Annotated in this window: 36 protein-coding genes; 17 read left to right on the top strand and 19 right to left on the bottom strand. The window is 75.9% G+C overall.

What is annotated here, in order from left to right:
- Positions 1–137 precede the first annotated feature (137 nt).
- Entirely contained in the window at positions 138–911 is a 774-nt protein-coding gene (locus tag ACFYT9_RS25475) for a D-Ala-D-Ala carboxypeptidase family metallohydrolase (RefSeq protein ID WP_389167567.1), read from the bottom strand.
- A 369-nt stretch (positions 912–1,280) separates the two neighbouring features.
- On the opposite strand from ACFYT9_RS25475, the gene ACFYT9_RS25470 reads away from it, so the two are divergent.
- Positions 1,281–3,239: a SpoIIE family protein phosphatase gene (locus ACFYT9_RS25470; RefSeq protein ID WP_389167565.1), complete on the top strand. Its 1,959-nt coding sequence runs from the start codon at positions 1,281–1,283 to the stop codon at positions 3,237–3,239.
- Positions 3,240–3,255: 16 nt separating this feature from the next.
- On the opposite strand, the gene ACFYT9_RS25465 is transcribed toward ACFYT9_RS25470, so the two are convergent.
- From ACFYT9_RS25465 to ACFYT9_RS25450, 4 genes are all read right to left on the bottom strand, one after another.
- Entirely contained in the window at positions 3,256–3,747 is a 492-nt protein-coding gene (locus ACFYT9_RS25465) for a MarR family winged helix-turn-helix transcriptional regulator (RefSeq protein ID WP_376605132.1), read from the bottom strand.
- A gap of 101 nt (positions 3,748–3,848) precedes the next feature.
- A complete protein-coding gene (locus ACFYT9_RS25460) occupies positions 3,849–4,943 on the bottom strand; it encodes a chemotaxis protein (RefSeq protein WP_389167563.1) in 1,095 nt (364 codons plus the stop codon).
- A gap of 68 nt (positions 4,944–5,011) precedes the next feature.
- The gene (locus tag ACFYT9_RS25455) at positions 5,012–5,500 is read right to left on the bottom strand and encodes a DUF1269 domain-containing protein (protein WP_376605277.1); all 489 of its coding nucleotides are present in this window, start codon (positions 5,498–5,500) and stop codon (positions 5,012–5,014) included.
- 242 nt (positions 5,501–5,742) lie between these two features.
- Complete coding sequence (locus ACFYT9_RS25450) at positions 5,743–6,393, bottom strand: alpha/beta hydrolase (protein WP_389167560.1); 651 nt, start codon at positions 6,391–6,393, stop codon at positions 5,743–5,745.
- Between the two features lie 310 nt (positions 6,394–6,703).
- On the opposite strand from ACFYT9_RS25450, the gene ACFYT9_RS25445 reads away from it, so the two are divergent.
- Positions 6,704–7,570, top strand: coding sequence for an alpha/beta hydrolase family protein (locus ACFYT9_RS25445; protein ID WP_376605281.1), 867 nt, complete (start codon positions 6,704–6,706; stop codon positions 7,568–7,570).
- Positions 7,571–7,687: 117 nt separating this feature from the next.
- Positions 7,688–10,504, top strand: coding sequence for a LuxR C-terminal-related transcriptional regulator (locus ACFYT9_RS25440; protein ID WP_389167557.1), 2,817 nt, complete (start codon positions 7,688–7,690; stop codon positions 10,502–10,504).
- Here ACFYT9_RS25440 and ACFYT9_RS25435 read toward each other — a convergent pair.
- Entirely contained in the window at positions 10,474–12,120 is a 1,647-nt protein-coding gene (locus ACFYT9_RS25435) for a CAP domain-containing protein (RefSeq protein WP_389167554.1), read from the bottom strand. The genes ACFYT9_RS25440 and ACFYT9_RS25435 overlap by 31 nt on opposite strands.
- A gap of 210 nt (positions 12,121–12,330) precedes the next feature.
- Here ACFYT9_RS25435 and ACFYT9_RS25430 point away from each other — a divergent pair, with 210 nt between their 5' ends.
- The gene (locus ACFYT9_RS25430; protein ID WP_389167551.1) at positions 12,331–13,305 is read left to right on the top strand and encodes a serine hydrolase domain-containing protein; all 975 of its coding nucleotides are present in this window, start codon (positions 12,331–12,333) and stop codon (positions 13,303–13,305) included.
- On the opposite strand, the gene ACFYT9_RS25425 is transcribed toward ACFYT9_RS25430, so the two are convergent.
- The 3 genes from ACFYT9_RS25425 to ACFYT9_RS25415 form a co-directional block, all read right to left on the bottom strand.
- Positions 13,280–14,572, bottom strand: a complete 1,293-nt coding sequence (locus tag ACFYT9_RS25425; protein WP_389167549.1) for an MFS transporter — start codon at positions 14,570–14,572, stop codon at positions 13,280–13,282. The two genes, ACFYT9_RS25430 and ACFYT9_RS25425, sit on opposite strands and share 26 nt — an antisense overlap.
- An 80-nt stretch (positions 14,573–14,652) precedes the next feature.
- Positions 14,653–15,261, bottom strand: coding sequence for a hypothetical protein (locus tag ACFYT9_RS25420; RefSeq protein ID WP_389167547.1), 609 nt, complete (start codon positions 15,259–15,261; stop codon positions 14,653–14,655).
- A 157-nt stretch (positions 15,262–15,418) separates the two neighbouring features.
- Positions 15,419–16,216, bottom strand: coding sequence for a DUF6585 family protein (locus ACFYT9_RS25415; RefSeq protein WP_389167544.1), 798 nt, complete (start codon positions 16,214–16,216; stop codon positions 15,419–15,421).
- Between the two features lie 115 nt (positions 16,217–16,331).
- Between ACFYT9_RS25415 and ACFYT9_RS25410 the strand changes: the two genes are divergently transcribed.
- Both ACFYT9_RS25410 and ACFYT9_RS25405 read left to right on the top strand, forming a co-directional pair.
- Positions 16,332–17,813: a PQQ-binding-like beta-propeller repeat protein gene (locus ACFYT9_RS25410; protein WP_389167541.1), complete on the top strand. Its 1,482-nt coding sequence runs from the start codon at positions 16,332–16,334 to the stop codon at positions 17,811–17,813.
- A 110-nt stretch (positions 17,814–17,923) separates the two neighbouring features.
- Positions 17,924–18,970, top strand: a complete 1,047-nt coding sequence (locus tag ACFYT9_RS25405) for a LacI family DNA-binding transcriptional regulator (protein WP_387275599.1) — start codon at positions 17,924–17,926, stop codon at positions 18,968–18,970.
- 19 nt (positions 18,971–18,989) lie between these two features.
- Here ACFYT9_RS25405 and ACFYT9_RS25400 read toward each other — a convergent pair whose 3' ends face one another.
- Positions 18,990–21,794: a glycosyl hydrolase gene (locus ACFYT9_RS25400; RefSeq protein WP_389167539.1), complete on the bottom strand. Its 2,805-nt coding sequence runs from the start codon at positions 21,792–21,794 to the stop codon at positions 18,990–18,992.
- Positions 21,795–22,152: 358 nt separating this feature from the next.
- Here ACFYT9_RS25400 and ACFYT9_RS25395 point away from each other — a divergent pair, with 358 nt between their 5' ends.
- From ACFYT9_RS25395 to ACFYT9_RS25380, 4 genes are all read left to right on the top strand, one after another.
- A complete protein-coding gene (locus tag ACFYT9_RS25395; RefSeq protein WP_389167536.1) occupies positions 22,153–23,457 on the top strand; it encodes an extracellular solute-binding protein in 1,305 nt (434 codons plus the stop codon).
- A 939-nt stretch (positions 23,458–24,396) separates the two neighbouring features.
- Complete coding sequence (locus ACFYT9_RS25390; RefSeq protein ID WP_387277246.1) at positions 24,397–25,344, top strand: carbohydrate ABC transporter permease; 948 nt, start codon at positions 24,397–24,399, stop codon at positions 25,342–25,344.
- A complete protein-coding gene (locus ACFYT9_RS25385) occupies positions 25,341–26,243 on the top strand; it encodes a carbohydrate ABC transporter permease (RefSeq protein ID WP_387277248.1) in 903 nt (300 codons plus the stop codon). Before ACFYT9_RS25390 ends, ACFYT9_RS25385 begins: the two co-directional genes overlap by 4 nt.
- An 82-nt stretch (positions 26,244–26,325) precedes the next feature.
- On the top strand, positions 26,326–27,726 hold the full coding sequence (locus ACFYT9_RS25380) for a GH1 family beta-glucosidase (protein ID WP_389167534.1): 1,401 nt from the start codon (positions 26,326–26,328) through the stop codon (positions 27,724–27,726).
- Positions 27,727–27,742: 16 nt separating this feature from the next.
- Here the strand turns inward: ACFYT9_RS25380 and helR are convergent, their stop codons facing one another.
- Complete coding sequence (gene helR, locus ACFYT9_RS25375; RefSeq protein WP_389167531.1) at positions 27,743–29,905, bottom strand: RNA polymerase recycling motor ATPase HelR; 2,163 nt, start codon at positions 29,903–29,905, stop codon at positions 27,743–27,745.
- Between the two features lie 188 nt (positions 29,906–30,093).
- Positions 30,094–30,375 (bottom strand): hypothetical protein, encoded by a 282-nt coding sequence (locus tag ACFYT9_RS25370; RefSeq protein ID WP_376602736.1) that lies wholly within the window; start codon positions 30,373–30,375, stop codon positions 30,094–30,096.
- 203 nt (positions 30,376–30,578) lie between these two features.
- Between ACFYT9_RS25370 and ACFYT9_RS25365 the strand changes: the two genes are divergently transcribed.
- The gene (locus tag ACFYT9_RS25365; RefSeq protein ID WP_389167528.1) at positions 30,579–31,244 is read left to right on the top strand and encodes a GPP34 family phosphoprotein; all 666 of its coding nucleotides are present in this window, start codon (positions 30,579–30,581) and stop codon (positions 31,242–31,244) included.
- 39 nt (positions 31,245–31,283) lie between these two features.
- Here ACFYT9_RS25365 and ACFYT9_RS25360 read toward each other — a convergent pair whose 3' ends face one another.
- Positions 31,284–31,880, bottom strand: a complete 597-nt coding sequence (locus tag ACFYT9_RS25360) for an HD domain-containing protein (RefSeq protein ID WP_387277256.1) — start codon at positions 31,878–31,880, stop codon at positions 31,284–31,286.
- A gap of 361 nt (positions 31,881–32,241) precedes the next feature.
- Here ACFYT9_RS25360 and ACFYT9_RS25355 point away from each other — a divergent pair, with 361 nt between their 5' ends.
- Together ACFYT9_RS25355 and ACFYT9_RS25350 are read left to right on the top strand one after the other, a co-directional pair.
- Positions 32,242–33,822: a phosphodiester glycosidase family protein gene (locus tag ACFYT9_RS25355; RefSeq protein ID WP_389167525.1), complete on the top strand. Its 1,581-nt coding sequence runs from the start codon at positions 32,242–32,244 to the stop codon at positions 33,820–33,822.
- Between the two features lie 86 nt (positions 33,823–33,908).
- Positions 33,909–35,918: a SpoIIE family protein phosphatase gene (locus ACFYT9_RS25350; protein WP_389167524.1), complete on the top strand. Its 2,010-nt coding sequence runs from the start codon at positions 33,909–33,911 to the stop codon at positions 35,916–35,918.
- 14 nt (positions 35,919–35,932) lie between these two features.
- On the opposite strand, the gene ACFYT9_RS25345 is transcribed toward ACFYT9_RS25350, so the two are convergent.
- Positions 35,933–36,769 (bottom strand): L-threonylcarbamoyladenylate synthase, encoded by an 837-nt coding sequence (locus ACFYT9_RS25345; protein WP_389167522.1) that lies wholly within the window; start codon positions 36,767–36,769, stop codon positions 35,933–35,935.
- Between the two features lie 283 nt (positions 36,770–37,052).
- Between ACFYT9_RS25345 and ACFYT9_RS25340 the strand changes: the two genes are divergently transcribed.
- A complete protein-coding gene (locus ACFYT9_RS25340; RefSeq protein ID WP_389167519.1) occupies positions 37,053–37,409 on the top strand; it encodes a YrdB family protein in 357 nt (118 codons plus the stop codon).
- 66 nt (positions 37,410–37,475) lie between these two features.
- On the opposite strand, the gene secD is transcribed toward ACFYT9_RS25340, so the two are convergent.
- Positions 37,476–39,785: a protein translocase subunit SecD gene (gene secD / locus ACFYT9_RS25335; protein WP_389167517.1), complete on the bottom strand. Its 2,310-nt coding sequence runs from the start codon at positions 39,783–39,785 to the stop codon at positions 37,476–37,478.
- A gap of 251 nt (positions 39,786–40,036) precedes the next feature.
- The gene (locus ACFYT9_RS25330; RefSeq protein WP_389167515.1) at positions 40,037–40,570 is read right to left on the bottom strand and encodes a hypothetical protein; all 534 of its coding nucleotides are present in this window, start codon (positions 40,568–40,570) and stop codon (positions 40,037–40,039) included.
- Between the two features lie 192 nt (positions 40,571–40,762).
- Between ACFYT9_RS25330 and ACFYT9_RS25325 the strand changes: the two genes are divergently transcribed.
- Entirely contained in the window at positions 40,763–41,449 is a 687-nt protein-coding gene (locus ACFYT9_RS25325; protein ID WP_389167512.1) for a lysophospholipid acyltransferase family protein, read from the top strand.
- Between the two features lie 41 nt (positions 41,450–41,490).
- Here the strand turns inward: ACFYT9_RS25325 and ACFYT9_RS25320 are convergent, their stop codons facing one another.
- On the bottom strand, positions 41,491–42,570 hold the full coding sequence (locus ACFYT9_RS25320) for an enoyl-CoA hydratase/isomerase family protein (protein WP_389167510.1): 1,080 nt from the start codon (positions 42,568–42,570) through the stop codon (positions 41,491–41,493).
- A 161-nt stretch (positions 42,571–42,731) separates the two neighbouring features.
- Here ACFYT9_RS25320 and ACFYT9_RS25315 point away from each other — a divergent pair, with 161 nt between their 5' ends.
- Positions 42,732–42,917, top strand: coding sequence for a CsbD family protein (locus tag ACFYT9_RS25315; protein ID WP_376604007.1), 186 nt, complete (start codon positions 42,732–42,734; stop codon positions 42,915–42,917).
- Positions 42,918–42,960: 43 nt separating this feature from the next.
- Positions 42,961–43,626: a GAP family protein gene (locus ACFYT9_RS25310; protein WP_389167507.1), complete on the top strand. Its 666-nt coding sequence runs from the start codon at positions 42,961–42,963 to the stop codon at positions 43,624–43,626.
- A gap of 30 nt (positions 43,627–43,656) precedes the next feature.
- Here the strand turns inward: ACFYT9_RS25310 and ACFYT9_RS25305 are convergent, their stop codons facing one another.
- Positions 43,657–44,082: a hypothetical protein gene (locus ACFYT9_RS25305; protein WP_376604011.1), complete on the bottom strand. Its 426-nt coding sequence runs from the start codon at positions 44,080–44,082 to the stop codon at positions 43,657–43,659.
- Between the two features lie 121 nt (positions 44,083–44,203).
- Positions 44,204–45,532: a cation:proton antiporter gene (locus ACFYT9_RS25300; protein ID WP_389167504.1), complete on the bottom strand. Its 1,329-nt coding sequence runs from the start codon at positions 45,530–45,532 to the stop codon at positions 44,204–44,206.
- Between the last annotated feature and the right edge of the window lie 314 nt (positions 45,533–45,846).

Here is a 45,846-nt window from a genome sequence, read left to right as displayed (position 1 = left end):
CGTGCTGCCCCCCCGGCGCGCCGCCCCCCCCCCCCCGCGGGGGCGGGCGGGGGGGGGGCGCGCGGCGCGGGCGGGGCCCCCCCCCCCGCCCGCCCCGCCCCCGGGGGGGGGGGCCCGGGCCGCAGTCGTGAGCGGGGTCAGATGCCGCAGGAGGAGGCGGACCAGTAGCGGCCGGGCCGGTGGTCGACGTGGGCGTGGTCGGAGTGGCCGGGGTAGCCCGGGCCGAGGATCCCGTTGAAGCCGTGGTTGCGGGCCTGCTGGGCGAGGCGGCAGAGCGAGTGCGGGCCGGCCCCGAGGTCGGCCGCGTCGCCGTAGAGGTGCCGGCTGGAGGAGGCGCCGCCGACGGCAGCGTTGCAGGCGGTGCTGCGGAAGCCGCTGGTCACCCGGAGGGGCTGGTCGCCGAGGGCGTGCCGCAGGGCCTCCAGCTTCCACATGGTGCGCAGGGCGTTGGACTTGGCGGTGGCGGCGCTGACGGCTCCGCCGGCCCAGGTGGTGTTGCAGTTGTTCAGCTCGGCGTAGGTGAAGTGGATCGGGGTGCAGTCGTCGTCCTGGAGCGCGTAGAGCTTGCTGAACGTGGCGGGTCCCGCGACGCCGTCGGCAGCGAGGCCGTAGGCCGACTGGAAGCGCTTCACGGCGGCGGCGGTGGCGGGGCCGTAGGAGCCGTCGATGCCGAGGACGGCGCCGTAGCCGGGGTAGCCGGCGACGCGGATCTGGAGCTGGGTGACGTCGGCTCCGGTCGCGCCCTGGGAAAGGGTGCGGGACCAGGTGTAGCAGCCGTCGGCGCGGGCGGGGCTCGCGCCGGCCACGACGCCGGCGAGACCGGCGACCAGCAGGACGAGCGCGAGCAGGAGTCTGACCACGGGGGACGCGGCGGGGACGAGCGGAACGGAAGCGCGGGGGTGCGGGGACATCGGACGGGCCTCCCAGAGCGTGTCATGCATCCGTCAGAAAACGCTTGTGGGGAGGAAGCCTGGCCCGTCGGGTCGACGCGCGTCAACCGTGCGGTGCCGGCACGGACGGCGGCACGACGGCGGGCCGGGACGGGGCGGCACCGCGATGATGGGAGCGTGAAGGGCGGCGAGCGCACGGGAGGGCCCGGCGGGCCCGGTACGGACGGGCCGGCGGCCCGTCCGGGCCCTGGCGCGGGCGGACCCGGCGCGGGGACGTGGGGCGCGGCGGCCGGGGCGGAGCACACTGCGGGCGCACCGGGAGGCGCGGCAGGCGGGCCGGAGGGGGGCGCGGGGCCGGAAGGGGGCGCGGGGCCGCCGGTCGATCCGCGGATGTTCGACGGGACCGTCGCCGCCGTCGCCGTGCTCGCGGGGGCCGAGGGGCGGCTGCTCTACACGAACTCGGCGTTCACCCGGCTCTTCGGCGCACGCCGCATCGGTCTGCCGGCGCGCGCCGCGTTCCCGGACTCGGACGGGCACCGCTTCCTGGCCGTCCTCGACTCCGTGCGGGCCACGGGCCGGGCCCGTCAGGTCGTCGGTGAGCGGCGGACCGACCCCGGGGCGCCCGGGCAGGCCCGGCACTTCGTCTACTCGTGCAGCCCGGTCACCACGGCCCAGGGCCCCGGGATCCTCGTCCTCGCCATGGACACGACCGCCGAGACCCAGACGCTCCAGCGGTACGAGGCGCTGGTCTCCGCGGTCTCCCAGATGGTGTGGGTGATGGGCGCCGACGGGACCATGGAGGAGCTCGTCCCGGGCTGGGAGGAGCTGACCGGCTCGCCCTGGCATCCGCGCGCGGACGAGGGCTGGTACAGGCGCATCCACCCGCGCGACCGGGAGAAGCTGAGCGCCGCGTGGCGCCGGGCGGCGTGGGACGGCGAGCGGCCCGGGGTCTTCGAGGCGACGTTCCGGGTGCGGGCCGGGGACGGCTCGTACCGGCATCTGTCCACCCGTTCCGTGCCGGTGCTGAGGGACGGGCGGATCACCGAGTGGGTCGCCGCGACCGCCGACATCGAGGACGCCTGGGGGACCCGGCTGCGCGAGCGGCTGCTGGCGCAGGTCGCCGCGGTGTCGGGGGCGAGCCTGCCGGAGGCGTTCGCCGAGGTGGTGAAGGTGGTGGTGCCGGAGCTCACCGACGCCTGCCTCGTCCTGCTGCTCTCGCACGACGAGTGGCCGCTGCCGGAGCAAGCCGGGGTCACCGCGCGCCGGATCGCCTCGGCGACCCGGCCCGGACTGCCCGCCCCGCCCGCGCTGAAGGGCCAGCGGGTGGCGGTCACACCGGTGGTCCGCGAGGTGCTGATCCGACGCGAGCCCGTCACCTTCCGGCTGGAGCCCGGTGCCCCCGTGCCGCCCGGGCTGATCCCCACGGTCAGCGAACGCTGGCTCACCGCCTCGGGGGCGACCAGCCTCACCCTCGTCCCGCTGGTCGTCGACGACCTGGTCCTCGGATACGCCGCCACCAGCAGCAACGGCGACACTCCGATCCCCGGTCCGGCCGAGACCGAACTCCTCCGGGAGGTGCTGCACCATGCCCAGCGCCCGATCCGGAAGGTCCTGGACCTCCAGCAGGCCCGGCGCACCGCGCTGAGCCTTCAGCGGGCGCACCTGACGGAGCCGCCGCCGGTGTGCGGCGGGGCGCTGGCCGCGCGCTACCAGCCGGCCAGCACCAGCGGGGAGATCGGCGGGGACTGGTACGACGCCTTCACGCTGCCGGACGGCACGCTCGTCCTCGACATCGGGGACGTGGCGGGCCACGACCTGACGGCGGCCACGGCGATGGGGCAGATGCGCAGCATGCTGCGGGCCCTGGCGTACGCGGGCGGCCCCGAGGCCGCGCCCGCCGAGGTGCTGGCCCGTCTCGACCAGGTCGCCGCCGGGCTGGCCACCGCTCCGCTGGCCACCGCCCTGCACGCCGGTCTCCGCCGCGGTGCGGCCGGTACGTGGCTCCTCGCCTGGTCCAGCGCCGGTCACCCGCCGCCGCTGCTCGTCCCCGCCGAGGGCGACGCCCGCTATCTCCCCGGCGCGGCGGACCCGCCGCTCTGCGTGGCCCCGGGCCTCCCCCGTACGACGCACACCCACGTCCTGCGCCCCGGCGACACGCTCCTCCTCTACACCGACGGTCTGATCGAGACCCCGGCCGCCCCGATCGACGAGGGCCAGCGGCGGCTGGCCGCCGAGTCCACCCTCTGCCGCCGTCAGTCCCTCCCCGACCTCCTCCGCATCCTCCAGGGCCTCTCGGACCACCGCGACGACACGGCCCTCCTGGCCTTCCGCGTGGACGAGGCCCCCTGACGGGCGCGGCGGACGGTCAGCGGCGCGGGGGGACGTCGAGGGCGGCCAGTTCGTCGTTGAGGGTCTCCAGGAAGCGCAGGACGGTGGCGAGTTCGTCGTCGTCGAAGCGCTCGCGGGCCCGTTCGGTCGCCTGGGCGAGGGGGCGGAAGTGGTCGCGGGCGACGGTCTTGGCGCCGTCGGCGTACTCGACGTGCACCACCCGGCGGTCCGCGCTCTCGCGGGTCCGCCGGATGTGCCCGGCCTTCTCCAGCCTGTCGAGGCAGGCGGTGACGGCGCCCGAGGTCAGCCCCAGGTGGGTGCGGAGCAGACCGGGGGTGACGGGGCCCTCGTGGTCGAGGACGAAGGAGAGGGCCTGGACGTCGGTGGGGTGCAGGCGCTGGTCGGAGGCGAATCCGTGGGCCACGCGGTTGAGCTCGCCGAGGGTACGGCGCAGCGCCACCGCGAACCGCTGGAGGCCGACGTCCCCGCCGCCCGCCGTGCCGCCGTCGCCGCCGACGTGGTCCCGCATGTCCGGCACTTCGCGCTCTCCCTGTCCACTGGCCACCCGGCCAGCGTATACAGCGGTCCGGCGGTCGTGGACAGGCGCACGGCCGGGCGGGGCGGTGGGCGTCAGTAGCGGAGGACGGCGGCGATGCTGCCCTGGCCGTCGAGCGAGCCGCCGGGGACGAAGCGGACCTCGGCGCCGGTGTCCAGGGCCCGTTCGACGATCTCGTCGACCATGTCGTCACGGGCGCCGGAATCGCCGGCCTCGGCTGGTACCAGGTGGTCGCCCTCCTCGCGTACGACCGTCCGGTAGTCGTCCTCGACGGCGACCAGCCGGGCCCGGCCCTCCTTGGCCGCGCGCCACACCTCGTCGATGCCGCCGGCGAACTCGCGCCGGCCGCGCGCCGCGTCGAGCTCGGCGGCGACCGCCGTCACGGCGGCGGCAGCGCCGGCGGCGCGGGAGGGTTCGACGGCGGCGTGGACGGCGGCTGCCGGACCGCCGGCGAGGCCGCCGTGCGGGACGGTCACGGTGTCGGGGGCGAGCGGGCCCAGCTCCTCCAGCAGGGCGAGGGCCGGCGCCGAGCCGATGACGTACAGCGGGCGGGGCTCGGAGGCGAGGACGGCCCGCAGCCCTTCGTGCGCCTCGCGCAGGAACTGCCGGGTGGCCTCGTCCTGGAAGGTGCTGGGCAGGTCGCCGACGCGCTCCTTGCGCTCGGCGTCGGGGTCCTCCAGGCTGCGGGTCCTCGGGAAGCCGTCCCGGACGGCCTCGGTGGCCCGCTCGGGGTCGCCGCTCCACAGCGAGACCCGGTCGGCGGCGACGGCGAGGGCCCAGTAGGGCTGTTCGGCGGCGCCGGCGGCGACGAGGTTCCGGGTGAGGAAGGTGTCGGCGAGGACGACCCGCTCGGGTACGGTCCGGGGCAGCGACCAGACCTGGTGCTCGCCCTGCGCGGCGTAGATGACCAGGCCGTCCTCGGCGTGCGCAAGGTCCACCTCGGCGGCGGCGCGGTTCAGCTGGTCGAGGATGTCGAGCCGCCGCTCGCGCGGCACGTCCGGGTCGCCGGTGAGCGCCTTCTCGGCCTCGGAGAGCAGATTGCGCAGGCGCACCGGGTCCTGGGCGTTGTCCGGCTCGCGGCTATGCGTCGGCATCACCAGCGAGACGGCCGGGTACGGCCGGGGTCGGCGCAGCTTGGCGAGCACGTCACTGCTGAGGACGGGGTCCATGGAGGGGCCTTCCTGTGGGGTGGGTGGACGCCGGGAGGGGGCGAGGGGTGCGCCGGGAGCGGCGGCGGTCACTCGGGGCCGGCGAGCTGCTCGGCCAGCTCCTTCTCGTCGGCGTCGCTGAGGGAGGTCTTGAGGACGGTGCCGCCGTGGCGCTGCATCGCCGCGGTGAACTTGTCCTCGGTGAGCTTCGCGGCCATGATCACGAGGGCGGCGCTGCCGGGCCTCAGCAGGTCGCCGACCTGCTCCCGGAAGCGGTCGTCGATGCCGGACTTGCTGAGCCGGCCGACGAGTCCGCCGAGCGCGGCGCCGGTGAGGGCGCCGACCGCCGGGGCGAGGAAGAGGATGCCGAAGATGGTGCCCCACAGGGCGCCCGTCGCGGCGGTGACGCCGACGACCCGGTTCGAGGTGTCGACGTGGGTGCGTCCCTCCTCGTCGACGGAGACGACCGCGAGGCCGTTGAGGCCCACCACCTGGTCGCGCTGGAGGTCCTGCACCGTGCCGAGGGCCTCCTCGGCGGCGGCACGGTCCTCGTACCCGATCACGATGAGCTCCGACACTGCCGCCTCCTCGGACCCGCGCGGGGCGGCGGGGCCCGCCTCGCGACCGCGCGGGGACGTCGCCACACGCCCCCACTTTCGCCCGATCCTGTCCCGATATGCCCGATCCCGCGAATCGAGCGCGCCGTCTGCGGGCGGCGACGGGTCCGGGGGCGGGGCTGGTGGCGGGTCCGGTGGTGGGTCCGGTGGTCGGGCTGGTGAGGGTCCGGCGGGTGCCTCGGTGCCGGGGCCGGACACGGGGCTCAAGCGGGCGTGGACGCCAGGGTCTCCAGGGCCAGTTCGGCGGCACGCCGGTGCCAGAGTCCCGCGGCGCGGAGCATGGCGTGGCCGCCTGACGGCATCGGGATGCCGGTGGCGTCCGCGCCGGCCTCCCTGGCCCGGCGGACGAACGCCCACGAGTCGCCCGCGGTGGTCACCCGGTCCGCCTCGTCGTGGAGGAGGTGCAGGCGGCGGCCGGCGAGGTGGGCGACCGGCTCGCCCCTCGGGCACCAGGGGGCGAGGGCGACGACGCCCCGGACGGCCGGGTCCCCGGCGACGGCGAGCGCGGCCCGGCCGCCCATCGAGTGGCCGACGAGCACGATCGGCATCTCCCCGAAGCGGGCCCGCAGTCCGGCGAGCGCGGTCTCGGCGTCCCTGGCGGCGTCGGCGCGCTCCCCGTTCCATCCCCGGTGCCGGTAGCGGGCCTCGGCGACCAGGACCGGCCGCCCGCGCGCCGCCCGCCGCATGGCTCCGGCGAACGGTCGCATGCGCAGGGCGGGCAGGTTGAGCAGGGGCGGCGCCTCCAGCCCGTCGGCCCGCCCGCCGTGCAGCAGCAGCACCGCTCCGGCCGGCGCCTCGGCTCCGTACCGCACGAGCAGCGCCGATGACGCGGCGGACCGGGAACGGACGGTCATCGGGCCTCCAGTCGGCCGATCGGTGCGGGTGCTCGGTGCGGCCCGAGTCTGCCACGGGCCCGGGGCACGGACGGGGGCGGGTCCGGTCACCGGTCGGGGCCCGGTCACGGTCGGGGCGGGCCCGGCGACCTATGCGGTGGGAACAGGGCCCCGCCCGGACGCGTGGTCGCCGCCGGGCGGACGCGGGCCGGTGATTGTGCCGATGACGGCGCCCCGCGCCGCCCCCACAGTGGCGGGGCCGTACCGCACGGCAGCGGCCTTCCCTACCCACGGGGGTGGCCGTCCCACGACACGAGAGGACGACTCCGTCGTGAAGCGATACCTTGCCGCGGCCACCGCCGTCGCCGCCGGCCTCGCACTGCTCCTCGCCCCGGGTGCGGGAGCCGCCGCCGGCAACCCGTACGAACGCGGCCCCGCGCCCACCGAGGCGAGCGTCGAGGCGGCGCGCGGTTCCTACGCGGTCGCGCAGACCTCCGTCTCCTCGCTCGCCGCCTCCGGCTTCGGCGGCGGCACCATCTACTACCCGACGAGCACCGCGGACGGCACCTTCGGCGCGGTGGTGATCTCGCCTGGGTTCACCGCGACCCAGTCGTCGGTGGCCTGGCTCGGGCCGCGGCTGGCGTCGCAGGGCTTCGTGGTCTTCGTCATCGACACGCTCACCACGCTCGACCAGCCCGACAGCCGGGGGCGCCAGCTCCTCGCCGCGCTCGACCACCTCACCCAGCGGAGCGCGGTCCGAGGCCGCGTCGACGCCACAAGGCTCGCGGTGATGGGCCACTCGATGGGCGGCGGCGGCACGCTCGAAGCGGCGAAGAGCCGGCCGAGCCTCAAGGCGGCCGTGCCGCTGACCGGCTGGAACACGGACAAGACCTGGCCCGAGCTCCGTACGCCGACGCTGGTCATCGGCGCGGACGGCGACACGGTCGCGCCCGTCGCCACCCACTCCGAGCCGTTCTACGAGAGCCTGCCCTCCGACCTGGACAAGGCGTACCTGGAGCTGAACGGCGCCACGCACTTCACGCCCAACACCTCGAACACGACGCTCGCCAAGTACAGCCTGGCGTGGCTCAAGCGCTTCGTCGACGACGACACCCGGTACGAGCAGTTCCTCTGCCCGCTGCCGCGGCCGAGCCTGACGATCGAGGAGTACCGGGGCACCTGCCCGCTCGGTTCCTGACGTCCGGCCGGACGCCCTGTGCACGGGCACAGCGCGTCGCGCGGGGGTCTGGGCCGCGGCCCAGACCCCCGTACCGGTCCGTTCCCGCCCGCCGCGGGGCCGGTTAGCGTGACGGGCGTGACCGCCGACACCGGGCCCGCGCTGTACGGCCGGGAGGCCGAACTCGCCGCCGTCTCCCAGCTGTTGTCGCCGCTGCCGGAACCGGTGGCGGCAGAGCGGGTGGTACGGGTGGCCGGCGGGCCCGGCGAGGGGCGCTCGGCGCTCCTCGACCGGGCCGCGCGGGACTTCCCGGGCGAGGCGCACGTCGTCGGCGCGGCGCGCCGGCAGGTGCCGTGGAGCGGCGCGCGGGCGCTGTTCACGGCGCTGGCCCCGTCCGGGGCGGCGGCGTGCCGGGCGGCCCGGCTCGCCCGGGGCCCGGACGGGATCGCGACCGCGCTCGCCGCCTGCCTCGCCGGCCGGGGGCCCGTCCTGCTCTGCCTCGACGACTTCCCGCTGTGGGACGCGCACTCTCGGGCCGCGTTCGCCGCGCACTGGCGGGCGCCGGGCGCACGCGGGGCGGCCCGCGTCGGGTGGCTCGTGGCGTCCGCGCCGGGCCGGCCGCTCCCCGCGTCGGACACGGCGCCGCTGGTCCGGCTGCCGCGCCTCGGCCGCGCGAGCGCCCGGGCCCTCCTGGACGACGCCGCCGGAGGGCGCGCCGGACACGCCGTGGCCGAGCGGCTCCTCGACGAGGCCGCCGGGCATCCGGGGGTGCTGGTCGAGGCGGTCCGGCGCCTCGAGCCCGGTGTGCTCGCCGGGACGGCGCCCCGGCCGGGAACGCTCGTGGACGACGACGTCCTGGGCGCGGTGCACGGCGGGCTGCTCGCCGCGCTCCCGGTGGACGGGCGGCGGCTGCTCGGCGTGGTGGCCAGGGCCTGCGGCGCGCCGGACGCCTCAGGAAGGGCGTCCGAGGACCCCGACCGTACGGACGTGGGCACCGCGCTGGCCCGCGCCCGGTCCCTCCGCGTGCCGATCGAGACCCTCGACGGCCTGGTGGCGGCCGGGCTGCTGCACCGCCACGGCGACGCACTCGCCTTCCCCGACCCGTTCCTGCGGCGCGCGGCGGCGGCCGGGCACGGCGACCGCGTCCACGACCGGAGGGACCGTCGGCCGACCCGGGACCGGAGCGGGACGGACCGGGCCGTCGCCTCCCCCGCCCTCACCGGCCCACCCGACCTTCCCGCCTCCTCTGCCCTCACCAGCACCTCGGCGCTCCCCAGCTCCCCGGCCCACCTCAGCTCCTCGCCCCTCCCCGGCTCTCCCGCCTCCCCTGCCCTCCCTAGCTCCTCGGCCCTCCCCGGCTCCTCGGCCCTCCCCGGCCGCGCCGCCCTCCCCGACCGTCACGAGCGGCACCGCGCCGACCGTCTCGGGCCGCCGCCGGCCGTGCGGGCGCGGTCGGCGGCGGCGCGGGGGCGGGCGCTGGTGACGCGGGGGTTCGCGGCGCTCGCGGGCGGACCGGTGATGGACGCGCACGAGGCGTTCCTCCAGGCGGCGAAGGTGCTGCGGGACCGGGAGCCGGCCGAGGCGGCGGACGCGCGGTTCCTCGCCATGGAGGCGGCGTGGGCGGCGGGGGACGTCGGCGCCTGCCTCGCCGCGCTCGACCTGGCCCCGGCCGTGCCCGGCACGGAGCGGACCTTCGCCGACGGGCTGCGGGCGGCGCTGACGGTCCGCCCCGACCGGGCGCGTACCCCGCTCTCCGCGGTGGTGGCGGTCGGCGCGGTCCGGGACGAGCCCCGGCTGCTGCTGCGGGCCGGTTCGGCCGCGCTGGTGCTCGGGGACGTGACGGCGGCGGCCCGGCTGCACGGTCGGGCCCTGGCGCGGGCGCGGGCCGAGCAGCGGTCCTCGCTCCTGCCCCGGATCCTGGAACACCTCGCGTACGCCGAGCTGCGCGCCGGCCGGTACGCGCGGGCGGGGCACACCGCGGGGGAAGGGCTGCGCGCGGCCCGCGCCACCGGCCAGCTGAACTCCGCGGCCCACCAGCACGCGGTCCTCGCCCTGGTGGCGTCGGTGACGGGCGAGGGGCCGTCCGTCGCGGAGCACGCGGAGCGGGCGCTCGCGATCGGGCGCCCGCACGGCCTCGCCCAGGCGGTGACCCTCGCCGAATGGGCGCTGGCCCGGGCCGAGTTGGGCAGCGGTCTCGCCGCCCAGGCCGCCGCGCGGCTCGCCCCGCTGGTCCGCCCGGGACCGTACGGCGGCCACTTCGCCCTCCGCATGCTCGCCGTGCCGTGCTTCGTGGAGGCGGCGGTGGCGTCGGGGCGGGCGGCGGAGGCGAGGGCGGCGACGGAGGAGTACGCGCGGTGGGCCGGCTTCGGCATCGACCGTCCGGCACCGGCCCAACTGGCCCGGTGCCGGGCCCTGGTGGCACACCACGGCGAGGAGACGAGCCGCTGGTTCGGCGAGGCACTGCGGCGCCACGACGACGGCGGCAACGACTTCGAGCGGGCCCGCACCCTCTTCGCGTACGGCTCGTGGCTGCGCCGGCGGCGCCGCCCGAGCGAGGCGCGCGGCCCGCTGCGCGACGCGCTGGTCACCTTCGAGCGGGCCGCCGCCGAGGGGTGGGCCCGGCAGGCCCGCGCCGAACTCCGGGCGACGGGCGCGCCGGGCACGCGCTCCCCGGACCCGACCGCCCTGGCCGGGCTCACCCCGCAGCAGCTGCGGATCGCCCGGCTCGTCGCGGACGGTGCCACGAACCAGGAGATCGCCGACCGCCTGGCGCTGAGCGCCCGGACCGTCGACCACCACCTGCGCGGGGTGTACGCCCGGCTCCAGCTCCGGTCCCGGGTGGAGCTGTCCGCCTTGGTCGCGGCGGCGGGGACGGGGACCGGATCGGGGACAGGAACGGTGGACCCCGGACGGGGACCGAGGGGTCAGCGGGCGCCGAACACCTGGGTCCAGTAGGGCCCGCCGTCGGTGTGGACGCCGACGCCGATCTCCTTGAAGTCGCAGTTGAGGATGTTCGCGCGGTGGCCCGGGCTGTTCATCCACCCCTCCATGACCTGCTCGGCGGTGGTCTGCCCCATGGCGATGTTCTCGCCGTAGGTGGACCAGGGGTAGCCCGCGGCGGTGACCCGCTCCCCCGGGCCGTCGCCGTCCGGGTTGGTGTGGTCGAAGTAGTCGCGGGCGGCCATGTCGGCGGAGTGGCCCTGCGCGGCGCGGGCGAGGGTGGCGTTCGCGGTCAGCGGCCCGCAGCCCGCCTTCGCGCGCTCGGCGTTGACGAGGGAGATCACCTGGTCGGCGGCCGAGGACTGGCCGCCGTCGTTCTGCGCGCCGCCGCCGGGAGCCGGATCGGTGTCGGGCGTCTGCGTCGGTGCCGGCGTCGCCGTCGTACGCGTCGGCTTCGGGGCCGCGGTCGTCGGGGCGGCGGTCTTCTTCGCCAGCGTGGGCTCCGGGGCCGCGGTGCTGCGCTGCGGGCTGGGGCTCGCGGTGGTCGGCCGGGCGGAGGGGGTCTTCTTCGCGGCGGAGCCGGGCGTGGCGGAGGCGGTGGTGGCCCGGGCGGAAGGGGTGCTGGTGGCGGAGGCGGAGGGGGTTCCGCCGAGGGGGGTGGAGGTGGTCGAGAGGGAGTCCGGGTCGTGGGTGAGCGGCACGTCGGGGCCGGGGACGGCGGCGCGGTTCGCCTCCAGCAGCTCCTCCTGCCCGTCGCGCCCGCCGTACATCGAGAACGCCCCGCCGGTGACGGCCACCACCGCGATCCCGGCCGCGACGGCGGCCCGGCGCCGGCCCCGCTCCTCGACCTGGCGTCGCCGGCGGCGGTCCGCCCGCGTCCCGCGCCGCCCGACGGGCACGGCGGCGAGCCCCCCGAGGTCGTACGCCCGGGTCACGTCCTCGTCCTCCGGCAGCTCGTACGCGACGGCCTCGGGCGGCTCGGGCACCACGGCCGAGACGGGGGCGACGGGCGGCACGGGCGCCGCGGGCTCCACCCCGCCGCACGCGCCGCACCGGGTCGTGTGCGCGGCCAGATGGTCACGCCACCCGGCACCGGGCCGCCCGTCCCATCCGGCGGTCAGCTCCTGGAGCCGGGGGCAGCGGGGCCGCCGGGCCAGCGCGAGGCCGACGGACCGGGCCGCGCCGACGCGTACCCGCACGGTCTCCATGCGCAGCGCGGTGTCCTCCGGGGTCCACTGGAGCGCGGCGGCCGTCTCGTACCGCAGCAGCGCCCCCTCGTCCTCCAGCGAGCCGAGCGCGGCGAGCACCGCGTCCTGGAGATCCAGCCATCCCCCGGCCTCGTCGAGGCCGCCGGCGGCGTGTCCGAGCGTGGTGTCCACGGCGAGCGCGACGAGCCACGGCCGGAACATCTCCGGGTACGGCAGGGTGTGCAGCGTGCCGTGGGCGCGCCTCAGGGTGTCCTGCACGACGGTCTCGGCGGCGACGGAGGGCCGGGCGACGAGGGCGCGGGACACCAGTGCGTGGACGAGCGGCCGCTGGGCTCCGAGAAGCTGGTCGCACGCCCAGGGGTCGCCGTACTGCGCCGCCCGTATCCACTCCGCCGTCTGATCCACGCCCATGGTCTGCTGCACGCCGTCCGTCCTTCTCTAGCCCGTTCCCGGAGTTCCCTGCGCACTGGAGAGCCTCGGACGAGGACCGCGATAACGGAAAGAGGGAAAGCGGAATCCGTGACGTGGCTCACAGTGCCTCCGGGTGGGTGGCCCCGGCACCGCGCCGTCGGCCGGCGGCGGTCGGCGACCGGCCCCCCGTGCTTCCGCCGGCCGGGTCCTAAGGTGACCCTCATGGATGGGGATCAGGGTGAGCGGTGGCTGGCGGGGCAGTTGCGGGAGCTGGCCGGCGAGAGGTTTCCGGTGGCCGGGGCCGTGGTGCGCCCCGGGGGGATCGTGACGGCCTCGGTCGGGGCCGGGCCGGGGGCGGACTACGAGATCGGGTCCGTGTCCAAGGGGGTCACGGGGCTGCTGTACGCGGACGCGCTGGAGCGCGGGGAGGTGACGGCCTCGACGGCGCTCGGGGCGCTGCTGCCGCTGGCTGACGTGCCGGCGGGCGGGGTGACGCTGGGGGCGCTGGCCACGCACCGGTCGGGGCTGCCGAGGGTGCCGGGCTCGGCGCGGCCGTGGCGGCGGACGGTGGCGCTGTGGCGGCACGGCACGAATCCGTACGGCGAGGACGTCGCCGGACTGGTCGAGCAGGCGCGCACGGTACGGCTCGGCCCGACGCGGCCCCGCTACTCGAACCTCGGCTTCGAGCTGCTCGGGCACGCGCTGGCGGCCGCCGCCGGGACGTCGTACGCGGAGCTGGTCGCCGAGCGGATCGGCACACCGCTCGGGCTCGACTGCTTCTACCTGCCGCGGGACCCCTCGGAGCTGCGGCCCGGGGCCCTGGCCGGGAGGACCGGGCGGGGCAGGCCGCGCGAGCCGTGGACGGGCGAGGCGCTGGGGCCGGCCGGCGGGATCCGGGCCGACATCGGCAGCATGGCACGCTTCACCGCCGCGCTGCTCGACGGCTCGGCTCCGGGGACGGCCGCGCTGGATCCGGTCGCCCCGTTCAGCGGGGGCACCCGGATCGGCGCCGCCTGGGTCACCCTGCGGCTCCGGCACCTGTCGGTCACGATGCACAACGGCGGGACCGGCGGCTTCCGGTCCTGGCTGGGCCTGGACCGCGACTCCGGCACCGGCGTGGTGGTCCTGGCGGCGGCGAGCGTCTCCGTCGACCGTGCCGGCTTCGCCCTGCTCACCCGGGACCGCCCGCCGACGTGACCGACCCGGCCTCCTGGGCCGCGCTCCGCGTTCCGGCCGCCCAGCGGGCGGCCGGGCCCGTCGCCGTCGCGGCGAGGAGGAAGGCGCCGCCGAGCAGCAGCCAGCCGGCGGGCCCGCCGCCGATCAGGAGGGTCGTGACGACGAGGGGGCCGAGCGCCCGGGCGACGGGCACGCCGGCGCCGTAGAAGCCCTGGTACTGGCCGATCCGGTCGGCGGGGGCGAGCGCGATGCCCAGCTGCCAGGAGCCGGCGGCGTGCCGCATCTCGGCGTGGACGAGGAGCACCGCGCCGAGGACGAGGACCGCGGCGGACCCACCGGCCCCGAGCCCGGGCAGCCCGGTCGCCGCGAAGACGGCGCAGGCGGCGAGCATCACGGCGCCCGCGCCACGGACCGCCCGGGCGGCCGACGCCAGGTCGGTGACGGAGCGGGCGGCACGGACCTGGAAGAGGGTCACGGCCACGGTGTTGAGGACGAAGAGCGCCGAGACCGTCCAGCCGGGCGCCGCCGTCCGCTGCGCGATCCACAGCGGCAGGGCCAGGCTCAGCACCGGCATCCGCAGCAGCAACAGGGCGTTGAGGAGCGTCAGGACCACGTAGGGGCGGTCGCGCAGCACCGCCGTCGCGGGGGCGGCGCGCGGGGCGGTGGCCGGTGCCGGCGCGGGCGCGGGGAGCCGGGCGAGGAGGAGGGCGCAGAGCAGGAAGCCGGCCGCGTCCAGGGCGAGGACGGCGAGGTACGCGCCCCGGGTCCCGGCGTGCAGGGCGACGCCGCCGAGGGCCGCGCCGACGGCGAGGCCTGCGTTGAGGACGGCCTGGAGCCGGGCGAGGACGGCGGTCCGGTCGGCCGGGGCGACCAGTCCGGCGAGCAGCGCCTGGCGGGCGGCGGCCAGGCCGCTCTGCGCGCAGGCGTAGAGGGTGGCGGCGGCGAGGAAGGCCGGGAACGAGCCGATGAGCAGGAAGGAGCCGACCGCCGCCGCCGTGACGAGCGCGAGGAGGACGCTGACGCCGCGCGGCCCGCGCCGGTCGGCGAGGGCCCCGAGCGGCACCCCGGCGGGCGAGCCCACCGCCCAGGCGACGGCGAGCCCGGCGCCGACCTGGGCGGCGGAGAGCCCGACGACGCCGGTGAAGTAGAGCGCGGAGGTCACGTAGAAGGCGCCGTCGCCGACCGAGTTGCTCAGCTGGGCGAGGAGCAGGGTGCGGGGCGCGGACGGCGTGACGCCCGCGGGGGCGGGGGTCGTGACCGTCGGGCGCGCCGGGGTGGTGTTCGCCATGGACACGACGTTAGGGCCAAGTGGCCTGCTTCTATTGGTCCATTGACGGGCTGTGGGCTTGGGCCACTCGGGGTGGGCCGTCAGCGGCCGTACACGCTCCGGCACAGGTCCGCCGCGCCCATCGGGGCGTCGATCCGCTGCGCCTCCCGGCACAGGCTCCGCATGTCCGGGGCCTGTCCGCCCGCCGCCGGACGGTTCGTGGCGGCGGGCGCGGGCACCGGCCCGCGCGGAGGCGGGGTCGCGGCGCGGGCCTCGGGCGGGCGGGGCTTCTTCTTGGCCGGACGGGGTGCGGCGGGGCGGGGGTCCGCGGGGCGGGATCCGGCGGAGCGGGGTGCCGGCGTACGGGGCGCCGCCCCGTCTCCGTACCCCGCCGGCTCCCGGCCCTCGCCGCCCCGGGGCCGTACGGGCACCGGGGGCGCCCCGGGGTCGCGGACCGGCACGACTCCGGCCTCCCCCGTCCCCTCCCGGGGCTCCACCGCCCCCAGCTCCTCGCGGGGCGCGGCCTCCACCGGGCGCTCCGGGAGCGGGGACGGCAGCGGCGACGGGGGCCTCCGGTCGGCGGGCGCGAGCGCGGGCGGCCCGGTCTGCGGGGGCTGCGGGGCGGGGGGCGCGGACGGCTTCGGGAGGCCCACGCACCCGCCGACCAGGAGGGCGGTGAGCAGCGGGAGCGCGGAGCGGCGGACGTTCATGGCGGTCACGCTGCCGTACGCGGGCGGGCCCGGGGAGCGCGTACGGGGCGCGACCACCGCCACGGGTGAACTGCGGGGACGCGACACGACGGGCCGGGCCGGTCGGCCGTCGCTCGCCGCCGTCCGTCGGCCACCGCCCGGGCGGGACGCCGGAGCGTCAGCGGGGCGGGCGCGGCCCGGCGGCCCGCAGGGTCTCCGTGAGGGCGAGGAGGAGGGAGACGTTCGGGGTGAAGCGGGTGGGGGCGACGACCAGGGCGCCCCGCCTGCCCTCGGCCCGCACGGTGAGGGTGCCGTCCTCCAGTTCGACCCCGCTGACGAGCCCCCAGGGGGCGGAGGCGCGGCCCGCGCCGAGTGCGGCGGCGGTGAGCCACACGAGGCCGAACTCCAGCCGCTCGCCGGCGTCGAGGCGGACCAGCGCGTCCGGCAGCTGGGCCCGGGCGGCGTCGTGGCGCAGCAGGGGGCCCCAGACCTCGCCACCGGTGAAGACCGAGCCGACGACGAGGTTGCGGCCCTCGGTGTCGGTGAGGCCGAAGGAGTACGTGACGGAGAGCGTCCGGCCGTACCGGGTACGGCGGACCGTGTTGTCGCGGACCGTCGTGTCGGCGTACCGCACGACCCTGATGCGGCCCTTGAGGTGGACGACGAGTCCGCCCTCGTACTGCTCCAGGCGCGCGTCGCCGGTGCGGGCGCCGAAGAACAGGTGACCGAGGAGCGAGACCACGCAGAGGGCGAGGGGGAGGCCGGGAACGATCGCCGGCGGCCCGTGGCCGGTGGCGAGGGCCGCGGCCACGGCGGCGGCGAGAACGGCCGCGAGGACGGCCACGCCGAGGGCGCCGCGGCCGCGCGCGGGGGCGGAGGAGGCGTGGCCGCCGCGGTGCCCGCCGAGCCCCTCGCGTACCGCCGCGTCCCTCATCAGCCTTATGCGGTCGCCCTGTTCGAAGTCCGTGCGCGCCATCGTCTCCCCCGGCCCCGCGTCGTGTCGTCGGTCTGCGTCGCTATGCTACGGACAAAACAGAACGCCGTTCTAGAAAGGCGCTCTGAACTGCCGGTGACCCACAGGGGGACTCCCGATGTCGTACTCGCCGCCGTCCTGGTATCCACCGGGCCAGGCGCCCCCGTCCGGGCGCCGCTCCCGGCGCGACCGCGGGCTGATCGCGCTCGCGGTCGGACTGGCGCTGCTCGTCGCGGCGGTGGCGGGGGCCGGCTGGTACGGGTACGGGGCCGACCGCGCTCGGCCCGCCGCCGCCCCGCGGACCTCCGCGCCGGCCTCCGCGTCCCCCGCCCTCCCCACCACCGGGCCGAGCCGCGCCCCCGGCACCCGGGAGCTCGCCGCCGCCCGGCGCCCCGGCGAGGCGGCCGCCTGGATCGCCGACGACTCCACCGACCTGCCCCGGCGCGACCTCCGCGTGCACGAACCCTGGATCGTCGGCGACACGGTGGTCCAGGCCCTCCACCGCGAGGTCACCGCCTACCGCCTCTCGGACGGCGCCGAGGTGTGGAACCTGACCCTGCCCACCCCGGTCTGCGAGGCACCCGCCAACCCGACGCCGGAGGGCCGGATCGTCGTCGTCCTCGCCACCGGCGAGGCGCAGCGCGGCGCGCGCTGCGACCGGTTCCAGCTCATCGACCTGCTGAGCGGCAGGACCGGCTGGATGAAGGAACTGCTGCGGGACCCCGCCCGGGACACCCCCGCCCTCCTCGTCGACACGGCGATCAGCGGGGACACCCTCGCGGTCGCCGAGGGCGTGACGGCCGCCGTGTACCGGGTGTCCGACGGCCGCCTGCTCCACCGCGTCCCGGCCGAGAACCCGGGGCGCTGCCACCCCCACAAGGTGGCCGGCGGCTCCCGGCTGCTCGTCGTGGCCGTCTGCGCGCTCGGCGTCGACCGGCGCGCGACGTACTCCCAGCTGCGCGAGCTGGACCCGCGCACCGGCGCGGTGCGGTGGCGCCATCGCACCCCGGCCGGCCGGCAGGTGGAGCGGATGGTCTCGGTCGACCCCGTGGTGTACACCTCGATGGACAACGACCGGCGCGCCCAGGACTGGCGGATCGTCGCCCTCGGCCCCCGAGGGGAACTCCGCCGGACCATCGACCCCCGGGCCAAGGGCTTCGAGCACTGCTCGGGCGTGGGCCTCGACACCGGACTCCAGCCCTGCCCGGGCATCCTCGTCGCCCACGGGCTGGTCCACGTGGGCGGCACCGACCGGGTCGGCGCCTACGACCTCGCGACCGGGAAGCTCGCCTGGGGCGTCCAGAACCACGACGGCAGGGTCCTGACCCCGGTGGGCTCGCCCTCCCCGGCGGGGACCGTCGTCCACGAATCGGCCACCGCCGGCCGGCCCGGCCGGACCTTCCTCCTCGGCCGGGCCGGGGCGAACCGGGAGAAGGTGCTGATGAGACACCCGGCGGCCGCGGCCGGGGCGGAGTACAGCGCGCTCATGGGGCGCGTCCTGTACGTCGGCGGGCGGATCCTCCTCACGCCCCCGACGGTCAGCGGCGACGACGCCCGGCGACAGCCCCGCGTCGTCTCCTTCGCCCCCGCGGCGGACTGATCGAAAAGACTGGAGAGAGCGCTCTCAGACGGCTCGGTCGTACGGATATCCTGATCCCGGAGCATCACGCGGTCCGTCCGGGCAGCCGCCCGCTCCCCGGACCGCAGCAGATGAAGGGGGCCGACGTGGCCGAGCAGACGACGGGAGCCCGCCCGACCCTGGAGGCCGTCGCGGCCCTCGCGGGCGTGTCGCGGGCGACGGCCTCCCGGGTCGTCAACGGCGGCGCCGGGGTGCGCGCGCCCCTGGTCGACAAGGTGCGGCAGGCGGTCGAGGAGCTCGGGTACGTGCCCAACCTCGCGGCCCGCACCCTGGTCACCCGGCGGAACGGCGCGGTGGCCGTCGTCATCGCGGAGCCCGAGTTCCGGATCTTCTCCGACCCCTTCTTCCAGGAGCAGGTACGCGGCATCAGCCGTGAACTCACCACTCACGACTCGCAGTTGGTGCTGCTCTGGGTGGAGAGCCCGGGGGACTACGACCGGATCGCCCGCTATCTCGGCGGCGGGCACGTCGACGGCGCCCTCGCCTTCTCGCTGCACGACGAGGACGAGCTGGCGGCGGTGCTGCGCCGGGCGAAGATCCCGACGGTGCTCGGCGGACGGCCGACCGACGGGATCGGCCCTGAGCTGCCGTACGTGGACTGCGACAACCGCGGCGGGGCCCGCGAGGCCGTCCGGCTCCTCGTCGACCGGGGCTGCCGCGCCGTGGCGCACCTGGCCGGGCCGCGCGACCAGACCTCGGCGGTGGACCGTGCCCTCGGCTACCGCGACGCGCTCGGCGAGCCGGATCCGGAACTGCTCCGCCACGGCGACTTCACCGCCGAGAGCGGCGCCCGGACGATGGCCGAGCTCCTCGACCGCCGGCCGGACGTGGACGGGGTGTTCGCCGCCAACGACCTGATGGCCTCCGGCGCCCTGCGGGTCCTGCGGGAGCGCGGGCTGCGGGTGCCGGAGGACGTGGCGGTGGTCGGCTTCGACGACGTGGCGTCGATCGCCGAGCGCACGGAGCCGCCGCTCACGACGGTCCGGCAGGACATCGAGGGCATGGGGCGGCTGATGGTCCGGCTCCTCATGAGCCTCCTGAACGACCTCGGGTCCGGGACACCGGTCCCGGACCCGCTGATCACGCCGACGACGCTGGTGCGCCGGGCCTCGGCGTGAGGCCCGGCGCGGTGCTTGGTCAGTCGTAGGGGATGACGAGCACGGAGTCCGCCGTGCCGGTCCTGACCGCGGCCTGGCCGTTGCCGATGGCGCTCCACAGCTCCACGCGGACGGTGCCGCCGCGCAGGTCGCCGAGGGTGCCGGTGGCGGACTTCAGACCGCGGGTCTGGTCGTAGCGCTCCCACCCGGCCACCGGGTCGGTGGCGAAGTAGTGGTACGTCTCGGTGCGCTCGAAGCTGCCGTCACCGGTCAGGTCGTAGCTGACGCGGACCTGCTGGCCGAGGCCGACGGCGGTGCCCGCGTCCACCGCGAGGCGGAAGGCGGTGGTGGCGCCCGGGGTGAGGGTGCCGGTCAGGTTCCGCGCCTCGTAGACGAGCGGCTGGTGCGGGGTGCCGTCGTGGTTGGCGCCGCCGGCGGAGGCGATCGTGTCGCTGCCGGCGGTGGTGTCGGTCGCGGTGGTCAGGCTGCCGCCGCTCTTGAGGCGGAAGGTGTCCCCGGTGCCCGGCTCGGGCTCAGGGCAGACGGGGCCGCCGGGCTGGCCGCAGGGGATGGTGCCGGTGCCCTTGCCGGTGGCGGTGGACCGGGCGGGGACGGTCAGGGACTTGCCGTCGGAGAAGGTGACGGTGATCGGCGCGGAGCCGTGGTTGTGGGCGGCGTAGGTGCGCTCGGTGCCCTTCAGGAAGACGGCCGAGGTCGGGATCGAGCCGGTGACGGTCGCGTCGGGGGCGCCGAGGGCGTCGAGCGTCGTCAGCCAGTGGTAGGTGTGGGCGCGGGTCTCGCCGGCCTCGGGGGTGTAGTTGCCGCCCGTGGCGTCGAAGCGCCCCTTGGCGCGGGCCGGTTCGGCGAGCGACTCGAACTCCCAGAGGATGTCGCGCCATTCGACGGCCGGGCCGCCGTTCTCCCGCTCCATCTCGGCGAGGTTGCGCCGGATGGCGCCCGGGTAGGCGCCCATGTGCAGCGCGTTGCCCGAGGTCACCGGGAGGGTGTTGATGCCGTGGATCTCCTCGGGGTTCGCGGTCCACCAGGTGGAGTACGCGCCGCCGCTGCCCCACACCATGCCGACGGTGTCGTGCCCGAAGGAGCCGGGGAAGACCTGCTGGTCGGCGTCGAACCAGTACTGGCCGATGGCGTCGGACTCGGTGGCCAGGAGGTAGCCGCCGAGGTCGCGCAGGGCGGTGTCACCGGTCGCGGAGCCCCACAGGACCAGCGCGGCGCTCAGGTTGGTGGACTCGGAGGACGACTCCTGGTTGTTGCCGGCGGCGAAGCCGGAGTGGCCGGAGGCCCAGCTGTGCCCGGCGTACACGTCGAAGCCGCGCAGGAACGGGAAGGCCGCGTCGGTACGGCTCGGGTTGGCCACGTCCCGGACGAGGGTCTTCACCATGCCGCCCCAGGCGGAGTCCGCGGCCCACGCCTGGTCGTACTGGGCGATGATCGCGGCGGCGTAGACGTAGTAGCCGTAGTGGAAGTGGTGGTCGTTGAGCTCGGTGTCGCTGCCGTACGAGGCCGGGTAGCCGGTGAGGGTCTTCCAGGTCCTGTCGTACGAGAACTCGTTCGCGCCGCCGGCGGTGAACCAGTCCTGGAGCCGGCCCTTGAGCAGGCCGAGGAGCCGGTCGCGCAGGGCGGTGTCACCGAGCTGCTCGGCGAGCGGCACGAGCTGGGCGAGCTTGCCGAGCGCCTTGCCGGTCCAGTACGTGTCGGTGGCCCCGGAGAACGGGTCGGCGGAGTTCACCACCTCGTTCAGGTAGCCGCGCAGCCGCGCCTGGTCCACCGCGCCGGAGGCGGGCAGGCCGGGCAGGACGGCGGCCTGCTTGCGGCTGGTGGTGAAGGAGCGTCCCTCGCGGACCTTCATGGTGCCGCGCGGGGAGACGTACGTGTACGGGGTGAGCGGGTCGGTGGAGTTCAGCCACTGGTGGCGGTAGAGCGCCTGGAGGGTGCCGGTCTCGGAGCCCTCCTTCGCCTCGGTGGTGAGGGTGTACGTGGCGTTGGCCTTGCCCGCCGAGGAGGACCAGCTCACGCGGGAGCCGGTGACGAAGCTGAAGGCGTACTTGCGGAAGGTGGCCAGCGCGTCGGTGGAGGGCAGGACGGCGACGGAGAAGTAGTCCTTGCCGCCGAGGCCCGCGGTGACCGTGGTGCCCGAGACGTTCCAGTCGGTGCCGCCGGGCGAGAAGAGGGCGTAGTGGTGGCCGCCGACGGTGATGCCGAGGACGTTGCCCTGGTCGGCGAAGACCGTGGGGGCCGAGGCCGTGGTGATCCGGGCGTCGCCGCCGGTCCCCCGGGCGTAGACGAAGGGCAGGCCGTGGCCGATGGTGGTGCGCAGGGTGCGGGCGCCGTCCGACCAGTAGGGGGTGACGGTCCAGTCCGACCAGTCGTCGGCCTTGGCGTCGGGCGAGTTGAGGCCGGTGAGGCCGAGGGTGAGGTCGGCCTTGTGGGCGAACTCGTACTGGCGCCCGTCGCCGACGATCGCCGGGGTGGTGGGGTAGCCGATCTGGAGGCCGCCGGCGACGGCCTGGTAGGTGAGCGGGTGCCCGTACATGGGGGTGGAGTACGGGTTGTCGCCGTAGCGCTGGAAGGCGAGGGAGGACCACCAGTCGTTGGTGGGGACGGGCCGGTCCTTGGCGGCGGCGGTCACCTTGGGGGTGACGGGGGCGCCGGTGTTGGTGGTGGGTCCCGAGGTTCCCGCCGGGCGGGTGTCGGAGTAGCCGCCGGCCCCCACGGGGACGGTGGCGGCGGAGGCGGGACCGGCCGTGGCCGGTACGAGACCGGCTGCGGCCAGGGCGGCGGTGAGGACCAGCGACGCGGCCGGTCGGGAGCGGGGAGCTGACACGTACAGGACCTCGTTGGCTCGTTGGAGAGGGGTGGGGGATCGCTCGCGGTGGCCGGGAGGCGACCGCGGAAACGGTTTGAGAGCGCTCTCAGCAGTGCGCAACGTAAAACTCCCGAAACCTGGGCGTCAAGAGAGGAGACCGCAAACCGAGTTGGGAGGCGCGGTCCGTACGCGCCCTTCGATTCCGAGCCGTTACGCCTTCGAGTCTTGACGGGAACGGGCCAGTCGGGGCACGCTCCAGACCGTTCTTGAGAGCGCTCTCAAGCGTTCTCGGGGCTCCCGGGAAGACCCGGCGCTGCCCACCGTCCCCTCCGACCCCCCGGTACCGATTCCGCCCCGACGCCAAGGGAGCCCGCCCATGCCCATCAACCGAGCCGCCACGAGAGCCGTACTCCGCCTCGGAGCGGTCGCGCTCACCGGTTCCCTGCTCGCCGCCTGCGGGTCCGGATCCTCCGACTCCGCCTCCGGCGAGCCGGGCGGCAAGGTGACGATCACCGTCGACCTCTTCGGCTCCTTCGGCTACAAGGAGGCCGGGCTCTACGCCGAGTACGAGAAGGTCCACCCGAACGTCACCATCAAGCAGACCGACACCGAGGACGAGGCCGACTACTGGAAGTCGCTCCAGACCCGGCTCGCCGGCGGCGGCGGCCTCGCCGACGTCCAGGGCATCGAGGTCGGCCGCATCGCCTCCGTCACCCAGCAGCAGGGCGAGCGCTTCGAGGACCTGCGCAAGTACGGCGCCGAGGGGCTCAAGAGCCAGTTCGCCGAGGCCAAGTGGGCCGCCGCGACCGGGAAGAACGGCGAGGTCCTCGGCCTCGGCACCGACGTCGGCCCCGAGGCGATGTGCTACCGCACCGACCTCTTCAAGCAGGCCGGACTCCCCACCGACCGGGCCGAGCTGGCCAAGAAGTGGTCCACCTGGGACGGCTACCTGGAGCTCGGCAAGCAGTACAAGGCCAAGGCCCCCGCCAAGAGCGCCTGGCTCGACAGCGTCGGCAGCCTCTTCTCGATCATGATCGGGCAGGAGAAGGAGCGCTACTACGACGCCTCCGGCGCGCTGATCTGGGAGACCAACCCCGCCCTGAAGACCGCCTGGGAGACCTCCGTCGCGGCGAGCGAGGCCGATCTCAGCGCCAAGCTCGACCAGTGGTCCCCGCAGTGGAACCAGGCCTTCGCGGCCGGCTCCTTCGCCACCATCCCCTGCCCCGCCTGGATGCTCGGCTACATCAAGGGCCAGGCCGGCGAGACCGGCAAGGGCAAGTGGGACATCGCCAAGCTGCCCGGCGGCGCCGGCAACTGGGGCGGCTCCTACCTCGCGGTGCCGCGTGCCGCCAAGAACAAGAAGGAGGCGTACGAGCTGATCAAGTGGCTCACCGCCCCCGAGCAGCAGGCCAAGATCTTCGCCAAGCAGGGCAACTTCCCCTCCTCCACCGGCGCCATCGCCGAGGTCGCCGACACCACCGACCCGTACTTCTCCGGCGCCCCCATCGGCCAGATCTTCGGTGACGCGGCCAAGGCGGCGCCGGTCCAGGTCCTCGGCGTCCACGACCAGAACATCAACCAGCAGATCACCAACGCGCTGAGCGAGGTCGAGCGCAAGGGCCTGGCCCCGCAGAAGGCATGGGAGAACGCGAAGAAGGGCGTCGCGAACACCCTGGGCTGACCGTTCGGGACGTCCTCCCCGGACCCGGGGTCGGCGGGACCCCCGGCCGGCGGGGCCGCGGGGCCGGCGGGGCCGAGGTCAGGGACCGGGCTGGCCCCGGGCCGGGCCCTGGACCGATCCCGGGCTGAACCCGGGCCGGGCCCAGGAACGACCCCGGGCCGGACCCAGGAACGGACCTCGGGCCGACCGGGACCGGGCATCCGCTCGACGCCGGAGCGGACCCAGGACCGGACCGCCAGCCGCCCCCCGGTCAGCGCCCCGGACCGACCCCAGGCCGTCTTCTGCACCGGACCCCGGCCCTGAACCAGGGCCGATCTCGGTCAGGGCCCGGGGCCGCCCGCAGGCCAGACCAGGGACCGAACCCTGGACCGGTCAAGGCTGACCCGGCCCAGGATCGGCCCCGGACCGGACTTCCGGACCGACCCCCGGACCGGACTCCGGACCGGACCCAGAGCCGACCCCGGTCAGGGCCCGGGATCGACCCCAAACCAGACCCGGGACCGAACCCCAGACCGGGCCCCGGACCGGACCCAGGACCGACGCCCGGACCGGGCTTCGAACCGGACCGGACCAAGGGCCGGACTCCGGACCGGAGCCTGGATCGACCCGGGACGGGCCCTGGGCCGGCCCGGAGCGGACCGCTCCGCCGGGCTCGGCCCGTTGCCGCCCTCCAGCTCGTCCCCGGCCGCTCCCTCCGGTCGGCCCGGGGCGGGCGGGTCGGGTCGACACCGCGGGGCCGACCCGCTCGTCCAGGGTCGGCTCTGTCGGCCGGCCGGACCCCGCACGGGCGTCCGGCCGGCCGCACGGCCGGGGCGGCTCCCCCCGCCCCGGCCCGCACGACTCCCGCCCACAACCGCTCCGCACCCACTCCGCCCCTCCGACCGACCCCGTCCGCGCCTCCCGCGGCTTACCCGCGACCGACTCCCGAAGGGCCGCACCGTGACCCTCACCGCACCGGCGAAAGCCGGCACCGCCCCCCGTCCGCCGGCCGTCCGGCGGGCGTGGCGCGCGGTGTCGCCGTACACCTACGTCGCCCCGTTCTTCACCCTCTTCGCCGCCTTCGGGCTCTTCCCGCTGATCTACACCGCGTACGTCTCCCTCCACCGGGTCGAGCTCCAGGACCCCGGCGCCATGGAATGGCGCGGGCTCGGCAACTACACCGCCCTTCTCGGCGACGAGTTCTTCTGGACCGCGCTCCGCAACACCTTCACCATCGGCCTGCTCTCCACCGTGCCCCAGCTGGTGATGGCGCTGGCCCTCGCCCATCTGCTCAACCACAGGCTGCGGGGCCGGACCTTCCTGCGCACGGCCATGCTGCTGCCGTACGCCACCTCCGTCGCCGCCGCGACCCTCGTCTTCGCCCAGCTCTTCGGCCGCGACTTCGGCCTCTTCAACTACGTCCTGGGCCTGGTCGGCGTCGGGCCGATCGACTGGCAGTCCGGCACCCTCAGCTCGCAGATCGCGGTCTCCACGATCGTCGTCTGGCGCTGGACCGGCTACAACGCGCTCATCTACCTCGCCGGGATGCAGTCCATCCCCTCGGAGCTGTACGAGGCGGCCGAGATGGACGGCGCCTCCCGCTGGCGGCAGTTCTTCCACGTGACGCTGCCGGGGCTGAGGCCCACCATCCTCTTCACCGTCGTGGTCTCCACGATCGGCGCCACCCAGCTCTTCGGCGAGCCGCTGCTCTTCGAGGGCTCCATGTCGGGCGGCATCTCGCACCAGTACCAGACCCTCGGCCTGTACATGTACGAGCAGGGCTGGGGCTTCTTCCACCTGGGCCGGGCGGCCGCGATCGCCTGGGTGATGTTCCTGCTGATCCTGGTGCTCGTCGGGGTCAACGCCCTGATCGCGCGCCGCCGTTCCCGCAAGGAGGCCGGCCGATGACCGTGCTCGCCGACCCGCCCGCGCCGACCCTCCGGCCCGTCCCCCGCGAACCGGGCCGGCGGCGCCGGTCGGGTGCGGGACGGACCCTGAAGGCCGGATGGCTCACCTACGCCGTGCTGATCGTGGCGGTCCTCGTCTCGGCCTTCCCCTTCTACTGGACCATCGTGGCGGCCAGCCGCTCCAACGCCGACCTGGCCAAGGTGCCGCCGTCGCTGGTTCCGGGCCCGCACCTGATCCGCAACTTCGAGGCGGTCCTGGCCGAGGCCGACATCGGCAAGGCGCTGCTCAACTCGCTGATCGTGTCGGGCTCGATCACCCTCGGCACCGTGCTGTGCTGCACCCTCGCCGGCTTCGCCTTCGCCAAGCTCCGCTTCAAGGGCCGGGGCGCGCTGCTCGCGATCACGGTCGGGACGATGATGATCCCGCCGCAGCTCGGCGTCATCCCGCTCTTCATGCTCATCGCGGAACTCCAGTGGGTGAACCAGCTCCAGTCCGTGATCCTGCCGGGTCTGGTCTCCGCCTTCGGCGTCTTCTTCATGCGCCAGTACCTGGTGCAGTCGCTGCCCGACGAGCTGATCGAGGCGGCCCGCGTGGACGGCGCCTCCACGGCCCGGATCTTCTGGTCGATCGTCGTCCCGATAGCCCGTCCGGGTATGGCCGTTCTCGGCCTGCTCACCTTCATGGCCGCGTGGAACGACTTCTTCTGGCCCATCGTGGCACTCTCCTCGCAGGAACCGACCGTCCAGGTGGCGCTCCGCCAGCTCGGCGGCGGATACGTCCACGACCAGTCGGTGATCATGGCGGGCACCCTGCTGGGCACGCTGCCCGTGCTGCTGGTCTTCGGCCTGCTCGGCCGCCAGATCGTCGGCGGCATCATGCAGGGCGCGGTCAAGGGCTGACCCGGCGCCCGCCCCTCTCCGCTCCTTCCCCTCCCCCTCTCCTCCCTCCCCCTCCCTCCCTTCTTCCTGGAGTTGCCTCCTCATGACCGCTGTCGACGCCCGCCCCGAGTCCCCCGCGACGCTTCGCTTCCCGGAGGGGTTCCGCTGGGGCACCGCCACCGCCGCGTACCAGATCGAGGGCGCGGCCACGGAGGACGGCCGGACACCGTCCATCTGGGACACCTTCAGCCGGACCCCGGGCAAGGTCCGCAACGGCGACACCGGCGACATCGCCGCCGACCACTACCACCGGGTCCGCGAGGACGTGGCCCTCATGCGCGAACTGGGCGTGACGGACTACCGGTTCTCGGTGGCCTGGCCGCGCGTCCAGCCCACCGGACGCGGGCCGGCCCTCCAGAAGGGCCTGGACTTCTACCGGCGGCTCTGCGACGAGCTGCGCGACGCGGGGATCCGGCCGGTGGCGACGCTCTACCACTGGGACCTGCCGCAGGAGCTGGAGGACGCGGGCGGCTGGCCGCGCCGGGAGACGGCCGCGCGGTTCGCCGAGTACGCGGGCCTCGTGGCGGACGGGCTCGGCGACCGGGTCGCCACCTGGACGACGCTCAACGAGCCCTGGTGCGCCGCCTTCCTCGGATACGGCAACGGCGTGCACGCCCCGGGCCGGACGGACGACGCGGCCGCGCTGCGCGCCGCGCACCACCTGAACCTGGCGCACGGCTGGGCGGTGGGCGCGCTGCGGGAGAAACTGCCGGCCGGTACGGAGGTCTCGCTGACCCTCAACCTGCACGTGGTGCGGGCGCTGACGGAATCGGCGGAGGACCGGGACGCGGCGCGCCGGATCGACGCGGTGGCGAACCGCATCTTCCTGGACCCGGTCTTCCGGGGCCGGCTGCCGGAGGACCTGGTGCGGGACACGGCCGGGGTGACGGACTGGGGCTTCGTACAGGACGGGGACCTGGCGGCGATCGCGGCGCCGATCGACTCGCTCGGGCTGAACTACTACTCCCCCACGGTGGTCGCGGCGGGCTCGTCGGAGTCGCCCTCGCCGTGGGCGGGCGCGGAGCGGCACGTGCGGTTCCTGCCGGCGCCGGGGCCCCGGACGGCGATGGACTGGCCGGTGGACGCGGACGGGCTCTACGAGCTGCTGGTGCGGCTGCGCGACGAGCTGCCGGAGGTACCGCTGGTGATCACCGAGAACGGCGCCGCGTACGACGATTACGCGGACCCGTCCGGCCAGGTGCGCGACCCGGAGCGGGTCGCCTACCTCCACGGGCACCTGGCGGCGGTGCGGCGGGCCGTCGAGGACGGCGCGGACGTGCGGGGGTACTTCCTCTGGTCGCTGCTGGACAACTTCGAGTGGGCGTTCGGCTACAGCAAGCGGTTCGGGATCGTGCACGTGGACTTCGCCAGCCAGCGGCGGACGCTCAAGGACAGCGCCCGCTGGTACGCGGACGTGATCGCGCGGGGCGGGCTGCCGTCCTGAGCGTCCGGTACGCCGGTCAGGGGGTGGTGAGCACGACGAGCCGCTGGGTGGCCCGGGTCATCGCCACGTAGTGGTCCACCGCCCCCTCGATGCCCTCGCCGTACTCGCTCGGGTCGAGGAGGACGACGAGGTCGAACTCCAGGCCCTTGGACAGGCTCGGGGTGAGCGCCCTGACCCGGGGGCGGTCGCCGAGGTCGGGGAGGCGGCCCTCGGCGGCGATGACGCAGGCGACGCCGTCGGCGTGGTCCGCGAGCCAGTCGTCGAGGACGGTGCCGAGGTCGCCGGCGGGGCCGTGGAGGACGGGCAGACCGCTCGCGCGGACCGAGGTCGGCACGTTGGCGTCCGGGAGGGCGGCGCGGATGACCGGCTCGGCCTCGGCCATGACCTCCTCCGGGGTGCGGTAGTTGATGCTCAGGGAGGCGGTCTCGATGCGGTCGAGGCCGATCCGCCGGAGCCGTTCCTCCCAGGTCTCGGTGAAGCCGTGCCGGGCCTGGGCGCGGTCGCCGACGATCGTGAAGCTGCGGGACGGGCAGCGGAGCAGCAGCATCTGCCATTCGGCGTCGGTGAGCTCCTGCGCCTCGTCGACGACGACGTGGGCGAAGGGTCCCGTCAGCGGGTCCCCGGCGGCGGGCAGGCCGGCGTCGTCGACGAGGCTCTCCTGGAGGTCCTTGCCGAGGAGCATGGTGACGGCGCCCTCGCCGTCGTCGTCGGAGCGCACGATGTTCTCGATGACGCCGGCCATCCGCTCCTTGCGGGCGGCGAGCGTGGCCTTCTCCCGGCGCTTGCGGGCGGCGGAGCGCGGGTCGCCGAGCCGTTGCCGGGCCGCGTCGAGGAAGGGCAGGTCGGACTCGGTCCACGCCTGGGCGTCGGCCCGCTGGAGTGCGCGCACCTCCTCGCGGTCGAGCCACGGGGCGCACAGGCGCAGATAGGCGGGGACGGTCCACAGGTCGCCGACGAGGTCGGTGGGCTCCAGCATGGGCCAGTGGCGGTCGAGGGTGGAGACGAGCTCCCGGTCGGCGCGCAGGGCCCGCTCGAAGAGGACCTCGGGGACCTCGCCGCGGGCCTTCTCCTTGAGGAGGGCGACCAGCTCGTCCCAGATCAGCTCACGGGCCTCGTTGTGCGGGGTGCTGGGTCCGGGTGCGTCGAAGACCTCGGCCCAGTCCTCGGCGGTGACGGCGAGGTCGCCCCAGTCGGTGGTGACGGCTGTGGTCGCGGTGGGCGGTTCCTCGTAGAAGCGGACGGCCTTCTCGATGCCGCGGACGAGGGCGGCGGAGGACTTGAGCCGGGCGACCTCGGGGTCCTTCTCGGGCCCGGCCGCGGCGCCTTCGGGGACGAGGTCGCGGACGGTGCAGGTGCGGACGCCCTCCTCGCCGAGACTGGGCAGCACGTCGGAGACGTAGGCGAGGTAGGGCTGGTGGGGGCCGACGAAGAGGACGCCGCCGCGGCGGTGCCCGAGCCGGGGGTCGGAGTAGAGCAGGTAGGCGGCGCGGTGGAGGGCGACGACGGTCTTGCCGGTGCCCGGTCCGCCGTCGACGACGAGGGCGCCGCGCGAGCTCGCGCGGACGATGGCGTCCTGGTCGGCCTGGATGGTGGAGAGGACGTCGCGCATCCGCGCGGAGCGGTTGGTGCCGAGGCTGGCGATGAAGGCCGACTGGTCGTCGAGGGCCGCGTGCGCGTCGAGGCCGCCCTCGGTGAAGACCTCGTCCCAGTAGTCGGTGATCCGGCCGCCGCTCCAGCGGTAGCGGCGGCGGCTGGCGAGGCCCATCGGGTGAGCGTGGGTGGCGCCGAAGAAGGGTTCGGCGGCGGGCGAGCGCCAGTCGACGAGCAGCCGGTTCCCGTCGCTGTCGGTGAGGCCGAGCCGTCCGATGTAGAGGGGTTCGGAGCCGTCGGCGGAGACGATCCGGCCGAGGCACAGGTCGAGCCCGAAGCGGCGCAGGGCGCGCAGCCGGCCGGAGAGCCGGTGGACCTCCAGGTCGCGCTCCATCGCCTCGCGGCCCACCCCGCCGGGTGCGCGGCGCACGGTGTCGAGCCGCTCGGAGAGTTCGGCGACGGCCTCCTCCAGGCTCTCGGCGACGGCGGCGAAGTGCTGCACGTCGTCGGCGATCAGCGCCGGGTCGGCCTTGGCGGCGAGGCGGTCGGGAAGCTCGAAGGGGCCGGTGGTGCGCTGAGGCGTGGGCACGCGTGCAACTCTCGTTTCGGCAGGTGACGGGGGTAGATGTGCGATTGTGCGGCATGTGGGGGGCCTTGCCGCAAGGCCCCCCTTGCGCTATACCTTGAACATGGCGGGAGATCCTCCCGCCTTTTGTGTGCCCGCGCCTCGCTGTGCCCGCGCCGTCTCCGTGCACCTCCTCCGCGCCCGCCCGCGCGTCAGCGGGTGTCGCCCGACCAGTCGAACCGCGCGGGGTCTCCCGCCCTCGGGCCGTAGACGGCCTTTCCCCCGGGGCCGAAGCTGCCCAGCTCCGTCTCCAGGACAGCTCCGGCGCGTATCCGCTCGCCGGTCCAGTCGGTCACGTCGAGCAGCAGCCCGTCGAGCGGGCCGCCGACCAGCTCCGCGTAGGCGCGCCCGGCGCGCGGTCCGGGGCGCGGGTCGTCGTGGTCCTGGCCGTAGACCCGGCCCCGCAGCAGCTCCTCGTCACGGTCTCCGCCCATGCCGCCGTCCTTCCCCCGGTCCCCGGTGCTGTCGCTCTGCCTGTCCATGGCCACAGGGTGACAGCCGCCACTGACAACGGCCCGCCGGTCCGCCCGTACGGAGGTGTCCGGACCCTTTCCCGGGGGAACCGGACCGGCCGCCGGCCCGTCCTCCAGGAAAAGCCACCGGAGCGTACGCGGCGGCCCCACCAGGAAGGACGTCGATGACGATCACACTCGCCGAGGAGATCACCCTGCTGTCCCTGGACGACGAGTCCGGGGAGGCGAAGGAGCGTCAGGCGGCCTCGTGGGCGGTCGCGGGCGGGATCCTGCTCGACCTGGCGCTCGCCGGGCGGGTGTCCGTCACCGGCGGGCGGCTGTCCGTCACCGACCCGAGCCCCACCGGGGAGCCGCTCCTCGACGAGCGGCTGACGCTGATCGCGGCCTGGGCGGGGAAGCGGACCACGGCTCCGAAGGTCGCCGACTGGCTGGCGAAGGACCAGACGAAGGCGCCCGCCGCGACGGTGGCCCGCCTCTGCGAGCGCGGTCTCGTGGTGGAGGAGCAGCACCGGGTCCTGGGGCTCTTCCCGGTGAAGCGCTACCCGGAGGCCGACGGCTCGGCCGAGCGGGAGCTGCGGGAGCGGCTGCGGGCCGTGGTCCTCGACGGCGCCGCGCCGGACGAGCGGACGGCCGGCCTGATCGCGCTGGTGCACGGTGCGAAGCTGCACCGCCTGGCGTTCCCCGGGGAGCCGCGCAAGGAGATCGCCGCGAAGCTGGAGAAGCTGGCCGACGGCGAGTGGGCGGCGGAGAGCGTACGCGAGGCGATCAAGAGCATGCGGGCGTCGATGGCCGCGGTCAACGTGGCCACCGTCGTCGTGGTCGCCGGCTGAGCGCGGGCGGGAACGGTCACCGGCGGGGCGGGACGGGGCTCAGGTCACCGCGTGGCCGTACGCGGCGGCCAGGGCGTCGAGCTCCGGATCGCCGTACAGCCGGCGCAGGCCCTGGAAGACGGTGACCTTCTCCTGGCCGAAGCGGCCGATGCGCGCCTCGAAGCTGTCCGGGGACACGAACCGCGGCGGGGTGCTCTTGCTGTGGAACTTGTCGGCGTACATGACCATCCGCTCCTCCGGAGTGACGGGCACGTAATCGGCGGGCGGGATGGGCAGGCCCTGTCCGAGGACGTCCTCCCGGGTCAGGCCCACGCCGGTGTGGCAGGAGCAGAAGCGGCACAGCGCCTCGGGGAGGCCCTCCTCAGCGAGCAGCCGGTGGCCGAGGACGCCGTGGGTGACGTACGAGGTGCCGTCGATGCGCCCGGCCGAGTCGTACAGGCGGTAGACGCCGATGTCGTGCAGCAGGCAGCCGGCGCGGACGAGCTCGGCGTCGGCGCCCCGGCCGGAGCGGGCGAGCAGCTGGTCGGCGATGGCGGCGACGATCTCGCAGTGGGTGAAGACGAGTTCGAAGGCGGCGTCGCTGGGGGCGTGCTTCCGGTGCAGCGCCCGGATGTCGTCATATGAGGGGATGTCCACACCCGGGAGGATAGCGGGACGGGGCTCCCGCCCCCGCCGTGGAGGCACAAGGCCGGGGAGGGCTCGCGGGGGCGTGAGGAGCGGGCGCGGGACCCCGGGGCGGGACCGGCCGGGGAGGTACCCGGCGCGGTACTGGCCGGGGCGGGGTCCGGCGAAGGTGTGAGGAGCGCGCCGAGACACGGGGCGGGCCGGCGAAGGCGTGAGGGCGGGGCGGGGCGGTGACGGCCACCGGGGCGGGTCGGTGAGAGGAACCGAAGCTTCCACTACGCTGCGTACTGCGTCGAACTCCCCGTCACCCTCCCGCAACTGACGGTGTGTCTTCTCATCATCGAGGTGCGTTCCGACGACGGAAGGTCTCCCCATGCAGCGAAGGTCCCTCTCCCTCCTGGCGGCCGCGGCGGTCCTGTCCGCCGTCTCCCTGCCCCTCGCCGAGGCCCGCCCGGCCGGCCCGTACGCCACCGCGGCCCACCCTGTGCACGGCGCCGCCCGCGTCACCCGAGTGCCGGCCCCGGGCGTGACGCTCACCTCCCTCACGTACGGGCAGCGGGACGCCGACCACGTCTGGACCGTCCAGGTCGGCCTGCCGCTGCTCCCCGACGGCCCGTTCACGGGGGCGCCGCTGGCCCTGGGGCCGCGCGGGACCGCGCTGCGGGCGGCGGAGGCGCTGCGGACGGCGGGCTTCGAGCCGCGGGTGGAGGAGGTGACCACCCCGGCCTTCGCGGACCTGCGGCCGGGGGTCCTCGGCTGGACGGTACGGACCGGCCGGTCCGCGGACGAGGCCGGGGCGGCGGCCCTGGCCGAACGGCTCAGGGCCGCCGGGTTCACCGCCCGCACCCGCTACACGGGGCAGGACGGCACCGATGACGACGCGCCGCAGCGCGTCCATGTCCTGCGGGTGGACCTCGACGCCTTCGGCGGCCGGCTGGAGCCGGGCCACGGTCCCTCCCTCCTCGGCACGGAGAAGCTGACCGCGCTGATGGGTGCCGCGGGCGCCGTCGCCGGGATCAACGGGCAGTGGTTCTACGACAACGCCCCCGGCGGGCTCTACGTGAAGGGCGGGCGCCTCCTCGGCTCCGCGACCCAGGGACGGGCCGGCATCCGGCTGGAGGACGGCGGCCGGACCTTCGCCGTCGACACGTACACCGCCCGGGTGACGGTCACGGCGGCCGGGGAGACCGTCGAGGTCGACGGGGTCAACCGGATCCCCGGCGCGATCTGGAACTGCGGCGGTGTCGGCGGCGACCTGCCGACGGAGCGCCCGCAGCACGACGTCCGGTGCACCGACCCCAGCGAACTCGTCCGCTTCACTCCCGAGTGGGGCGCTCCCCCGGCCGGGGCCGGCGCGGAGGCCGTCCTCGACGCCCGGGGCCGGGTGACGGCCGTCCGCTCCGCGCGCGGCGCCGCCGTACCGCCCGGAGGCTCGACGCTCCAGGCCACCGGCGACAGCGCCGCCTGGCTGCGGCGCACCGCGCGGGTGGGCGCGACCCTGGCCTTCGACGAGCAGGTGCGCGACGGCCGGGGGCTGCCGGTCCCGCTGGGGTCCGGCACGACGATCCTCCAGGTGGGGCCCGCGCTGGTCCGCGACGGGCAGGTGGCGGTGAACGCGGTGGCCGACGGCATCGTCCGCGAGGGCCCCGACCCCTCCTTCACCTACGACTGGACGATCCGCGCCAACCCCCGGTCCATGATCGGCGTGGACGAGCAGGGCCGGCTGCTGCTCGTCGTCGCCGACGGGCGCAGGCCGGGCACCAGCGAGGGCCTGGGCATCGACGGCGCCGCCCGTCTGATGCGGGCGCTCGGCGCCCGTGCGGCGCTCAATCTCGACGGCGGGGGGTCGAGCGTCCTCGCGACGTCGGCGGGCATCGTCAACCAGCCCTCCGACGCCGCCGGCGAACGCGCGCTCGGCACCGGCCTGCTCCTCCTCCCGCCGGCGGCGCGCTGAGGGGAGCGGCGTGCGGCGACAGGCGGAGTGCCCCGGGAGCGGCCAGACTGGGCGTTGACCGGTGCCGGCCGTCGACAGGGGTGCACATGTTCGAGGACGTTCCGTCCGCGCTCGACGGCGCCGTCCTCGACCGTGCCGTCCTCGACACCGTGTTCCGGCAGACCGAGGTCGGCGTGCACGTGCTCGACCGCGAGCTGCGCCTCGTCCGGGTCACCGGTGCGGTGCTCGCCGAGCGGGGCGTCGCGGCGGAGGAGGTGCTGGGGCGGCCGGCGGCGGAGGCGTACCGGGTCTTCGGCGTCGAGGTGAAGGAGAGCGTGCTCCGCGAGATCCTGGACGGCGGGGCGCCGCTCCGGGACGTCCCCGTGCGGGGTCGCCCGCCGCGCGACGCGGGCCGCCCGCACGCGTACTCGGTGTCCGTGTACCCGCTGCGCGCACCGGGCCCGGACGGCGCCGAGCGCCCGGTGCTGGGGCTCGTCGCCACCATCGTGGACATCACCCAGCGGATCCGGGCCCAGCAGCGGCTCGGGCTGCTCTACGAGGCCCGCGAGCGGATCGGCCGGACCCTGGACGTGGAGCGGACCGCCCACGAGCTGGTCGAGGTGACCGTGCCCGGGTTCGCCGGGTCGGTCGTGGTCGCGCTGACCGACGCCGTGCTGCGGGGCAAGCCGCCGGAGCTGCGCCGGGCCGGCGAGACGCCGCTGCTGCGCTGTGCCGCCGTGGGCGGCTCCGGGAACGCCCTCGCGGACGGTCCGCTGCCGGAACCCGGGGCGGTGCTGCTGCCCGGACTGTTCGGCGAGCGGCTGTTCGGCGAGCGGCTGCCCGACGGCCCGGAACTGGCGGCCGGGGGCGCGCGGGTGGTGGCACCGCTCGCGGTCCGGGGGCAGCTGCTGGGGGCGGTGGTCTTCCGGCGCCCGCCCGGGGCCGATCCGTACGGCGAGGACGACCTCGCGCTCGTCGAGGGGGTGACGGCGCACACGGCGACCTGCCTGGAGAACGCGCTCCGCTTCACCCGCGAGCACATCGTCATGACCGCGCTCCAGTCCTGGCCGCTGCGGCCCGAGGGCGAGACCCGGCACGCCGTCGAGCTGGCCCAGCGGCACCGGCCGGGCGGCACCGGGGCGGGCTCGTGGTTCGACGTCATCGCGCTGCCGGGCGCGCGGGTGGCGCTGGTGGTCGGTCAGGTGGAGCGGCCGGTGCTGAGCTCGGTGGCGACGATGGGCCGGCTGCGGACCGCGGTCTACAGCCTGGCGACGCTGGACCTCGCCCCGCACGAACTGCTGGCCCGGCTCCACACCGTGACGCAGCGCCTCGCCCGGGAGCAGGGGCGGGCTCGGGGCGCGGACGAGCCGGTGGCGAGCTGCACGGTCGCCGTCCACGACCCGGTGACCGGTCGCCTCGAACTGGCCCGCGCGGGCGCCTCGCTGTGCGTCGCCGTCCGGCCCGACGGCTCACTCGACGCGGAGCTGGTGGAGGAGGGGCCGCTGCTGGGCGGTGAGGGACCGCCGTTCGCCTGCTCCTCCCACCTCCTGCCGGAGGGCACCACCCTCTGTCTGGCCTCCTCGGCGCGCGCCGACGGCGGCCCGACGGCGGCCCGGATCGCGGCGGCACTGGCCGCTCCCGACCGCGGCCCGCATCCCATGGCGGACGACCTGGCGGCGCTCCTCGCGCCCGAGCGGGTCCTGCTCGTGGCCCGCACCCTCCGGCTGCCGGCCGCGGACGTCGCCGAGTGGGAGGTGCCGTCCGAGTTGTCGGCGGTGGCGCGGGTGCGCCACGCGGCGGAGGAACGGGTACGGGAGTGGGGGCTCGCCGTGGACCCGCTGACCGTCGAGCTCATCGTGAGCGAACTGGTGACCAACGCCGTCCGGCACGGGGCGCCGCCGGTCGCCCTCCGGCTGCTCCGCGGCGACGCCGTGCTCACCGTGGAGGTGCGCGACGGCTCGGCCACCGCCCCGCACCTGCGGCACGCGAAGGCCGGTGACGAGGGCGGGCGCGGTCTGGACATCTGCTCGACCCTGGCGGACGCGTGGGGCGTCCGCTACGAGGGGGACGGCAAGACGGTGTGGGCCGAGATCGTGCCGGCAGGGGCTCCGGGCTGACCTGTCCCCCCGGGTCAGGCGAGGCCGTACGACCGGGGGGCGAGGGCCGTGGCGGCGTGCGGGGCCGCGACGAGGCCGAAGCCGTGGTTGGCGGCGACGGCGCGGATGTGGTCGGCGGAGAGCGAGCCGTGGCGTTCCAGGACGAGCGCGGGGAGGCCGGAGCGGGTGTGCCCGGCGGTGCGGTGGAAGGACAGGACGCTGACGGAGGCCGGCCGGTGGAAGGGATGGCGGCGACGGGCGGCCTCCTCGTCGGCGTGGGCCAGGATCCGGACACCGGACCCGGCGCCGAACTCCTCGGCGAGGCCGTCGGCCCGCCAGTGCGCGGGCTCCTGGGCGCTGCCGGTCAGGTGGTGCGAGCGGTTGGCGGAGGTGACGGCGAGGAAGTCGCCGCCGGTGCGGGCGAGCGCGGCGCCGAGGAAGGCGTGCGAGGGGCAGCGGGTGCCGGGCGCGATGACCTGGACGGTACGGGTGCCACCGTCGCTCGCGGTGAGCGCGCCCGGCACCCGCTCGGCCGCCGGTCCGCGCAGGCCGATCGGCCCGATCCCGAGCAGTTCGTCCATCAGTGACCGCACCTGCTGCCAGGGCACGCCCTCGGGGAGACGGGTCCAGTCGAAGGCTCCCGGGATCCGCTCCGGGACGGTGACGAGGCTCGCGGTCTGCCCCTCCGGCCGGCCCTTCAGCCGGTTCACGCTCTCGACGGTGGCGCTGTCGGGGCGGAAGGTCAGCGCGTAGAAGTTGCCGAACCCGTGCGCCACGACCCGCCCTTCGGCGAGCGCCGCGGCCGCGTCCCGTACGTCCTCAGGGTTGTCGAGCACCCAGGTCCTCACCGCCGTGGCCTGCTGAACGCTCACGGAAACCACCTCCGCGTCTTCGCCGTGTGATCGTTTTACGCGTGCAACGACCCAACGCCGAGGGGGTCACCCAAACCGCCCCTTCGGCCCACGCGCCCCTCCCTCGCGTCACCCGCGTGCGCGGCCGCCCCGCCCGTCCCCTTCGAACGACGGCCAGGCTGGGTGGCGCCGAACTCGGTCGGTGAGTGCGCCAGATGGGTTTACGATCACGTGTTCGTCTCGGGGCGCGGGCTCCGGGGCTTCGCTTCGAGCGGTCGGGCTGCGCCCGGTGAGAGGACGTCACATGAGGGCTGCGCACGTGGGGAACGATCTCCTGGCTTTCGTGTGGGAGATGCTCGCGCTCGGGGTGCTCGCCTGGTGGGGGTGGAGTGCCGCCGAGCCGGTGTGGCTGAAGGTGGTGGCGGCGGTGGGCGTGCCGGGGGCCGCGGCGACGCTCTGGGGGTTGTTCGCGGCGCCGAAGGCGCGGTTCCAGGTGCCGACGGCGGCGGTGCTGGCCGTGAAGGCGCTGGTCTTCGGGGCGGCGGCGCTGGCCCTCGCGGGGCTCGGGCACGGGGTGTGGGGGGTGGTGTTCGGTGCCGTGGCGGTCGTCAACACGGTGCTCGTGACGGTGTTCCGGCGGTCCGACGGGTACGGGTCCTGATGCCGGGCCGCCGCCGGTCGGGTGCCCCCTCGCGGGCGGGCGGTGACCGGCGGCGGCACGGAGGTCCTACACGACCGCGCCCGTGCGGTCGGCGGTCCTGGTCGGCGCGGGGCGGGTCGGGGCCGGGGTGCGGGTCTCCAGGGTGACCGTCAGCGGGAGGGCGGTGAAGACCGTCGAGGCCATGCCGAGGACGACGCCGGCGAGGAGCGCCACGGAGAAGTCCGTGAGGGTGTCGCCGCCGAGGACGGCGAGGGCGGCCAGGACGAAGAGGGCGCCGATGCCGGTGTTGACCGTACGGGGCAGGGTCTGGGCCACGGCGCGGTCGGCGAGATCCGCGAGCGGCAGCCGGCCTCCCTTGCGGCGCAGTTCGCGCAGCCGGTCCAGGACCACGACCGAGTCGTTGACGGAGTAGCCGACGACGGTCAGCAGCGCGGCCAGGAACACGCTGTCCACCGGCTTGCCGAGCCAGGCGAAGAGACCGACCACGAGCAGCACGTCCTGCACCATCGCGGCGACGGCCGCCAGCGCGTACGTCCAGCGGAAGCGGACGGAGAGGTAGACGAGCTGGGCCGCGACGGCGAGGCCGAGCGCGAGGAGCGCGTGGGTGCGCAGTTCGCCGCCGAGGCTCGGGCCGATCAGGTCGTCGCGCTCGACCGTGACGGGACCGGCGGCCTCGGTGAGCGCCTCGGTGATGCGGGTGTGGGCCGCGTCGCCGGTCTCCCCCACGCGCACGGTGACGTCCCGGCCGCCGTCGCCGGTGGTCTGGACGACGGCGTCGGGGAAGCCTGCCGCGGTGACGGCCGCGCGGGCGGCGTCGGCGTCCACCGGGCGGGTGGCGGTGTACTGGACGTCCCGGCCGCCGGTGAACTCGACGCCCAGTTCGACGCCCCGGACGCCGATCCCGGCGAGGGCGACGAGGAGCAGGGCGGTGCTGACGGTGAACCAGCGGCGCCGGTGGACCATCAGCCGCGGTGCCTCGCGGTTGAGCCGGGTGCGGAGCCGGCCGAGGCCCGCCATGCCGGTGAGGCGGGGCCTGCGGCGTACGGCGGGCAGGGCGAGGGCCGCGTCGGCGAGCAGCCGGGTGATCACCATGGCGGTGACCATCGAGGCGAGGACGCCGATGGCCAGGGTCACGCCGAAGCCCTTCACGGGACCGGTGGCGAAGGCGAAGAGGAGGCCGGCGGCGAGGAGGGTGGTGATGTTGGAGTCGGCGACGGCGCTCCACGCCTTGCCGAAGGCCGCGGCGAGCGGGCGGCGCGGATCGCGGGTGGCGGCGGAGCGGCCGAGGGCCGCGTACTCCTCCCTGGCCCGTTCGAAGACGAGGACGTTGGCGTCGACGGCGATGCCGACCGCGAGGACGAAGCCGGCGAGGCCGGGGAGGGTGAGGGTGGCGCCGAGCGCGACGACGGCCGCGTACGAGATCAGGCCGTAGAGGAGCAGGGCGATCGTGGCGAGCAGGCCGAGGAGGCGGTAGACGGCGATGACGAAGACGCCGGTGCAGGCGAGGCCGATGACGGCGGCGAGGGCGCTGGCGCGGATCGCCTCGGCGCCGAGGGTCGGGCCGACGGTGCTCTGCTCGACGGTGGTGACGGGGACGGGCAGCGCTCCGCCCTCGACGAGCGCGGCGAGGTCGCGGGCCTCCTCGGCGGAGAATCCGCCGGTGATCTGGGTGGCGCCGCCCGCGATTCCGGCGCCGCAGGCCACGCCGGTCTGCATGGCGGGGGCGGAGACGATCCGTCCGTCGAGGACGATCGCGACGCGGCGGGCGGGGTCTCCGGCCGGGGCGCAGGCGGCCTCGCCGGTGAGTCGGGCCCAGTCGGCGGCGGCGCCGTCGCGGAAGGCGAGGTCGACGGTCCAGCCGCGTCCGCCGGTCGGGTCGAGGACGGCGTCGGCGCTCTTCACTCCGTCGCCCGTGAGGGCCGGTGCGGCCAGGGCGAGGAAGCCTCCGGTGCCGGGGGCGGCGTCGGGGTCGGCGAGGACCCGGGTGCCGTCGGCGGCGGGCGGCTTCGCCGGGCCGTCGGCGGTGCCGGTGACGGGGTGGATGGTGAGCTGGGCGGTGCGTCCGATGACCTCGGCGGCCTCGCGCGGGTCGCGGAGGCCGGGGAGTTCGACGACGATCCGGTTCTCGCCGGAGCGGGCGAGCGAGGGCTCGGCGACGCCGAGCCCGTCGACGCGCTTGCGGAGCACTTCGAGGGCGCGGTCGGTGGCCTCGGCGTCGGCGCGGACGCCGGGGGCGTCCTGGGTCTGAAGGACGATCCGGGTGCCGCCGCGGAGGTCGAGTCCGAGGCGGGGCGAGGTGGTGAGGGCGGTCCAGAGGGCGAGCCCGACGACGACGAGCGCGAGGAGCGCGCGCCGGAGCACTGCGGATGAGGACATGGGGTCTCCACGGGCGTGCACGGCCGCGCGCCGGGGCGGCGGGCGTGCGAAGGCGAGCTGGGACACGCGCGCCGGGCCGTGTCTCCGGCGATCGCGCGGGAGCGGCTCGCCGCCTTCCCGGCGGTGGCCAGGGGGCGAGCTCCGCCCCGGCGGTGGCCGGGGAAGGGCGAGCTCCGCATGATCCGGAGGACACGGACGCGGGCCGGACGGCGGCATGCCGAGGGCCCGGGCGGCTGCGCGGTGGAACGGCGTCAGCTGTGCCGGGTGGAGGGTGGCCCCCGTGGGGCCGTGGGGTCGTACGGGAGGCCGGGCGGCGCGCGCTCCCGGCGCGGGTCCCCCTCGACGCGCCCGGGTCCCGGGGCCTCGTCCGCGACGCGGACGGCCGGGGGTGCCACGGGCGGCGCCGTGAACCGTACCGACTGCTCGACGGCCGCGGGCAGTTCCACGGCCTCGGCGGCCGACACCTGGGCGCCGGGCGCCGGAGCGAAAGTCTCGGAGGCGGCAGGCTGGCCGGGTGCGCCGGGCGCCGGAGCAGGGGCCTCGGCGGCGGCCGGCCGGCCGGGCGCGGGGCTCGCGGGCGGCGCCGTGAAGCGTGCCGACGCGTCGACGGCCAGGGGCTCCGCGTGGGCGTGGGGTTCCGGGGTGAGGGCCGCCGCGGCGGCGGTCGGGCTGCCGGTGCCGGCGGCGGCGCTCGCGGGCGGCACGAGGAACGCGCAGAGCGCGCAGAGCAGCGCGGGCAGGAGCCTGGCCAGGACGTGGACCGAGGACGGCCTGGTGCCGTGCACCGCCCACCCCCGTCCGTCGCGACCTCGTGTCGGGCCAGCCTAGACGGGTCGGCGGGCGGACGGGACACCAGGTGGCGGGGCGGCGCGGCTGAGTACGGGGTGAGTACGCGCGCCCATGCCGGAGGAGGGGGCTCCGGCCGACGATGGGCGCACCGCAGGTCGTATCGGTTCCGAAGGTGGAGGGTCCCGCCCGTGCTCAGTCGTCTCGCCGCGCATCTCGTCCCGTTCTTCGGGCGGTTGACCGTGACCGCGGATCCCGGTGCCAGGATCGAGCCGGGCGCCATCATCGTCGTCAACCACACCTCGCTCGCCGACCCGGCGCTGGTGCTGGCGGCGCTGCGGCGGCGGCTCGGCGCCGAGCCGGTGCTGCTCGCGGCGGCCGGACTGTGGCGGGTGCCGGGGCTGGGCCGGGCGCTGACCCGGGACGGGTACGTGCCGGTGCACCGCAACACCGCTCACGCCTCGGTCGCGCTGGACCGGGCGGCGGTGGCCCTCGCCTCGGGACGCCCGGTGATGCTCTACGCGGAGGGGCGGATCCCGCCGCGCCGGGAGGCGTCCGAGGCGCCGCCGCAGGAGTTCCGCACCGGTCTGGCGCGGCTCGCCGGGGCCACGGGTGCGCCGGTGGTGCCGGTCGGGCAGGCCGGGGCGCGCCGGATCACCTCGGGCGGCACGGTCAAGCAGATCGCGGGGGTGCTGACGGCCCCGCTGCGGCGCCCGTGCCTGCATGTGCACATCGGGGCGCCGCTGCGGCTGCCCGCGGACGTGCCGGCGGCGACGGCGCTGGCGCACGGCGCCGTCACGGAGGCGTGGCGGACGGCGGCGCTGGCGCTGGGCGAGCCGGCGGCGGGGCCGGGCGGCCGGCCGCCGGGGCTGGTCTGAGGCTCCCTCGCGTCGGGCGGGCCGTGCCAAGGCCGGGAGGGTCAGGCGGGGCCCAGGCCGAGGTCGCCGCCGGGCGGGGCCGTGAGGTAGCGGGCGACGTCGGCGTCGGTGACCTCGGCGAGGCCGGCGGGGCGCCAGCGCGGGTCGCGGTCCTTGTCGACGACCTGGGCGCGGATGCCCTCGACGAGGTCGTGGCCGGTGAGGGCGGCGCAGGAGGCGCGGTACTCCAGGTCGAGGACGGCTTCCAGGCTGTCGAGGGCGCGGGCGGCGCGCAGCACGGCGAGGGTGGCCTTGAGGGCGGTGGGCGACTTGGCGAGGAGGGTGGTCGCGGTCTCCTTGGCGGCGGGGACGCCGGAGTCGAAGAGCCGGTCGACGATCTCCTCGACGGTGGCCGCGGAGTAGCAGGTGTCGATCCACGCGCGCTGTTCGGCGAGTACGCCGGGGGCGGGTGCGGTGGTGTGCCGGGCGACGGCCTCGTCGTCGGGGAGGCGGGTGAGGTCGGCGGCGAGGGCGTCGAGCGCGGCGGCGGGGACGTGGTGGTCGGCGAGGCCGGTGAGGACGGCGTCGGCGGCGCCGATCTGCGCTCCGGTGAGGGCCAGGTGGGTGCCGAGTTCGCCGGGGGCGCGGCCGAGGAGCCAGGTGCCGCCGACGTCGGGGACGAGGCCGATGCCCGTCTCGGGCATGGCGATCCGGGAGCGTTCGGTGACGACGCGGACGGAGCCGTGGGAGGAGACGCCGACGCCGCCTCCCATGACGATGCCGTCCATGAAGGCGACGTAGGGCTTGGGGTAGCGGGCGATGCGGGCGTTGAGGCGGTACTCGTCGCGCCAGAAGGCGGCGGAGGCGGTGCCGCCGGCGCGGGCGTCGTCGTGGATGGCGCGGATGTCGCCGCCGGCGCACAGGCCCCGCTCCCCCGCGCCCCGCAGGACGACGGTGGTGACGGCCGGGTCGTGTTCCCAGTCCGTGAGGGCGGAGTCGAGGGCGCGGACCATGGGGTGGGTGAGGGCGTTGATGGCGCGGGGCCGGTCGAGGGTGAGGAACCCGGCCCGGCCCTCGGTGCGGCGCAGGACGTCGGGGCCCGGGACTGCGGGGGCGGGGCTCTCGGCGGGCACGGCGATCACTCGGTCCTTCCCTGGCACGGCACTGTGTCGCCGCCCACGCTACCGGGCGGGTCGCGGCACACCGGGGCTCGGGGCCCGCGGGCGGGGCGGTCGACGGGCGGCGGGAGCGGGCGCGGCCTAGCGTGGATCCCGGGGACGCCTCCTGAGGAGGGACCAGGGCCATGGGCAGCACCGTCGACAGGGCCAAGGGCAAGGTGAAGGAGATCGCCGGGCGGCTGACCGGCGACGAGCGGATGGAGGCCGAGGGCCGGACCGACCGGGCCCGGGCCGATCTGCACAAGGCCCTGCGGAGCCTGCGCGAGCGGGCCAGGGGTGTCGGTGACTCGCTGCGGAAGGGCCGCTCCTGACGGCCGCGGGCGTGCGGGCCGTTCCGGGGCCGGTGGTGGCGTGATGGTGGTCGACCTGTTGCTGATCGGGCTGGCGGTGACCCTGTTCCCGCTGCCGGTGATGGCGTTCGTGCTGGTGCTGGCCTCGCCCGGGGGTGTGCGCAAGGGGGTGGCGTTCATCCTCGCCTGGCTGGCCTGCCTGGTGGCCGTGATCGGGATCGTCGTCCTGATCACCGGCGGGCAGCCGCCCGCGCCCCGCTCCGCGCCGTCGAGGGCGGCGCAGGTGGCGACGGTGGTCATCGGCCTCGGGCTGATCGGGTACGCCGAGTACCGCCGGCGGCGCGTGCACCGGGGCGCGGCGGACCGGGCGGCCTCCGAGAAGGCCCCGCGGAAGGCGTCCTCGCCGGACGGGATCTCCCTGCGGTACGCGGCGATCCTCCCGCTGCTGCTCCAGCCGTGGGGCATGGTGAGCGCGGCGGCCGTCACCGTCGTCCACGCCGATCTCTCCGACACCGGGAACGTCGTCGCCCTCGTCGTCTTCTGTCTGGTCGCCACGTCCACGCTGCTCGTGATGGAGCTGTGGATGGTGTTCTCGCCCGAGCGGGCCCACCACATCCTCACCGGGCTGCACGACTGGCTCACCCGCCACAAGGAGCCCGCCATCTTCGCCCTCTGTCTGCTGCTGGGGCTGTGGCTGGTGAGCCACGGTCTCTACGAGCTGACGGCGTGACGGGCTCCTCGCGGCGTCTTCGCCGGCGGGCTACCGCAGCATCGAGTTGTCGGGCTTCACGACGCACAGGGCCCAGATGACGAAGCCGGACATGGCGATCATCAGGATCGACCAGGCCGGGTAGTACGGCAGGGACAGGAAGTTCGCGATCACGACGAGGGCGGCGATGGCCACGCCGGCCACGCGTGCCCACATCGACACCTTGTAGAGGCCGAAGCTGACGACGATCGCGACGGCGCCGAGAACGAGGTGGATCCAGCCCCAGCTGGTCAGGTCGAACTGGAAGACGTAGTTGGGCGTCGTGAGGAAGACGTCGTCCTCCGCGATGGCCATGATGCCCCGGAAGACGCCGACGACGCCGGTGATCCCGAGCATGACGGCGGCGAAGACGGTCAGTCCTCCCGCCCACAGCTGGCTCGTGCTGTCCGTCCGGTGCGGGGTGTGCGTGGCGGCCATGGTGGACCTCGCTCTCGTTCCGCGGAGTACGGGCCCGGCTGCCGTACCCGTGCTTCCCTCCATGGTCGTCCCGGAGGACGGAAGGCGCAGCGGGGAGCCGGGGCGGGGCTGTGACGTGCGGTTACGGGGTGGGGCCGTCGAGGTGGCGCATGCGGCGGCGGCCTCCGCCCTCCGGGACCTCGGCGGTCTCCCGCAGGTCGCCGTGCGCCGCGGCGCGCCGGTACCAGGCGCCGTACGCGCCCGCGAGCGCCGGGGACGTGGCGCCGTGGAGGAGGACGCTGAGGGCGACCGTGACGGCCACGATCCGGCCCAGCAGTTCGGTGCCGGCGACGTGTTCCTCGGCGACCAGGAGCCCCAGGACGACGGAGGCGAGGCCGCGGGGGCCGAACCACCCGACGTAGAGGACCGTGGGCGGGCGCAGGCCGCTGCCGAGGAGGGAGAGGGCGACGGGGACGAGCCGGACGACGGTGAGGCTGAGGACGGCGTAGAGGACGATCTGCCAGGTCAGGTGCTGGAGGGCGGGGCCGAGCAGGACGGCGCCGAAGAGGAGCAGCGCGATCGAGGCGAGGAGCTCTCCGAGGTCCTCGGCGAGTTCGGGGGTGGTGTCCCGGGGTGCGTCGCGGCCGGGTGCGGGGGGCTCCGGGGTGCCCGCGGGGTGGTTCCGCAGGGCGTGGCCGAAGGCGAAGCCGGCGACCCAGGCGGCGATGAAGCCACTGCCGTCGACGACGACGGCCAGTTCGTAGGAGGCGGCGGCGACGGCGAGGACGTAGACGTGGCGCCATTCCCGGGTGATCCAGCCGCGTGCCCGTGCGGCCTGGAGCAGCCGTCCGGCGACGCCGCCGGCCAGCAGGCCCAGGACGGTGCTGAGGAGCAGGGAGCGCCAGAAGGTGCCGGCCACGCCCTCGGCGGCGTACGAGGTGCCGGGGACGGCGGCGAGGAAGACGACGAAGAAGGGGAGGACCATGCCGTCGTTGAGGCCGCTCTCGACGTTCAGGCCCTGGCGGACCAGGGGCGGGACCCGCCGGTCGGAGATCGCGGTCTTGCCGAGCGCGGCGTCGGTGGGCGCCAGGATGACGGCGAGGAGCGCGAGCTCCCAGACGGTGAGGGCGGGGAAGAGGGGCGCGGCGAGCAGCCAGCCGGCCGCGATGCTCAGGAGGAGTCCGATGCCGAGGAGCCGGCGGGGCAGGAATCCGCCGAGGGTGAGGTCGCGGCGGCGGACGGCCATGGCGTCGGTGAAGAGCACCAGCGTGAGGGCGGCCTCCAGGAGCGCCGTGATCGCCCCGGCCTCGTCGGTCGCGACCACACCGAGGACGGCGGGGCCGAGGAGTACGCCGCAGCCGGTGAAGACGATCGCGGAGGAGACCGGTGTCGAGGCGAGCCGCCGTGAGCCGAGGGCGTAGGCCGCCGTGACGCCCGCCACGGCCAGGACCGTCCACGCGCCACCGCTCATGGGAAACGCCTCCCTCGCCCGCCCCGGGGGGAGCGTCGTCGGCGCGGGCACGCGGGCGGAAGGGGAAGGGGAAGGAAGGGGCGGGAAGGGGCGGGAAGGACTCACCCGCTTCTCGCGGATCCTGATTGCACGGTGCACGGCTTCGAGAGCCGCTACTCCGTGTCCTCGCACGGAGTCCTTCCCGTCACTTCCATGAAAACACCCCGCCGCGGGGGCCCCCCCCCCCGCCGGGCGGGGGGGGGGCGGGCCGGGGGGGGGGGGGGGGGGGCCCGCGCCCGCGGGGGGGGGGGGGGCGCCGCCGCCGGGGGGAGACG

Source organism: Streptomyces sp. NPDC004435, assembly GCF_042873895.1.
Lineage (GTDB): Bacteria > Actinomycetota > Actinomycetes > Streptomycetales > Streptomycetaceae > Streptomyces.
The sequence above is the reverse complement of the archived record's forward strand: the minus strand, read 5'-3'. Positions and strand labels throughout refer to the sequence as shown.

Coding starts and splice junctions, on each gene's coding strand:
- ACFYT9_RS25470 (WP_389167565.1), top strand. CDS start 1,281: ATGTTCGACGGGACCGTCGCCGCCGTCGCCGTGCTCGCGGGGGCCGAG.
- ACFYT9_RS25415 (WP_389167544.1), bottom strand. CDS start 16,216: ATGGCGCGCACGGACTTCGAACAGGGCGACCGCATAAGGCTGATGAGG.
- ACFYT9_RS25355 (WP_389167525.1), top strand. CDS start 32,242: ATGCAGCGAAGGTCCCTCTCCCTCCTGGCGGCCGCGGCGGTCCTGTCC.
- ACFYT9_RS25370 (WP_376602736.1), bottom strand. CDS start 30,375: ATGGGCGGAGACCGTGACGAGGAGCTGCTGCGGGGCCGGGTCTACGGC.
- ACFYT9_RS25350 (WP_389167524.1), top strand. CDS start 33,909: ATGTTCGAGGACGTTCCGTCCGCGCTCGACGGCGCCGTCCTCGACCGT.
- ACFYT9_RS25365 (WP_389167528.1), top strand. CDS start 30,579: ATGACGATCACACTCGCCGAGGAGATCACCCTGCTGTCCCTGGACGAC.
- ACFYT9_RS25405 (WP_387275599.1), top strand. CDS start 17,924: ATGAAGGGGGCCGACGTGGCCGAGCAGACGACGGGAGCCCGCCCGACC.
- ACFYT9_RS25460 (WP_389167563.1), bottom strand. CDS start 4,943: ATGGACCCCGTCCTCAGCAGTGACGTGCTCGCCAAGCTGCGCCGACCC.
- secD (WP_389167517.1), bottom strand. CDS start 39,785: ATGTCCTCATCCGCAGTGCTCCGGCGCGCGCTCCTCGCGCTCGTCGTC.
- ACFYT9_RS25395 (WP_389167536.1), top strand. CDS start 22,153: ATGCCCATCAACCGAGCCGCCACGAGAGCCGTACTCCGCCTCGGAGCG.
- ACFYT9_RS25425 (WP_389167549.1), bottom strand. CDS start 14,572: ATGGCGAACACCACCCCGGCGCGCCCGACGGTCACGACCCCCGCCCCC.
- ACFYT9_RS25305 (WP_376604011.1), bottom strand. CDS start 44,082: ATGGCCGCCACGCACACCCCGCACCGGACGGACAGCACGAGCCAGCTG.
- ACFYT9_RS25465 (WP_376605132.1), bottom strand. CDS start 3,747: ATGCGGGACCACGTCGGCGGCGACGGCGGCACGGCGGGCGGCGGGGAC.
- ACFYT9_RS25300 (WP_389167504.1), bottom strand. CDS start 45,532: ATGAGCGGTGGCGCGTGGACGGTCCTGGCCGTGGCGGGCGTCACGGCG.
- ACFYT9_RS25410 (WP_389167541.1), top strand. CDS start 16,332: ATGTCGTACTCGCCGCCGTCCTGGTATCCACCGGGCCAGGCGCCCCCG.
- ACFYT9_RS25315 (WP_376604007.1), top strand. CDS start 42,732: ATGGGCAGCACCGTCGACAGGGCCAAGGGCAAGGTGAAGGAGATCGCC.
- ACFYT9_RS25430 (WP_389167551.1), top strand. CDS start 12,331: ATGGATGGGGATCAGGGTGAGCGGTGGCTGGCGGGGCAGTTGCGGGAG.
- ACFYT9_RS25340 (WP_389167519.1), top strand. CDS start 37,053: ATGAGGGCTGCGCACGTGGGGAACGATCTCCTGGCTTTCGTGTGGGAG.
- ACFYT9_RS25385 (WP_387277248.1), top strand. CDS start 25,341: ATGACCGTGCTCGCCGACCCGCCCGCGCCGACCCTCCGGCCCGTCCCC.
- ACFYT9_RS25475 (WP_389167567.1), bottom strand. CDS start 911: ATGTCCCCGCACCCCCGCGCTTCCGTTCCGCTCGTCCCCGCCGCGTCC.
- ACFYT9_RS25310 (WP_389167507.1), top strand. CDS start 42,961: ATGGTGGTCGACCTGTTGCTGATCGGGCTGGCGGTGACCCTGTTCCCG.
- ACFYT9_RS25450 (WP_389167560.1), bottom strand. CDS start 6,393: ATGACCGTCCGTTCCCGGTCCGCCGCGTCATCGGCGCTGCTCGTGCGG.
- ACFYT9_RS25420 (WP_389167547.1), bottom strand. CDS start 15,261: ATGAACGTCCGCCGCTCCGCGCTCCCGCTGCTCACCGCCCTCCTGGTC.
- ACFYT9_RS25380 (WP_389167534.1), top strand. CDS start 26,326: ATGACCGCTGTCGACGCCCGCCCCGAGTCCCCCGCGACGCTTCGCTTC.